53 protein-coding genes (1 of these 53 cut by a window edge) are annotated in these 56629 nt (G+C 62.0%); 41 read left to right on the top strand and 12 right to left on the bottom strand.

Annotated features, from left to right (window positions below):
* On the top strand, positions 1 to 1112 hold the 3' portion of the coding sequence (gene malQ / locus BBJ66_RS16435) for a 4-alpha-glucanotransferase (RefSeq protein ID WP_071088439.1). The gene continues 733 nt to the left of window position 1, outside the view; 1112 of the gene's 1845 nt are visible here — the last part of the coding sequence; the start codon falls outside the window, past its left edge; its stop codon occupies positions 1110 to 1112.
* Positions 1113 to 1285: 173 nt separating this feature from the next.
* On the top strand, positions 1286 to 1447 hold the full coding sequence (locus tag BBJ66_RS34970; RefSeq protein WP_167347725.1) for a hypothetical protein: 162 nt from the start codon (positions 1286 to 1288) through the stop codon (positions 1445 to 1447).
* A 90-nt stretch (positions 1448 to 1537) separates the two neighbouring features.
* On the opposite strand, the gene BBJ66_RS16430 is transcribed toward BBJ66_RS34970, so the two are convergent.
* A complete protein-coding gene (locus tag BBJ66_RS16430; protein ID WP_071088374.1) occupies positions 1538 to 2725 on the bottom strand; it encodes a hypothetical protein in 1188 nt (395 codons plus the stop codon).
* Positions 2726 to 3222: 497 nt separating this feature from the next.
* Here BBJ66_RS16430 and BBJ66_RS16425 point away from each other — a divergent pair, with 497 nt between their 5' ends.
* The 5 genes from BBJ66_RS16425 (at position 3223) to BBJ66_RS16405 (ending at position 8675) form a co-directional block, all read left to right on the top strand.
* Positions 3223 to 4098, top strand: a complete 876-nt coding sequence (locus BBJ66_RS16425; protein WP_071088372.1) for a DMT family transporter — start codon at positions 3223 to 3225, stop codon at positions 4096 to 4098.
* Between the two features lie 146 nt (positions 4099 to 4244).
* Positions 4245 to 5159 carry an ABC transporter permease gene (locus BBJ66_RS16420; RefSeq protein WP_049731032.1) on the top strand — a complete coding sequence of 305 codons (915 nt, stop codon included), beginning with the start codon at positions 4245 to 4247 and terminating at the stop codon, positions 5157 to 5159.
* 3 nt (positions 5160 to 5162) lie between these two features.
* Positions 5163 to 6104: an ABC transporter permease gene (locus BBJ66_RS16415; protein WP_171899891.1), complete on the top strand. Its 942-nt coding sequence runs from the start codon at positions 5163 to 5165 to the stop codon at positions 6102 to 6104.
* A complete protein-coding gene (locus tag BBJ66_RS16410) occupies positions 6097 to 7731 on the top strand; it encodes an ABC transporter ATP-binding protein (protein WP_071088370.1) in 1635 nt (544 codons plus the stop codon). The genes BBJ66_RS16415 and BBJ66_RS16410 overlap by 8 nt, the downstream gene beginning before the upstream one ends.
* Positions 7728 to 8675 carry a 2-hydroxyacid dehydrogenase gene (locus BBJ66_RS16405; protein WP_071088368.1) on the top strand — a complete coding sequence of 316 codons (948 nt, stop codon included), beginning with the start codon at positions 7728 to 7730 and terminating at the stop codon, positions 8673 to 8675. The genes BBJ66_RS16410 and BBJ66_RS16405 overlap by 4 nt, the downstream gene beginning before the upstream one ends.
* A 29-nt stretch (positions 8676 to 8704) precedes the next feature.
* Here the strand turns inward: BBJ66_RS16405 and BBJ66_RS16400 are convergent, their stop codons facing one another.
* Positions 8705 to 9424 (bottom strand): GntR family transcriptional regulator, encoded by a 720-nt coding sequence (locus BBJ66_RS16400; protein ID WP_071088366.1) that lies wholly within the window; start codon positions 9422 to 9424, stop codon positions 8705 to 8707.
* A 144-nt stretch (positions 9425 to 9568) separates the two neighbouring features.
* On the opposite strand from BBJ66_RS16400, the gene araD reads away from it, so the two are divergent.
* The 11 genes from araD to BBJ66_RS16345 all read left to right on the top strand — a co-directional run bounded on the left by araD (position 9569) and on the right by BBJ66_RS16345 (position 19986).
* A complete protein-coding gene (gene araD, locus BBJ66_RS16395; RefSeq protein ID WP_083335573.1) occupies positions 9569 to 11305 on the top strand; it encodes an L-arabinonate dehydratase in 1737 nt (578 codons plus the stop codon).
* A 9-nt stretch (positions 11306 to 11314) separates the two neighbouring features.
* On the top strand, positions 11315 to 12505 hold the full coding sequence (locus BBJ66_RS16390) for an L-talarate/galactarate dehydratase (protein WP_071088362.1): 1191 nt from the start codon (positions 11315 to 11317) through the stop codon (positions 12503 to 12505).
* 22 nt (positions 12506 to 12527) lie between these two features.
* Positions 12528 to 13238, top strand: coding sequence for a ribonuclease activity regulator RraA (locus BBJ66_RS16385; RefSeq protein ID WP_049731038.1), 711 nt, complete (start codon positions 12528 to 12530; stop codon positions 13236 to 13238).
* A gap of 116 nt (positions 13239 to 13354) precedes the next feature.
* Positions 13355 to 14872, top strand: a complete 1518-nt coding sequence (locus BBJ66_RS16380) for an aldehyde dehydrogenase (NADP(+)) (protein ID WP_071088360.1) — start codon at positions 13355 to 13357, stop codon at positions 14870 to 14872.
* Positions 14873 to 15207: 335 nt separating this feature from the next.
* Positions 15208 to 16728, top strand: coding sequence for an ABC transporter substrate-binding protein (locus tag BBJ66_RS16375; RefSeq protein ID WP_071088358.1), 1521 nt, complete (start codon positions 15208 to 15210; stop codon positions 16726 to 16728).
* 71 nt (positions 16729 to 16799) lie between these two features.
* Positions 16800 to 17861: an Ldh family oxidoreductase gene (locus BBJ66_RS16370; protein ID WP_190238087.1), complete on the top strand. Its 1062-nt coding sequence runs from the start codon at positions 16800 to 16802 to the stop codon at positions 17859 to 17861.
* Between the two features lie 170 nt (positions 17862 to 18031).
* Positions 18032 to 18322, top strand: a complete 291-nt coding sequence (locus tag BBJ66_RS16365) for a hypothetical protein (RefSeq protein WP_049731042.1) — start codon at positions 18032 to 18034, stop codon at positions 18320 to 18322.
* A gap of 37 nt (positions 18323 to 18359) precedes the next feature.
* Complete coding sequence (locus tag BBJ66_RS16360) at positions 18360 to 18767, top strand: hypothetical protein (RefSeq protein WP_049731043.1); 408 nt, start codon at positions 18360 to 18362, stop codon at positions 18765 to 18767.
* Positions 18768 to 18834: 67 nt separating this feature from the next.
* The gene (locus BBJ66_RS16355; protein ID WP_049731044.1) at positions 18835 to 19083 is read left to right on the top strand and encodes a hypothetical protein; all 249 of its coding nucleotides are present in this window, start codon (positions 18835 to 18837) and stop codon (positions 19081 to 19083) included.
* A gap of 317 nt (positions 19084 to 19400) precedes the next feature.
* The gene (locus BBJ66_RS16350; RefSeq protein WP_071088354.1) at positions 19401 to 19631 is read left to right on the top strand and encodes a hypothetical protein; all 231 of its coding nucleotides are present in this window, start codon (positions 19401 to 19403) and stop codon (positions 19629 to 19631) included.
* A 94-nt stretch (positions 19632 to 19725) separates the two neighbouring features.
* The gene (locus tag BBJ66_RS16345; RefSeq protein WP_071088437.1) at positions 19726 to 19986 is read left to right on the top strand and encodes a hypothetical protein; all 261 of its coding nucleotides are present in this window, start codon (positions 19726 to 19728) and stop codon (positions 19984 to 19986) included.
* Positions 19987 to 20010: 24 nt separating this feature from the next.
* On the opposite strand, the gene BBJ66_RS16340 is transcribed toward BBJ66_RS16345, so the two are convergent.
* Positions 20011 to 21081, bottom strand: a complete 1071-nt coding sequence (locus tag BBJ66_RS16340) for a LacI family DNA-binding transcriptional regulator (protein ID WP_071088352.1) — start codon at positions 21079 to 21081, stop codon at positions 20011 to 20013.
* A 176-nt stretch (positions 21082 to 21257) separates the two neighbouring features.
* Between BBJ66_RS16340 and BBJ66_RS16335 the strand changes: the two genes are divergently transcribed.
* From BBJ66_RS16335 to BBJ66_RS16315, 5 genes are all read left to right on the top strand, one after another.
* Entirely contained in the window at positions 21258 to 22085 is an 828-nt protein-coding gene (locus tag BBJ66_RS16335; protein WP_049731047.1) for an ABC transporter substrate-binding protein, read from the top strand.
* Between the two features lie 64 nt (positions 22086 to 22149).
* The gene (locus BBJ66_RS35635) at positions 22150 to 23688 is read left to right on the top strand and encodes an amino acid ABC transporter permease/ATP-binding protein (RefSeq protein ID WP_071088436.1); all 1539 of its coding nucleotides are present in this window, start codon (positions 22150 to 22152) and stop codon (positions 23686 to 23688) included.
* Positions 23689 to 23770: 82 nt separating this feature from the next.
* Positions 23771 to 24907 (top strand): NAD(P)/FAD-dependent oxidoreductase, encoded by a 1137-nt coding sequence (locus tag BBJ66_RS16325; protein ID WP_071088350.1) that lies wholly within the window; start codon positions 23771 to 23773, stop codon positions 24905 to 24907.
* A gap of 54 nt (positions 24908 to 24961) precedes the next feature.
* Positions 24962 to 25474 (top strand): hypothetical protein, encoded by a 513-nt coding sequence (locus BBJ66_RS16320; RefSeq protein WP_071088348.1) that lies wholly within the window; start codon positions 24962 to 24964, stop codon positions 25472 to 25474.
* A gap of 147 nt (positions 25475 to 25621) precedes the next feature.
* Entirely contained in the window at positions 25622 to 25873 is a 252-nt protein-coding gene (locus tag BBJ66_RS16315; protein ID WP_049731050.1) for a hypothetical protein, read from the top strand.
* Positions 25874 to 25923: 50 nt separating this feature from the next.
* Here BBJ66_RS16315 and BBJ66_RS16310 read toward each other — a convergent pair whose 3' ends face one another.
* Positions 25924 to 28428 (bottom strand): methyl-accepting chemotaxis protein, encoded by a 2505-nt coding sequence (locus BBJ66_RS16310; protein ID WP_083335572.1) that lies wholly within the window; start codon positions 28426 to 28428, stop codon positions 25924 to 25926.
* Positions 28429 to 28643: 215 nt separating this feature from the next.
* Positions 28644 to 29372 carry an endonuclease/exonuclease/phosphatase family protein gene (locus BBJ66_RS16305; RefSeq protein WP_071088343.1) on the bottom strand — a complete coding sequence of 243 codons (729 nt, stop codon included), beginning with the start codon at positions 29370 to 29372 and terminating at the stop codon, positions 28644 to 28646.
* Positions 29373 to 29488: 116 nt separating this feature from the next.
* Between BBJ66_RS16305 and BBJ66_RS16300 the strand changes: the two genes are divergently transcribed.
* Complete coding sequence (locus BBJ66_RS16300) at positions 29489 to 30448, top strand: lysylphosphatidylglycerol synthase domain-containing protein (RefSeq protein ID WP_071088341.1); 960 nt, start codon at positions 29489 to 29491, stop codon at positions 30446 to 30448.
* Here BBJ66_RS16300 and BBJ66_RS16295 read toward each other — a convergent pair.
* Complete coding sequence (locus BBJ66_RS16295) at positions 30395 to 31924, bottom strand: phospholipase D-like domain-containing protein (RefSeq protein ID WP_071088434.1); 1530 nt, start codon at positions 31922 to 31924, stop codon at positions 30395 to 30397. The genes BBJ66_RS16300 and BBJ66_RS16295 overlap by 54 nt on opposite strands.
* Positions 31925 to 32042: 118 nt before the next feature.
* Between BBJ66_RS16295 and BBJ66_RS16290 the strand changes: the two genes are divergently transcribed.
* Positions 32043 to 33287, top strand: a complete 1245-nt coding sequence (locus BBJ66_RS16290) for a DUF763 domain-containing protein (protein WP_071088340.1) — start codon at positions 32043 to 32045, stop codon at positions 33285 to 33287.
* Between the two features lie 131 nt (positions 33288 to 33418).
* On the opposite strand, the gene BBJ66_RS16285 is transcribed toward BBJ66_RS16290, so the two are convergent.
* Entirely contained in the window at positions 33419 to 33868 is a 450-nt protein-coding gene (locus tag BBJ66_RS16285; protein ID WP_049731056.1) for a pyridoxamine 5'-phosphate oxidase family protein, read from the bottom strand.
* Positions 33869 to 33999: 131 nt separating this feature from the next.
* A complete protein-coding gene (locus tag BBJ66_RS16280; RefSeq protein ID WP_071088338.1) occupies positions 34000 to 34917 on the bottom strand; it encodes a DMT family transporter in 918 nt (305 codons plus the stop codon).
* A 329-nt stretch (positions 34918 to 35246) separates the two neighbouring features.
* On the opposite strand from BBJ66_RS16280, the gene BBJ66_RS16275 reads away from it, so the two are divergent.
* Positions 35247 to 35501, top strand: coding sequence for a type II toxin-antitoxin system Phd/YefM family antitoxin (locus tag BBJ66_RS16275; RefSeq protein WP_071088336.1), 255 nt, complete (start codon positions 35247 to 35249; stop codon positions 35499 to 35501).
* A complete protein-coding gene (locus BBJ66_RS16270; RefSeq protein WP_071088335.1) occupies positions 35501 to 35926 on the top strand; it encodes a type II toxin-antitoxin system VapC family toxin in 426 nt (141 codons plus the stop codon). The genes BBJ66_RS16275 and BBJ66_RS16270 overlap by 1 nt, the downstream gene beginning before the upstream one ends.
* A 106-nt stretch (positions 35927 to 36032) precedes the next feature.
* Here the strand turns inward: BBJ66_RS16270 and BBJ66_RS16265 are convergent, their stop codons facing one another.
* Positions 36033 to 36683, bottom strand: coding sequence for a GntR family transcriptional regulator (locus BBJ66_RS16265; RefSeq protein ID WP_071088333.1), 651 nt, complete (start codon positions 36681 to 36683; stop codon positions 36033 to 36035).
* 165 nt (positions 36684 to 36848) lie between these two features.
* Between BBJ66_RS16265 and BBJ66_RS16260 the strand changes: the two genes are divergently transcribed.
* The 3 genes from BBJ66_RS16260 to BBJ66_RS16250 all read left to right on the top strand — a co-directional run bounded on the left by BBJ66_RS16260 (position 36849) and on the right by BBJ66_RS16250 (position 41226).
* Positions 36849 to 38273 carry a malonyl-CoA decarboxylase gene (locus BBJ66_RS16260; protein WP_071088331.1) on the top strand — a complete coding sequence of 475 codons (1425 nt, stop codon included), beginning with the start codon at positions 36849 to 36851 and terminating at the stop codon, positions 38271 to 38273.
* Positions 38270 to 39784 carry a malonate--CoA ligase gene (locus BBJ66_RS16255; protein WP_071088329.1) on the top strand — a complete coding sequence of 505 codons (1515 nt, stop codon included), beginning with the start codon at positions 38270 to 38272 and terminating at the stop codon, positions 39782 to 39784. Before BBJ66_RS16260 ends, BBJ66_RS16255 begins: the two co-directional genes overlap by 4 nt.
* Positions 39785 to 39879: 95 nt before the next feature.
* A complete protein-coding gene (locus BBJ66_RS16250) occupies positions 39880 to 41226 on the top strand; it encodes an SLC13 family permease (RefSeq protein WP_071088327.1) in 1347 nt (448 codons plus the stop codon).
* Positions 41227 to 41295: 69 nt separating this feature from the next.
* Here the strand turns inward: BBJ66_RS16250 and BBJ66_RS16245 are convergent, their stop codons facing one another.
* On the bottom strand, positions 41296 to 41865 hold the full coding sequence (locus tag BBJ66_RS16245) for a nucleoside 2-deoxyribosyltransferase (protein WP_071088325.1): 570 nt from the start codon (positions 41863 to 41865) through the stop codon (positions 41296 to 41298).
* A gap of 197 nt (positions 41866 to 42062) precedes the next feature.
* On the opposite strand from BBJ66_RS16245, the gene BBJ66_RS16240 reads away from it, so the two are divergent.
* The 10 genes from BBJ66_RS16240 (at position 42063) to BBJ66_RS16195 (ending at position 53912) form a co-directional block, all read left to right on the top strand.
* On the top strand, positions 42063 to 42308 hold the full coding sequence (locus BBJ66_RS16240) for a DUF982 domain-containing protein (RefSeq protein WP_443217135.1): 246 nt from the start codon (positions 42063 to 42065) through the stop codon (positions 42306 to 42308).
* Positions 42309 to 42509: 201 nt separating this feature from the next.
* The gene (locus BBJ66_RS16235; RefSeq protein WP_049731065.1) at positions 42510 to 43538 is read left to right on the top strand and encodes a substrate-binding domain-containing protein; all 1029 of its coding nucleotides are present in this window, start codon (positions 42510 to 42512) and stop codon (positions 43536 to 43538) included.
* Positions 43539 to 43603: 65 nt separating this feature from the next.
* Positions 43604 to 45136 (top strand): sugar ABC transporter ATP-binding protein, encoded by a 1533-nt coding sequence (locus BBJ66_RS16230; RefSeq protein ID WP_071088321.1) that lies wholly within the window; start codon positions 43604 to 43606, stop codon positions 45134 to 45136.
* A gap of 28 nt (positions 45137 to 45164) precedes the next feature.
* Positions 45165 to 46157: an ABC transporter permease gene (locus BBJ66_RS16225; RefSeq protein WP_116429645.1), complete on the top strand. Its 993-nt coding sequence runs from the start codon at positions 45165 to 45167 to the stop codon at positions 46155 to 46157.
* 1 nt (position 46158) lies between these two features.
* Positions 46159 to 47163 (top strand): sugar-binding transcriptional regulator, encoded by a 1005-nt coding sequence (locus BBJ66_RS16220; RefSeq protein ID WP_071088319.1) that lies wholly within the window; start codon positions 46159 to 46161, stop codon positions 47161 to 47163.
* A complete protein-coding gene (locus tag BBJ66_RS16215; protein ID WP_071088317.1) occupies positions 47160 to 48152 on the top strand; it encodes an aldo/keto reductase in 993 nt (330 codons plus the stop codon). Before BBJ66_RS16220 ends, BBJ66_RS16215 begins: the two co-directional genes overlap by 4 nt.
* 12 nt (positions 48153 to 48164) lie before the next feature.
* The gene (locus BBJ66_RS16210; protein WP_071088315.1) at positions 48165 to 49913 is read left to right on the top strand and encodes a glycerol-3-phosphate dehydrogenase/oxidase; all 1749 of its coding nucleotides are present in this window, start codon (positions 48165 to 48167) and stop codon (positions 49911 to 49913) included.
* Positions 49886 to 50728 (top strand): class I fructose-bisphosphate aldolase, encoded by an 843-nt coding sequence (locus BBJ66_RS16205; RefSeq protein ID WP_049731070.1) that lies wholly within the window; start codon positions 49886 to 49888, stop codon positions 50726 to 50728. The genes BBJ66_RS16210 and BBJ66_RS16205 overlap by 28 nt, the downstream gene beginning before the upstream one ends.
* 32 nt (positions 50729 to 50760) lie before the next feature.
* Positions 50761 to 52290 carry an FGGY-family carbohydrate kinase gene (locus BBJ66_RS16200; protein WP_071088313.1) on the top strand — a complete coding sequence of 510 codons (1530 nt, stop codon included), beginning with the start codon at positions 50761 to 50763 and terminating at the stop codon, positions 52288 to 52290.
* Positions 52291 to 52292: 2 nt separating this feature from the next.
* Entirely contained in the window at positions 52293 to 53912 is a 1620-nt protein-coding gene (locus BBJ66_RS16195; protein ID WP_443217136.1) for a GMC family oxidoreductase, read from the top strand.
* 155 nt (positions 53913 to 54067) lie between these two features.
* Here BBJ66_RS16195 and BBJ66_RS16190 read toward each other — a convergent pair whose 3' ends face one another.
* The gene (locus tag BBJ66_RS16190) at positions 54068 to 54271 is read right to left on the bottom strand and encodes a cold-shock protein (protein ID WP_003572688.1); all 204 of its coding nucleotides are present in this window, start codon (positions 54269 to 54271) and stop codon (positions 54068 to 54070) included.
* Positions 54272 to 54696: 425 nt separating this feature from the next.
* Between BBJ66_RS16190 and BBJ66_RS16185 the strand changes: the two genes are divergently transcribed.
* Positions 54697 to 55791, top strand: coding sequence for a hypothetical protein (locus tag BBJ66_RS16185; protein WP_049731139.1), 1095 nt, complete (start codon positions 54697 to 54699; stop codon positions 55789 to 55791).
* A 40-nt stretch (positions 55792 to 55831) separates the two neighbouring features.
* Here the strand turns inward: BBJ66_RS16185 and BBJ66_RS16180 are convergent, their stop codons facing one another.
* On the bottom strand, positions 55832 to 56440 hold the full coding sequence (locus tag BBJ66_RS16180; RefSeq protein ID WP_071088311.1) for a class I SAM-dependent DNA methyltransferase: 609 nt from the start codon (positions 56438 to 56440) through the stop codon (positions 55832 to 55834).
* Between the last annotated feature and the right edge of the window lie 189 nt (positions 56441 to 56629).

Raw genomic sequence — 56629 nt, 5'->3', positions numbered from 1 at the left:
CAACCGAGTTCCAGCGCTTCGACAGTGCCGCCGTCGGCGATTTCGAACGTGAGCACGCGGATGATGTTCGCTTCCACATGTGGCTGCAATGGCTTGCCCACCGCCAGCTGATGCAGGCGGCGGAGCGGGCGCGCAAGGCCGGCCTCAGGATCGGGCTCTATCTCGATCTTGCGGTCGGCGAAGCGGTCGATGGCTCGGCGACGTGGAGCGAGCCTGATATCTATGTCTCCAAGGCGACAATCGGCAGTCCTCCCGATCCATTCGCCGTTGACGGGCAGGACTGGCACCTTGCCGGATATCTGCCATCCGAAATTGCCGGAGGGGAGATGTCGCCTTACCGGCGCATGGTGAGCACCGCCATGCGCTACGCCGGCGCTATCCGCATCGACCATGCCCCGGCGATCCGCCGACTTTTCCTGGTGCCGCTAGGCGCCAGGCCGGACAGCGGCGCCTATGTCCGCTATCCCGAGGACCGGCTGCTGCAGATCCTCGCCGAGGTTTCCGCCGAACATCGATGCCTCGTCATCGGGGAGTCTCTCGGCATGATTCCGGAAGGATTGCAGGAGGATCTGGAGGCCGCCGGCATCCTCTCCTATCGGATCCTTTCCTACGAACAGGACAAGCAGGGTTTCAAGCCTGCCGAAGCCTATCCCGCCCTCGCGCTCGCCTGCATTTCGACGCATGACCACCAGACCCTTGCCGACTGGTGGCGCGGCGGCGACATTCGGGATCGCTGTGAACACGGTATCGTACCGCCCGATCTGACCGAAGAACATCTCAAACACCGCAGGCACGAGCGGAGATTCCTCAAAACGGTCTTCAACGCTGCCGGCATCGACGTGCCGGCCCGGCTCGCGCCGCGGGCAGGCCAGGAGGCGTTGAAAGATCTGACCGTCAGCGCCTACCGTTTCATTGCACGGACGCCATCGCTTCTGACATCGGTGCGGCTTGCCGATCTCACCGACGAGAAAAGACCGACCAACATACCGGGTACCAGCGACAGCTATCCGAACTGGAAGCCGAAGCTATCGGTTTTGCTGGAGGATCTGCCGTCGGTCTCGCTGCTTAAGCGCGTGACGGCGGCAATGCGGGAGGAAAGGCCGCGGGAGTGATCGAGAGGGAGGGGAGCCGTCGGTTGTCGCCGCGCCGATGGAAATCGATCGGAGAAGGAACGAATACGCAGCCGGCGAATTTTCTACAAATAAGGACAGGGAATGTCGAGATGAGGGCCTATCCGCTGTCGCCGCTTTAAAGGCGGCACGACCCATATGATGGAAACAAGATCATGACGACCGCATTCATCCTTATCGCATTGGCTCTGATCATCATCTACGCCGGACCGACATTGCTGTTCTTCTGCGTCGGCTATGCCGATTATGTGCTGGAACGGCGAAGACATATGATCGCGCTGAAGCACGCCGTGAGGCGTCGCAGCGACGAGCTGTAGAGCCATTCGCAGAAATCGCCGACCCTTGGCTTTCCCGGAATGGAACCGGAGGCAGGTCGGAACCCGCCTCCGGCTGCTGGAGCGGCGAGCTTAGTCGTTCGCCGTGACCTTGACGCCGAGGACCGAAGGAATGGTGTTCGGCGCACCCATGGCCGCGCCGATGATCATCGGAAATGGAACGGGCTTTTCCGGCGCGGCACTGATCGTCAGGTTTTTCGGCCCGTCGAGATAGGCGTTGACGGCGGCGGATACCTGGTTCTGCAGCTCCGGCAGGTTGAGCTGCGCCATCATCATCGGCACAAGACCTTTCAGCGATTGCGTCAGCTCATCGCCGGTGACGCCCTGCTGCGCGCCGGCATAGTCGAGCGCCTTCTTGGTGATCGAGGCATCGTCGAAGCGGATCGAGGCGCTGTTGAACGTCAGCTGCTGCATCAGCCCCAGCATCGCCAGGCCGACGGCCTGGTTGGCCTCTTCCTTGTTCGGATTGGCCTCGGCGGTCTTCACCGCCTCCTGCAGCGACTTGACGAAGGCGAGCGTGTAGCCGGAGAAGTCGACGGCGATATTCAGCCGGCCGATATTCTTGAAGTCGAACGCGTATTCGTCGACGGCAATCTTGCCGCTTTCGACTTCCCAGCTGCCCTTCATCGTCACCGTGCCGTCGAGCGTGGCCAGGCCGAGTTTCTCGATGGCTTCCTTCGCGCTCGCATCCTCGACCTGCGACAGGTCGGCTTTCAGGCCGGCGACATTGGCGTCGTAGGTAAAGCCGCCATCCTGGCGTTCGAGATTGGACTCGATGCCCCCGATGGCAAACACGTCCTTGCCCTTGATATTGACCGCGATCGGCCCGGTGCTGACGGTTTCATAGAGGAGGATGTCGTTCAGCGTGTCGCCCGTGGCATTGGCGGGAATCGTCAGGCCGGCGATCTCGATGTCCTTGGCGGAAAATCGTCCTTCCTCGTGGCTCATGTCGATATCCGGGAAAGAGACTGTTTTGGCGTGGTAGCCGCCGCCTTCGGTTTCCTCGACACCCTCGAAGGTAAGCTCGCCGATCTTCAAGGTATCGCCGGGCAGGCTTGTAGAGCCCACCTGGACGCCCGTCGCCGTTACCGTATCGCCATCGACCTCAGCCTTTTCGAAGGTGATGACCGTGCCGCCGGCACTGGTGGCGGCATTGAGCTTTTTCATCATGTCGGCGCCGTCAAGCGCGAAGGAGGGGCCAGCGAGCGCCAGGAAGGCGGTGCTTGCCATCATCAGGCGGAGATTGCGCATAGGCTTCATGGAAATATCCTTGTGGAGTAAGTGGATGGGGTTGCGAAATTCCGGACCTGTCCCTCCGGCTCTCTTGCCTGAGAGCGGGCTGGGATGTCGCGGTTTCATCTGGTCGGCTAATTCGGGGGTGAGGAGGTCAGGCTCTGCCGGAACCGTTGCACCGAGGAGATATAGCTGACCTGCCGTCGCGGATGGACGGCGGCATTTTCTCTAGCACAGGTAGTTTTGCGGCTCATTATCAGACGTAGAGTGTATTCCCTCGATTCTTGCAACCCTCAAATTCCGCTGGCCGGTGGGAAATCATTCGCCCCAAATTTCATGTGTTTTTCAATGGCCTATGAGGTGTCCGGCCTTTATTCGCTTCTGAACTAATATATTTGTATTTTAGTGTGGACGGCGGCTGACCGATTGGGCTAAGTCCGTGGCGGCAGAGTCTGGTCAGCGCGCTCGCCGTATCGAACGATCGATATGGGCTGGCCTGCATTCGTCCAATCAGGAGAAGCGTGATGCAGCCCGGTCGCAAACGCCTCGCCGTCTGCATGATGGTGGCCGCCGCCTTTTTGAACAGTCTCGACGCGATCATCGTGCGCATGCTGGCCGGCGACGTGCACCCCTTGATGATCGGCTTTTTCCGGTCGTTTTTCGGACTTCTTGCCGTCTCGCCGTGGATCGTGGCGCGGGTTGGTCTGAAAGCCTCTCCCTACCGGGTTCTGCATGTCGTGCGTGCGGGTCTGAAACTTGCCTCACTGGTTGCGTTGTTCATCGCCTTTGCGCACGCTCCGCTGGCCGATGCCACGGCGATCAATTTCACCATGCCGATGTTTCTCGTTCTCGGTGCGTGGCTTGTGCTCAAGGAACGTGTCGGCATCTCCAGCGTCGCCGGCATCGCCGCGGGTTTTGTCGGCGTCATGATCATCATTCGCCCAGGCGCGACCGGTTTCGATCAATGGCTGCTTTTTGCACTGGCAGGAGCGGTCTTGACGGCGGCCAGCCAGTTGATGCTGCGGCGGATGGCATTGAGGGACAGCGCGGACCGGCTGGTTGCATGGAATCTGATCACGACGGTGCCGCTTGGCCTGATCGTCATGCTGCCGGTCTGGTCGATGCCGAGCTGGAGCCAACTCGGGCTGCTCGCCATGCAGGGGGCACTCGGCGCCTTCAACATGACGCTGATCACGCGCGCCTTCGGCATGGCGGCCGCAAGCGTCCTGGCGCCGCTCGACTTTCTCCGGCTGCCGGTCGTGGCGCTGATGGCCTTCCTGTTTTTCTCGGAAATTCCGGCTGCCCAGACCTGGATCGGTGCAGCGGTCATCATTGGCGCGACCATCATCGGCACCGGTGGCATGGCGTGGCGACGGAGGCCGCCGGTTGACAAGGCCTGATCATTCTAAGAAAAGGGGTTCACAAAAATTCTAGATTCACTAATATTTCAGTTGACGCCTGTCGCCGGAGGGGCATGACGGGCGGGCTTCGGCACGAGCGAAGATCAGGCTGACGATCCGAATAAATTTCACTCGGGAGGAGTGGCATGAAAAGTTTCATCGGCAAACGCGCGATCGCCAGCGGCGTATCGCTCGTGGCGCTTATCGTAATCGTGTTCTTCCTGTCCCGGCTGACAGGCGACCCGACCGACCTCTATCTGCCGATCGATGCGACCACGGAAATGCGCCAGCAATTCCGTGAGATGAACGGGTTCAATGACCCGCTGATCATCCAGTTCGGCCGTTATGTTGCCGATCTCGCTCAGGGCAACTTCGGTCAATCCCTGCGGCAGGCCCGCCCTGCCATGGATGTCGTGCTGGAGGCCTTCGTCTGGACCTTCTGGCTGGCTGTCATCACCATGACGCTCGTCACGGTGGCTGCGATCGTCATCGGTTCGCTGGCGGCGTTTCGCGTCGGCGGCGTCTTCGATCGTCTCGCCACCTTCTTCTCGCTGATCGGCGCTGCGGCCCCGGATTTCTGGCTTGCGATCGTGGCCATCGTCATTTTCGCCGTCAAACTGCATGTCCTGCCGACATCGGGAACGGGAACCTTCTGGCATTGGGTCCTGCCGGTCAGCGTGCTGTTCATCCGGCCCTTCGGCCTGATCCTGCAGGTTGTGCGCGGTTCGATGATCAGCGTCCTATCTTCCGCCTACGTCAAGACGGCCCGCGCCAAGGGTGTCCGTTCGAACTCGATCATCTTCGTTCACGGGCTGCGCAATGCAATGCTGCCGGTGATCACCGTCATCGGCGACCAGGCGGCAGCCATCTTGAACGGTGCCGTCGTCGTCGAAACGGTGTTCGGTTTTCCGGGAATCGGCAAGCTGATGATCGATTCCATCCTGCTTCGCGATTTCGCCGTCGTGCTGGCCGTCATCATGGTCTCGGCATTGGCGATTTTCATCATGAACCTGTTGATCGACATCGCTTATGCGCTGCTCGATCCGCGTATCCGGTATTGAGCGATGGCGATGACCGACACACAAATCCTCATCGAGAAAAAGCCGAGCGGCCCGATCGGGCGCTGGTTGACCATGCTGTGGGCGGACAAGCTGGCCTTCTTCGCCGCTCTGTTCCTCCTGATCGTTCTTCTCTGTGCGCTGTTTGGCCCGTTTCTGCTGGAGGGCATCGCCACCAAGCAGAACCTGCGGGGCCGAAACGCGCCGCCCTTCGATCTCACCCGCGGATGGCTTTACGTCCTTGGCGCCGATGCGCTGGGCAGGCCGCTTCTGGCCCGCGTCGTCGTGGCGGCGCAAAACACCATCCTGGTTGCGGCGGCGGCGGTGCTTGCCTCCTCCGTCGTCGGCACGGCGCTCGGACTGGTGGCGGGTTACAGCCGCTCGTCCGCGGCTCAATGGATCATGCGCCTCGGCGACGTCATCATGTCCTTTCCGTCGCTGCTTCTGGCGGTGATCGTGCTCTATATGCTCGAACCCTCGGTCACCAATATCGTCCTCGTCCTGGCAATCACCCGTATTCCGATCTATCTGCGCACCGCCCGCGCCGAAGTACTCGAGGTGCGCGAGCGGATGTTCGTGCAGGCGGCGAAGGTGATGGGGGCATCGAACCGGCGCATTGTCTTTAATCACATCCTGCCGGTGATCTTTCCGACGCTGGTGACCATCGCGACGCTTGATTTCGCCTTCGTCATGCTGGCGGAATCCTCGCTGTCGTTCCTGGGGATCGGCATTCAGGCGCCTGAGATCACCTGGGGTCTCATGGTTGCTCAAGGGCGGCCCTATCTCACCAATGCCTGGTGGCTGTCCTTCTGGCCCGGCCTTGCCATCATCCTGACGACGCTGTCGCTGAACCTCCTGTCGAATTGGCTGCGCATCGCGCTCGATCCGACGCAACGCTGGCGCCTTGAAATGAGAGGCAGGGAAATGAGGGGCGGGAAAAATGGCTGAACATCTTCTGGAAGTGCGTAACCTCTCGGTCGAGTTCCACACGCTCAGCGGCACCGTCAAGGCAGTGCAGGACGTGAGCTGGCATCTCGACCGCGGCGAGACGCTGGCAATTCTCGGAGAAAGCGGTTCGGGTAAATCGGTCTCCGCCTCGGCGGTCATGAATCTGATCGATATGCCGCCCGGCAGGATCACCAGCGGCACCATTCTCCTGAATGGGTGCGATATGCTGACAATGACGCCCGAGCAGCGGCGTTCGATCAACGGCGCCAGGATCGCCATGATCTTTCAGGACCCGCTGGCCCATCTCAACCCGGTCTATCCGGTCGGCTGGCAAATCACCGAAATGATGACCACGCACGGTGAACCCGCTGAGCGCGCCGGCGCAAGGGCGCTCGAATTGATCGGACGCGTCGGCATCACCGATCCGCAGGCGGCGATGCGAAAATATCCGTTCCAGTTCTCCGGCGGACAGCGGCAACGCCTGATGATCGCCATGGCGATCGCCTGCAAGCCCGACATCCTGATTGCCGATGAACCCACCACCGCGCTGGACGTTACGGTGCAGGCTCAGGTGCTCGAACTTCTGCAGGAGTTGCAGCAGGAAACCGGAATGGGTCTGTTGCTGATCACGCATGATCTCGGCGTCGTTGCCGAGATCGCCGACCGGGTCGTGGTGATGAATTCCGGCTGCGTCGTCGAAACCGGCAATGCCGCCGAAGTCTATCGCAATCCGCAGAACGCCTATACGAAGAAGCTGATTGCCGCCGCACCGGGGAAGGGCGCGATGGCGCAGGAGCGTGACCGGCAGGGCGAGCCGCTGCTGCGCGCCATCGGCTTGAAGAAGAGTTTTGGTGCTTTCCAGGCCCTGAAAGGCGTCGACCTCCTCATCATGCCCGGCGAAACCGTCGCGGTCGTCGGCGAGAGCGGTTCCGGCAAGTCGACCCTTGCCCGGGCGATCGTTCGCCTCGACGATCCGCAGGAGGGCCAGGTCCTTTATCGCGGCAATGATCTGCTTGCGATGACCCCGAGAGAAATATTCGGGCTGCGTCGTGATTTGCAGATGGTCTTTCAGGACCCGACACAGTCGCTCAACCCGCGGATGACCGTGTTCAGGCTGATTTCCGAGGCCTGGGTCATTCACCCCGAGATCCTGCCGAAAGCAAGGTGGAAGGAGAGGGTGGCTGAATTGCTGATCAAGGTCGGCCTTAAGCCGGATGTGGCGGACCGCTATCCGCATCAATTCTCCGGCGGCCAGCGCCAGCGCATCGCCATTGCCCGCGCGCTGGCGATGGAGCCGAAACTGATCATCTGCGACGAGGCGGTTTCGGCGCTCGACGTGTCGATCCAGGCGCAGGTGATTGCCCTCCTCGAAGGCCTGCGTCGCGAATTCGGCCTGTCCTATCTTTTCATTGCGCACGACCTGCCGGTGGTTCGCGATTTCGCCGACCGCGTCATCGTCATGAAGGCCGGCGAAATTGTCGAGGAGGGGCCCGTGGCCCGGATCTTCAATGCGCCCGCCCACCCCTACACCCAGGCGCTGCTTGCCGCCGGCCTCGATCCCGATCCCGAAATCCAGGCCGCCCGGCGCGCCGCACGCCTCACACAGGAAGGACTCGTTCCCGCATGAAGCCCGATGTCATCGTCGCCTACCCGCTCCGGCCCCGTCAGATGGCAGGGCTGGAGGAGATCTATACGCTGCACCGGCTGGACCTTGCAGAAGGCCGGGAACGCGATGCTCTTCTGGCCAAAGCCGGCCCGATCTGCACGGCTCTGGTCTGCAACGGCCATGTGACGATCGACGAGGCGCTGCTTGCGAAGTTGCCGGCGCTGAAGCTTGCCGCCTGTTCCTCGGCCGGCTACGACCAGATGGATGTCGAGGCGATGACGCGGCGCGGCATCAAGCTCACCAACACATCCGAGGTCCTGTGCGACGACGTTGCCGACACGGCGCTGCTTCTGATGCTGGCGGCCCGCCGGCGCCTGCCGGAAGGCGACCGCTATGTGCGCTCCGGCGAATGGGGGCGCAACGGCATGATGCCGCTGACAACGTCGACGTCGGGCAAGAAGGCCGGGATTGTCGGCCTCGGCCGCATCGGTATGGCGATTGCCAGGCGATGCGAGGCTGTCGGGCTGACGGTCGGCTATTCCGGACGGACGAAAAAAGCCGGCAACGATTTTGCCTATTTCGACGAGCCGGTGAAACTGGCGGACTGGGCAGATATCCTGATCGTGGCGACGCCGGGCGGGGCCTCGACCGAAGGTTTGATTTCGGCTGAGGTGCTGAACGCACTCGGCCCGGCGGGCAGCTTCATCAACATTGCCCGCGGTACCGTGGTCGATGAGCCGGCGCTGATCCGGGCCCTGCAGGAGAAGCGGATCGCCTCGGCGGGCATCGATGTCTACCTCAACGAACCCCATCCCGATCCGCGCTTTGCAGCGCTCGATAATGTCGTGCTCTATCCCCATCACGCCAGTGGCACCGAGGAAACGCGCGACAGGATGGCGCAATTGACGGTCGACAACCTTGCCGCCTTCTTCGCAGGCAGGCCGCTGCTGACGCCGGTCAATTGACCCCGGTGGAAATCCGCGGCGCGGCAGGCTCAGACGAAGTAGTCCGGGAACTCCTTCCTGAGCTCTTCCACTTTCGCGACGGTGCGGCTGAGATGCTCGCGAATCGCATCGACCGCACCCTGTTCGTCGCGGGCGGCAATCGCGTCGATGATCGCGTGGTGGCCGTCGAGGATGCTCATGATCTTGCCCTTTTCGGGCAGATGCAGACGGCGAAGGCGCTCGAGATGGCCGGACCGCTCGCGAACCAGTTGATGCAGGCTGCTGCGCTTGGCGCCTGCGAACAATGTCTGGTGAAAGAGTTCGTCGAGCTCCTGGAAGATGGCGATCTGGTCGACGTCGTCGGCGACGGCCGACTGCATTTTGATGATCGAGCGGGCGCGCGTGATGACGCTTGGATCCGGATCCGGATCGGTCGCGAGGCGGCGGCAGACTTCCGATTCCAGCGCGACGCGAAGGAAATGCGCCTCGTATATCTGCAGGACGTCTATCCTGGTCACCACGGTGCGGGACTGCGGGTAAATGCGCACCAGGCCTTCCTGTTTGAGGAGCTGCAACGCGTCACGAATGGGGGTCTGGCTGACTTCATAAGTCTCGGTAAGCTCGGTGCGCGACAGCGTGGTGTCCGGCGGCAGCTGAATGGTGATGATGCGCTTTCTGAGATCATCGTAGACGCGCTGGACGGTGCTGCCAGCCGCGGCTGGAAAACCGGGTGCAGTCAGGCCGAATGTGGAAGCAAACTGGGAATTCATGTGAGGCAATCCTTTTCACTCCATTCATAGCTTTGCACGCGCTAATGCACAAGAATGCAAAGTTGCCGTTGATATATATGGGAAACTAAAATATCAGTTGGAAAAAGGTGTGCGGAGGTGCACGCAAAAAGGTGGGAGAAAGCCGTGGCCGCGAGAAAAATTTACGAGGAATTGCGGTCGGCCCGATGGATGCTGCCGGATGATCAGCGTTCGTTCGGTCACCGGTCGCGGACCATGCAGATGGGCTATGCGCCGGAGGATTGGCAGGGAAAGCCGATCATTGCCGTCATCAACACCTGGTCCGACGCCCAGCCGTGCCACATGCATTTCCGCGAACGCGTGGAATGGGTGAAGCGGGGCATTCTTCAGTCGGGCGGGTTCCCGATGGAACTGCCGGCTCTTTCGCTTTCCGAAAATTTCGTCAAGCCGACGACGATGCTCTACCGCAACATGCTGGCGATGGAGACCGAGGAGCTGTTGCGCAGCCATCCTGTCGACGGCGCCGTTCTGATGGGCGGCTGCGACAAGACGACACCCGGCCTTGTCATGGGGGCGGTCAGCATGGGCATTCCCTTTGTTTATCTGCCGGCCGGTCCGATGCTCCGCGGCAATTACGCCGGCAAGACGCTCGGCTCCGGCACCGACGGTTTCAAATATTGGGATGAGCGGCGTGCCGGCACGATCACCAAAGAGGAGTGGCAGGGCATCGAAGGCGGCATTGCCCGCAGCTACGGCCATTGCATGACCATGGGCACGGCGTCGACGATGACGGCGATCGCCGAGGCTATGGGATTGACGCTGCCGGGCGCTTCCTCGATTCCGGCGGCCGACGCCAACCACCAGCGCATGTCGGCAGCCTGCGGCCGCCGCATCGTCGAGATGGTGTGGGAGGATCTGACACCGGACAAGATCATCACGCCGGCCTCCGTCGACAATGCAGTCACGGTCGCCATGGCGACCGGCTGCTCCACCAATGCGATCATCCATCTGATCGCCATGGCGCGGCGCGCCGGCGTGCCGCTGGAGCTCGATGACCTCGATCGCATCGGCCGCACCACGCCGGTTCTTGCCAACATCCGGCCGTCCGGTTCGACCTACCTGATGGAGGATTTCTTTTATGCGGGCGGCTTGCGGGCGCTGATGAAGCAGCTCGGCGACAAGCTGGATCCAACCGCGATCACCGTCACGGGCAAGCCCTTGGTGGACGGCCTCGACCAGGTGAAAATCTACAATGACGACGTTATCCGGCCATTGTCGAACCCGGTCTATCACGAAGGTTCGCTGGCCGTGCTCAAGGGCAATCTGTGTCCCGACGGCGCGGTCATCAAGCCGGCGGCCTGCGACCCGAAGTTCCACCGCCATCGTGGTCCGGCGCTGGTCGCCGACAGCTATGCGGAGATGAAGAAGATCATCGACGATCCCGATTATCCGCTGACGCCTGATACGGTGCTGGTGCTGCGCAATGCCGGCCCGCAGGGCGGGCCCGGCATGCCGGAATGGGGCATGATCCCGATGCCGAAGGCACTGTTGAAGCTTGGCCTGCGCGACATGGTGCGCATTTCGGATGCCCGCATGTCCGGAACGAGCTTCGGCGCCTGCGTGCTGCACGCCGCGCCGGAATCTTATATCGGCGGGCCGCTGGCATTGTTGCGAACCGGGGACATGGTCGAGCTCGACATTCCGGCGCGCAGCCTCAATATGCTGGTCTCCGAAGAGCAGATCGCAGCGCGGCGTGCCGCCTGGGTGGCGCCGATAAGGCATTACGAGCGCGGTTACGGCTTCATGTTCTCCCAGCATATCGAGCAGGCCGACAAAGGCTGCGACTTCGACTTCCTGACGACGGAATTCGGTGGCAAGACTGCTGAACCGGCTATCAACTGAGGCACCACGATGTTTGATCCCAATCGACGCACGATCCCCGCACAGCCGCCCAAGGCCGGCTTTGCGGCCGGCCCGGCCAAGCTGGACGCCATCCGCTCGGTCACGCTGTCGCTCGCTTATCTGCCGTTGGCGCGGCCGATCAGCGACGCCAAGGTTTTGACGGGCCGGCAGAAGCCGCTGACTGAGGTGGCATTTCTGTTTTGCGAGATCGTCTCCGAAGCCGGCCATAGCGGTCTCGGCTTCAGTTACTCGAAGCGGGCCGGCGGCCCCGCTCTTTATGCGCATGCCTGCGAGATTGCCGACAATCTGATCGGCGAAGATCCCAGCGACACGGCGCGGATATGGGACAAGCTCTGCTGGGCCGGAGCCTCGGTCGGACGCTCCGGCATTGCGACGCAGGCCATTGCCGCCATCGACATCTGCCTCTGGGACCTGAAGGCAAAACGGGCCGGCCTGCCGTTGGCAAAATTGCTCGGCGCTTATCGCGACAGCGTCGCCTGCTACAACACGTCAGGCGGCTTCCTGTCGTCGAGTGTCGAGGAAATCCGCGATGCCATCGATCACTCGATCGCCGCCGGTATCGGCGGCATCAAGATCAAGGTCGGGCAGCCGGACCCGATGATCGACCTTCGCCGGCTTGATGCCGTGACCAGCCATATCGACGGCCGTGTGCCGCTGATGGTCGATGCCAACCAGCAATGGGACCGCACGACGGCGTTGCGCTTCGGCCGGCTGGTCGAGCCGCTCAATCTCGAATGGATCGAAGAACCGCTCGATGCCTATGACGCCGAAGGCCATGCCGCACTGGCGCGGGAACTCGCCACACCGATCGCCACCGGCGAGATGCTGGCAAGCGCCGACGAACATATGGCCCTGATCCGCACTGACGCGGTCGACTTCATTCAGCCGGATGCGCCGCGTGTCGGCGGCATCACGCCGTTTCTCCGCATCTGCACGCAAGCCGAGGCGAAACGCATGCGCCTGGCGCCGCATTTCGCCATGGAAATCCATGTGCACCTGGCGGCCGCCTATGCGCACGAGCCGTGGGTAGAGCATTTCGATTGGCTGGCGCCACTGTTCAACGAGCAGCTCGACATCAGGGATGGCCGGATGATCGTGCCCGCGCGTCCGGGGCTTGGCTGCAGCCTGACGGGCAAAGCCCGTGACTGGACCGTGGAAACGCGCAGCTTCGGCAGCTGAATTTGAACGAGGAGAAGGAAATATGAACCCCGCAACCCGTGAAAAGCTGATGGGTGTCTCGGTCGCGACGCTCTGCTCGGCGCTGTTCAAGCGCGGCCTGAGAAACCAGACGGTTCAGGATGTCCGGCCGGTGCAGCCGAAGGGCCGCAATATGGTGGGGCCGGCCTTCACGCTGCGTTACATGCCGGCGCGCGAGGACCGCAATGCGATGAACGTGTTTCGGAACCCAAAACATCCGCAACGGCTTGCGATCGAGACCTGCCCCGAAGGTCATGTTCTGGTGATGGACAGCCGCAAGGATCCGCGGGCGGCCTCGGCCGGCGACATATTGATTACCCGTCTGATGATGCGCGGCGGCGCCGGTGTCGTCACCGACGGCGGCTTCCGCGACGCCATGACCATCGGCGGCCTTGATATTCCCGCCTATCACCATCGTCCCTCCAGCCCGACCAACCTCACGCTGCACGAGGCGATCGACATCAACGTGCCGATCGGCTGCGGCGACGTGGCGGTCTTCCCTGGTGATATCATGGTTGGCGACGACGACAGCGTGATCGTCATCCCGGCCGAGATCGCCGACGAGATCGCCGACGAAGCGGTGGAGATGACTGCTTACGAGGATTTCGTCACGGAGCGCGTCAAGCAGGGACATACGATCATCGGCCTCTATCCGGCCACCGACGAAAGTAATCTGACGCTCTTTGCCGAATGGCGAAAGGTGAACGACCGCTAAAGCATGATGCCGACAAGTGTGAGCGGTTTTCGGACGACATCCCGTTCTAAGCCGCGCATCTTGAACAACGGATCACCGCATCAGGACGGAGCGAGGCTCCACCGAGGAGGATAAGAATGAGCTGGACCCCTTCAGGCAGGCATCTCATTGCCGGCGAGTGGATTGCCGGAACGACGACATTTCGCTCCGAGCCGGCGCACGGCCCGGCCCATGACTTCGCGGTCGGGACGACGGAACTGGTCGACCGCGCGTGCCGCGCTGCCAAAGCCGCTTTTGCGGCGTTTTCAGCAAAGACATGCGAGGAGCGCGCCATTTTCCTCGAGACGATCGCCGAGGAGATCGACAGACGCGGCGAGGCCGTCACCCTCATCGGAACTCAGGAAACGGGGCTCCCGGAAGGCCGGCTCAATGGCGAGCGTGCCCGCACCACGGGCCAGCTCAAGCTGTTTGCCGAGCATATCCGCAAGGGCGCGCATCTCGACGCGCGTGTCGACGCGGCGCAACCCGATCGGCAGCCGGCGCCGCGGCCCGAAATCCGCCTGGTGCAGCGGCCGATCGGCCCGGTCGCCGTCTTCGGCGCCTCGAATTTTCCGCTGGCATTCTCGACGGCTGGCGGCGATACGGCAGCCGCGCTTGCCGCCGGCTGCCCGGTCGTGGTGAAGGGACATTCAGCTCATCCCGGCACCGGCGAGATCATTGCCGAGGCGGTCGCCGCTGCGATCGAGCGTACCGGAATGCCGGCCGGCGTCTTCAGCCTGATCCAGGGCGGGCGCCGCGATGTCGGCACGGCTCTGGTGACGCATCCCGCCATCAAAGCGGTCGGCTTTACCGGATCGCTTGCCGGCGGTCGTGCGCTCTTCGACCTTTGCGCCCAGCGCCCCGAACCGATCCCCTTTTTCGGGGAGCTCGGCAGCGTCAATCCGATGTTCCTGCTGCCGGCCGCGACCGCCGCCCGGGCTGAGGCGATCGGTTCAGGCTGGGCGGGCTCCCTGACGCTCGGAGCCGGCCAGTTCTGCACCAAACCCGGTATCGCCGTCGTGGTCGATGGGCCGGAGGCGGACAGGTTTGCCGGTGCCGCCAAGTCGGCTCTCGAAAAGGTGGCGCCACAGACGATGCTGACCCAAGGCATCGCAACCGCTTATCACGACGGTGTCGAGCGCATGCGGGCGAGCAATGCCGTCGCGCCGGTACTTTCTGTAAAGAGCGCCGGTCGGGACGCAGCCCCGAACCTGTTCGAGACCAATGGTTCGGCCTGGCTTGCCGATCATTCGCTCAGCGAAGAGGTGTTCGGTTCTCTCGGTCTGGTGGTGCGCGTCGGCTCGCCGGAAGAGATGCTCACCCTTGCCGAAAGCTTCCAGGGGCAGTTGACGGCGACGATCCATATGGACGACGCCGATCTTGGCCTTGCCCGCGACCTGCTGCCGATCCTCGAAAGGAAGGCGGGCCGATTGCTGGTCAATGGCTTCCCGACCGGCGTCGAGGTTGTCGATTCCATGGTGCATGGCGGTCCCTATCCGGCCTCGACCAATTTCGGTGCGACCAGCGTCGGGACCATGTCGATCCGCAGGTTTCTGCGCCCCGTCGCCTACCAGAATTTCCCCGCCGACCTGTTGCCCCAAGACCTGCGCAACTGAAACCGGGGAGCAACAAATTGATCGCCGCGACGAAACTTCGCGAGATCATTCGCCGGATTCGAGGCAGATCAATGCCTGCGCCGCTGACCGATCTTACCGATGAAGAGGTCGACATGCCGCGCGGACTGATTGCTTCGGCCGGCTAGAAACCAAGCGTTCCAGACATAGAGAGTGCCCGTGTTTCGGCCACCGCGCTTGATCGCTCCATTCAACTAGTATATTAGTGCATTTGCGCATTAGATTGGCTTTCTCAGGAGGAGGCGAGGGCCGGATCACCGGAAATAGGACGAAGATTCGCTGTAAGGAGCGCCGCCGGCGCATGGGAGGAGAACGAAATGAAACTGCATTTGGTTGCTGCCTGTATTTCAACCGCGATGATCGGGCTGAGCACTGGCTCGGCACACGCTGACGATGCCAAGAGCAACGTCACTGTCGTGCTTGCCGAGACCGTCGATGTCGTCGAGCCCTGCATGGCGGCGCGCCAGGACGTCGGCCGGGTCATGTCCGAAAACGTCAACGAGATGCTGGTCGAATTCGACTACGTCAATGGCGGCCTCAAACCCCGCCTGGCGACGGAGTGGTCGAAGATCGACGACGACACTTGGGAATTCAAGCTGCGCCCGAACGTCAAATGGCACGACGGCAAGCCGTTCACCGCCAAAGACGTCCAGTTCACGATCGAGCGCAACAAGAACAAGAAGCTCAGCTGTGAAACCGGCGGCAAATATTTCGGCGGCACGGAATTCAGCTTCGAGACGCCGGATGCCAACACGATCCGCATTACGACAATACCGGCCCAGCCGATTCTGCCGTTGCTGATGACGGTGATGGCCGTGGAATCGGCCGAGGCGACGCCTGCAGACGAATTCACCCGCAAGCCGATCGGCACCGGCCCCTATACGTTCGACAAATGGGAGATCGGCCAGTCGATCGTGCTGAAGCGCAATCCGGATTATTGGGGGGAGAAGCCCCAGGTCGAGCAGGCCACCTACCTGTTCCGCTCGGACAGCGCGGTCGCAGCCGCCATGGTCGATGCCGGCGAAGCCGATATCGTTCCGGCCGTATCGGTGCAGGATGCCACCAACAAGGAAACCGATTTCGCCTATCCGAATTCGGAGACGACATCGCTGCGCATCGATACCCGCGCAGCACCCCTCAACGACCGGCGCATACGCGAAGCGATGAATCTTGCCATCGATCGTCAGGCAATGCTCGGAACACTATTTCCCGAACAGGCGAAGATCGCCACGCAGCTCGTTGTGCCCACAACGATCGGCTACAATGCCGATATCCCCGCCTGGCCCTATGATCCTGAAAAGGCAAAGGAACTGGTCAAGGCGGCGAAAGCTGACGGCGTCCCGGTCGATCAAGAGATCCGCATCATCGGCCGCAACGGGCAATATCCCAACGCCACCGAAGCGATGGAAGCGATGATGGCCATGCTTCAGGACGTCGGTTTGAACGTCAAGCTCGACATGTACGACGTTTCCGTGTGGAACGGCTATTTCGTTGCACCTTTCGTCGCCGATTCCGGCCCGACATTGACCCAGTCGCAGCATGACAATGCCACCGGTGATCCCGTCTTCACCGCATTCGTCAAATACGCGACCGACGGCTCTCACTCCATGGTTCGGGATCCCACGGTCGACGCCCTCATCGCCAAGGCGACTTCAGCCACCGGCGACGAGCGCACAAAACTTTGGAAGGAGCTTTTCGCCAAGGTGAACACCGAGATCATCGCCGATATACCGATGTTTCATATGGTCGGCTTCACCCGCGTTTCGCCGCGTCTCGACTTCAAGCCGACGATCGCGACGAATTCCGAACTGCAGCTGTCGCAGATCCGCTTCAAGTAAGCTGGTTTGCGGATTGAAGCGCGGGCCGCCTTTTTCTGAATGGCCCGCGCCTTCCATGACATGACGGATGGATGCCTATGCCGCTGATTGACCGCATTGCCCTCACCCAATTCGCCGAGCAGATATTGATCCGCGCCGGGATGGAAGCCGACAAGGCCGAAACCACAGCCGCCGTCCTGGTGGAAGGCGACATGATCGGCCACGAAACGCATGGCGTCAGCCTTGTGAACTGGTATGTCGAAGCATTGGAGGACGGTTCGCTGGCGAAGTCCGGCAGCTACGAGGTGGTCAATGACCGCGGCGCAGCCTTTGTCTGGGACGGCAAATCCTTGCCGGGTGCGTGGCTCTTGACAAAGGCGATCGAGCAGGCCTGCGAACGTGTGCGCGATCGCGGCGTCGTCACCGCGGCAATCCGAAACTGCCATCATACCTGCGCTCTGTCAGCCTTCATGCGGCAGGTTACCGAGCAGGGCCTGATCGTGCAGCTGTCGGTATCGCATCCGGCGGCAAGCCGTGTCGCGCCCTATGGCGGCACCAAGCCGCTGCTGACGCCGAACCCGATGGCGGCCGGCTTCCCGACATCCGGGGATCCGATCCTGATCGACGTCTCGGCTTCGATCACCACTACGACGATGACGCAAAACCTGGCGAAGGCCGGCAGGAAATTCCCCGAAGCCTGGGCTTTCACCGCCGCAGGCGAGCCGACCGATGAGCCGCGCGAGGTGACCGAACGCGGTGGGACGATGATGCCGCTTGGCGGCCAGTTGAAGGGTCATAAGGGCTTTGGGCTCGGGCTGATCGTCGAGTTGCTGGGGCAGGGGCTTTCCGGCAAGGGACGGGCGAACGCGCCGCCTGGCGTCTTTTCGCAAAGCGCCTTTCTGCAGGTCATCGACCCCGCCTTTTTCGTCGGGCTGGATGCCTTTACCGCTCAGTCCGATTTTCTCGCCTCCGCATGCCGCAGCAACCCCTCCGCGCCCTGGAACAATGGCCCGGTCCGCATGCCGGGTGACAGCGCAGCCCGAAGACGCCGCTCGGCGTTGGAAGAGGGCGTGCCGGTCGGTGAGGCGGCATGGGAGAAGCTCTGTAAACATGCCGAGATCCTGGGCTTGCCGATCCCTGACGTCGTCGCCTGAAGGGGCACGGCCTTGCACGCGCCATGCCGCGCTGAAGGCGACCGTCATGACGTTAAGGACAACTTGTTCCGACGTCTCCATCCGATTCTGGAACAATCTCTGTCGTCTCCTGTTACATTGGCGAGTGATGGGTCAAGTGACGCGCAACGGACGGAACGGCTGGAGGTTCGATGAAAAGGAGTATGGGATTTGGGGTGGCCTTTGCCGTTATTCTGACGGGCTGCACGACCGGCGAAAGCAATTACGCGTCGGCGGGACTGGCCCCGATCCCCGGCAGCATCACCTACAATGGTCAGCCTCGCACGAAGTTGACGAAATCGCCCATAGGGTCTTCTTTCCCGCACAGCTTTACAGATCAATGGGGACGCCAGGTCGAGGAAATTTACATCATCCGGCCTGATCGCAGCTTGCTGATTGCAGAGCGCCACTATCGGCCGGTCTTCTCGCTCGATGACGACTAAAACAGGGTGATTTGAGGTTTGGGAAGGAGAATTGATCATGCCGCGACGCAAGAGCAATGAGACGGCCACCCTCGACACCAAGGGAGCCAAGATCGGTGAGCCTGTGCCGAAAGCCATCATCGATATCAACACGGCCTCTGTCGGCGTTCCCCGGCAGGCTGATCAGGATTTGCGTGAGGAGTTGAGCGCGCTGCGACAGCAAATCGACTCGCTCCAGCAGCAGATCCTCGGTGGCGTCCGATCGGTAAAGGGCGGTGCCGGGAAAGCGATGCGTCAGACGGAAGCGGCGGTGAAGCGCTATCCGGCCTCGACGCTCCTTGTCGTCGCGGCTGTCGCGGCTGGCTTCGCCTTCGCCGGACACCGCGCCTCTCTGCCGCGCCGCCGCCATCAATCGGCGCTGCGCGAGATGAGAGATTTCTACGACACGATCCGCGAGCGCATCTGACAAGATTTCGGGATTGTCAGTATTCCGATTATGCCCGAGACTTGGTCATTCAAGCGAGGGCAACTGCATGCTCGACATCATCATACGAAGCGCTCTTGATATTGTCGGGCGCACGGAGCGCCTGATCGAGGCCAGCAGGCGGCTGCTGGACGGTGAAGGTCTCGATGAAGTCGAGGTGTACGAACTCCATTACGAGATCGAACGGCTCGGGGATGCGGTTTTCGTCGTGGACGAAGCCATTCGCTCGCTCATGCGCACCGTCGAATGCTGGCCGCAGGCCGCCAGCGCCCATGGGATACACAGAACATTGCATTGATGGGCTGCCGGTGCTCCCCGCGAGAACAGACATTCCGCCAAGCCCGTTCCGGACTGGTTTTCGAGCTGTGATCTGCGTGTCACGCCGATGTCACGCGACCATGGAAACAATATGTGCTTGATCGGCGTCTGTAGTGTGAGGCCAAGTCTCCGACCTGGAGGCCGCCGGTTCGATTGCCGGAACGGACCGCTTGGTCGCTTGGTCGAATTTTGAGCGCATTGGAGACACTCGATGAGGGATGTGTTGTCGACTATCACGCGTATCCTGAGCTGGGGACGGCCGGGTCAATGCTGCCATCAATTTGCTGGAGCATCACGATGAGCTCGAAGCGCTCCAGGCGAAAATCTCAGCCCCACGAATTCATCTTTCCGGTTCACACACGCACGATCGCGCAGATCAGGTACGATAGCCTCAGCCGCGTCATGACGGTGGTCTATCACGACGGCCGCTCTACGACGACGACCGGTATACAAGGCCCGGCGATGCTGAGGATCCTCGCCCAGCGTCCGCTGGAGCGCTCTCCGTTTCTGTTGCAGACGGTCATCTGAAGCTGAAAGTCATCGCCGAAATCGGCGATCTTGCATCCATTTCCCGCGGGCTGCGTTTCATCTCCAATAGCCGAACCCAATGGAGGGAATGCCGATGATCTTTCCACCGCCGAAAACCGAAGCGCCTGCGCAACGCTTCAAAGAGGCGACCGATGCCGCGCGCGACGCATTGGAAAAGCTGATTGCAGCCGCCAATGAAGCCGGATGGGCAACCGAAGAGATAACCGCGGCGCTGCTTAAGGCCGCCCAGTTTCTAAGCGATGCCAACAAGAAAGATCCCGATCCGGCCGACGATCCCGTCAGCGACGCATCTGCCAGGCAGGAGCAGATCGGTCACGGCGAGCTCTATGACTAAAGCACGTCCGCTCTAGGCCGGATCTCACCGGCCGATCGTCGCAACGGAGCCGCGCAGGACGAGGCTGGTGGCGACGCGCAGACGTTCCACGGCAAGTGGGTTGCCCTCGATGCGGGCGACGAGCCGTTCGCCGGCGAGTTTGCCCAGTTCGTAGACGCGCTGGTCGATGATGGTGATCGGTGGAACGGTGACGCTGGTCCAGTCGGCGTCCAGAAATGAAATCATCGAGACATCCTCAGGGATCGACAGGCCGAGCGATTGCAGCGACTTGAAAATGCGCAAGCCGACGAGGCTGTCGGATGCCAACAGCGCCGTCGGCGGCGATATTTCCGAGAGCAGGCGTTTGATCACGGCATCCGTCTGATGCTGGTCCGTGGCGCCGAGCCGGATGTAATGAAGAGGGTTCGGCAAACCCGCCTCGGTCAGGGCGCTGACGAAGCCTTCCACGCGCTCACGCACGGCGGAATTCGAGATTCGCGCGATATCGGTGAGCCCGCCTTCCTCGGCTTCCATGGCCGAGACATAGGCGAGGCGGCGATGTCCCTGGCCGATCAGATGCCGGGTCGCGCTGAGTGCCGCCTCCCGGTCGTCGCCGGTCACTGCGTCGACATCGAGTTCCGGGATGGCCCGGTCGAACAGAACCAGCGGCACGCCGGCGCGGCGGACATGCTGCAGGTGATCGAGGCGGTCGCAGCGGGCCGGCGTGACGATCAGCCCATCGACGCGCTTGCCGATCAGCAGATCGACGGCCGATTTTTCCGCTTCGAGCTGTTCGCCAGAATTGGCGATGATGACGTTGAAGCCCGCGAGGCGCGCCGCATCGCTGATGCCGCGCACCGCCAGGCTGAAAAAAGCGTTCTCGATATCGCCGACAACGACGCCGATGATGCCTGAGCGTCCGGTGCTCATGCTCCGGGCGAGCTCGTTCGGGCGGTATTCGAGTGCCGCCGCCGCCGCCATCACCTGATCCTTGATCTTGTCGCTGACGACACCATAGCCGCCGAGCACGCGGGCGGCCGTCGCCTTCGAGACCTTTGCGGTCTTGGCGACGTCGGCGACCGTGACTGACCGTTTCGGGTGAGCGGAATCTTCCATGAATCGAGGACTACAAGAGTTGTTGACGACCGGTCAATTGATAGATATCAAATATGTCGTGAGACCGGTCTCTTTATATGAGAGACCGGTTTCTACTCCACAGTCCCCGCTGCTGATGCGCGGCCGGGCGAACCAATATGCCGATAAGAGCATTCCTTTCAGAGCGGAGAACGACGATGAAGCCTTTTCAATCATTTGCGGCCACGCTTGCCCCATTGCGGGCCGGCATTCTGACATGCCTTCTTGCTGTGGGGGCGGGCTCTGCGGCTGCGGCCGACAATCCCTATAACCTCATCGAGGCCGGGGTGATCAGCGTCGGCACGATGGGTGATTCCAAGCCCTATACGTTTGCGACGGCGGACGGCCAGTTCACCGGTTTCGATATCGAACTGTTTCTCAACGTCGTCTCCCGACTCGGCTTTCCGAAAGACAAGGTGACGTTCACGGGCCAGGAATTTTCGGCACTGCTGCCGTCGGTGGCAAACGAACGGTTCGATGTTGCCGTTGCAGCGATCGGAACCACCGAAGCCCGCAAGAAGACCGTCGATTTTTCCGACGGCTATCTTGCCGGTTACCTCTCGGTCCTGACTGCCGATGCCGGCATCAAGGACGCCGACGGGCTTAAGGGCAAGCGCCTCGGTGTCGTGCAGGGAACCTTGCAGGAAGTCTATGCGGCCAAGAATTTCGGCGAAACCGATCTGGTGAAATTCCCCGACAACAATTCCGCCGTCGCCGCCCTCAACAACGGAACGGTCGATGCGCATTTTCTCGATTACGAGGCCGCCAAACAATATGGCGAGCGCTATCCCGCGCTGAAGGTTGCGGTCAACATCCCATCCTTCGATGCGCCGGCGGGCTTCGTGATCCGCAAGGGAAATGACGCCTTCCGCACGGCGCTGAACGGTGCCCTTCACGACGCGATGCAGGACGGCACCTGGAAGAGCCTCTACGAAAAATGGTTCCCGGGCTCGCCGATGCCGGACCAGTATCTTCCCAAGAAGTAAGCCCGCCAGCCGTCCGCTTCGGCGGACGGCGTCATGCCCTGCACGGGCTTCGATGGGGATCTCGATGAACTGGCTTGAAAATCTGCACCGCAGCTTCCTGGATTGGGAGGCCATGGCGGAAGTGCTGCCGAGCATGATCAGCGTCGGCCTGAAGAATACCCTGATCCTGGCTGCCGCCTCGACCGTGCTCGGCGTCGTCATCGGCATGGCTCTCGCCGTCATGGGCATCTCGCAATCCCGCTGGCTGCGGCTGCCGGCGCGCATCTACACCGATATCTTTCGCGGGCTGCCGGCAATCGTCACGATTCTGATCATCGGGCAGGGTTTTGCCCGGATCGGGCGGGAGATCTTCGGTCCGTCGCCATTCCCGCTCGGCATCCTGGCGCTGAGCCTGATCGCCGGGGCCTATATCGGCGAGATTTTCCGGTCGGGCATCCAAAGCGTCGAGCGCGGCCAGATGGAAGCCTGCCGCGCGCTTAGCATGAGCTACGGGCAGGGCATGCGCCTGATCGTCATCCCGCAAGGCATCCGGCGCGTTCTGCCGGCGCTGGTCAACCAGTTCATCGGAAACGTCAAGGATTCCAGCCTCGTCTATTTCCTCGGATTGCTCGCCTCCGAGCGGGAGATCTTCCGCGTCGGCCAGGATCAGGCTGTCGTCACCGGCAATCTGTCGCCCTTGTTGCTGGCGGGTCTTTTCTATCTCGTCATCACCGTGCCGCTCACGCATTTGGTCAATTACATCGATGCGAGACTGCGGCTCGGAAAACAAGGCCGCGGCTCGGGTGTTGCGAGCGGTTTGGCCGAGGTGAGCGAGTTGCAGGCCGCTGCCGGCCCGCCGTCCGCGACCATGTCTGTCGGGGAGACGGAACCGCGCTTCAAGGGCGGCGCCCTGAACATCCGGGATCTCAGCATGGCCTATGGCGATCTCGAGGTGCTGAAGGGTGTCGATCTCGACATCGCCGCCGGGACCGTCACCTGCATCATCGGCCCCTCCGGCTCGGGCAAATCGACGCTGCTGCGCTGCATGAACAGGCTGGTGGAACCGAAAGCCGGTGACATCCTGCTCGACGGCGACAGCATTCTGGCCATGAAACCGGAACGGCTGCGCCGGCGGGTGGGGATGGTGTTCCAGCACTTCAACCTGTTTCCCGATCACACAGCCCTTGAGAACGTCATGCTTTCCCTGACGAAGATCAAGAAGATGCCGAGACAGGAGGCGCTGCGCATCGCCGAGGCGCGTCTGGCCGAGGTCGGTCTTGCCGAGCGCAGGGATCATCGCCCGGCCGGCCTATCGGGCGGGCAGCAGCAACGCGTCGCCATCGCGCGTGCTCTCGCCATGGATCCGGAGCTTATCTTGTTCGACGAAGTGACGAGTGCGCTCGATCCCGAACTGGTCAAGGGTGTTCTCGACCTGATGGCGGCTCTCGGCCGCCAGGGCATGACCATGGCCGTCGTTACGCATGAAATGGGATTTGCGCGCAGGGTGGCCGATCAGGTGGTCTTCATGGACGAGGGCCGTATCGTCGAGGCCGGCTGCCCGCAGCAGATCTTCGACCATCCCAAAAGCGAGCGGCTGAAGCGCTTCCTTGCGGAAGTCCTCTAACCCCTGAGGCGAGGCATGCCGCCGGCTCTCACGACGGATGCGTTGGAATTCGTTCGACATAGCAGGAAACAAGGTTATCGACATGAATGCTTCCCCAAAACCTTCGAATGTCGTCGTCATCGGTGGCGGCATATTCGGCGTCTCGACGGCTGTCCATCTCGCTCGCCTCGGGATCGCCACCGTACTCGTCAGCGACGGGCCGCTTGCCAATGGCGCTTCCGGCCGTTCGCTCGCCTGGCTCAATTCGGCCCGGAAACGCTCCGATGCCTATCACCGGCTGCGCCTCGCCGGCATCGACCGTTATCGCACCCTTGCTGCCCGGTATCCGGATGCGCCCTGGCTCCGCTTCGATGGCGGCCTGACCTGGGATGCCGATGACGCCGGCAATGAGATCGCCGAGGTCTTCGACTTCGAGCGCGATCTCGGCTATCACGCGCAATGGCTGGCCCAGGAAAATATTGCCGACGCGACGCCCGGCGTCGACACCGGCGCGGTGACACCGCAGGGTGCGATCTTCAATCCCGGGGAAGGCTGGGTCGATCTTCCCTCGCTGATCGGCCTTCTGGCGGAGGAGTTCCGTTCGCTCGGCGGCCAGGTCGTGACGGACGCCGGGCGCGCAACGATTGACGTCGACGGCGCCCGCGTCTGCGGCGTGAGCGCAGCGGACGGCAGGCGCTGGGACGCGGAGTCCGTGCTGCTTGCCGCCGGCGGCGACGTTCCGGCAATCGTCGCCGAAGCCGGCCAGCATATCGACGACGCAACGCCGGTCGCCCTTCTCGTCAGGACCAAGCCGATCCGCCATTCGCTGAAGGCCGTGCTCAACACCCCCCGCATCGCCATCCGACCGACGCCCAATGGCGGTTTTGCGCTCGATTCCGCCTGGTCCGAGGAAGAGGTCGGCGTGAAGCCGGACGGCAGCTATGACGTCAGACAATCGACGCTGGATGGGCTGCTGCGCGAGGCGTCGAAAGTTCTCGAAGGCAATCCGACGCTCGAGATCGACGATTACGGGGTCGGCCCGAAGCCCATTCCGGGCGACGGCGAGCCGGTCTTCGGCGAACTGCCGTCGATCTGGGGTTATTTCGTTGCCTTCAGCCATAGTGGCGCCACCCTCGGCCTGATCGCCGGCGAACTGCTGGCGGACGAGATCGCCACCGGACGCCGTCATCCGCTGCTGGCGGAGTTTCGGCCGGAGCGTTTCAGCGCATCGCGGCCGTGATGGATCAAATAGAGCCATCGAGCGTTCTGCCGAGGAAACAACGGGAGACGCATCATGTTTAAAGGCGAGCCCGCCGGTGTCGGCGCGGAAGAGAGACACGACGATGTCGATGCGCGGATGGCGAACGGAGAGGAGACGACCATCAATCCGAACCTTATCCGGCGTGAGGGGTTCGCGAGCGAGGCCGAATACGAGGCCTACCTTGCCACGCTTGGCCGGGATGCTTTGACTTCGGCCGAAGCTTATATCGAGGAACCGTTCCTGGCATCAGAGGAGCATGTTCTGGAAAGTCGGTTGCGGGAGCTGAGGGAGGAGCTCGAAAACCTCCAGGCCCGCCTTCATGTAATCAGAGATCAGACTGCGGCCGTCGTGACTGAAAACGTCCGATGGGCAGATGCCAGCGCCCATGCCCAGCTCGGCAATCAGCCGTGGCTGAAGCTCGCCGGCGCGATGGCTGCGGCATTCGTCGTCACGCGGGGTATCAGGCGACTGCCCCTCGGGACCGTCGCGACCACGGCGCTGCCCTTGGTCGCCGCCGCTATGAACCGGAAATTCGCCAGAGGATGACGTTCAAAGCCCCAAGCGAAATCTGCACCTGTCTGCCCATTTGGAACCGGCTTCCGCATATGGCCGATCGGGTCTGGGATCGTCATGAAACCGGCGTCATCTTCTTGCCGAAGTGTTCGTGACATTTTACGTCTTAAGGAGGCGAGCATGCCTGGACATGACGACCGCTATATCGAGATTACGACACGTCTTCGCTCGGTACGATCGTTCTGCGACTTCCTCTCGCAGGGCGGAATCGTCCGCGTCGCCTTGAAGGACGGCGCTCCCTATAAAGACGTCACGGCCGTACTCCTGGAACGGAAGCGCAGGGAGGCGGAAGCGCTCGATCGCACCCGCCGGCGGCTCTATCCGGAGCTCTCGGATGAAGAGGTGATGCCGCCGCTCTACAGTCGTCACTGACGCGCCCGCCCATCAGGGGCCAAGCGGCTACCAAGCAGAACGGGGCCTCACTATGCAGCGTTCGCGCGACGCGCCTCTGTTTCATCCAATTGGAATTGGTCGATCAGCTGCAGCAGCGTCTTCGTCTCGTCGGCAAGTTCCTTCGTCGCTGCGCTCGTTTCCTCGACCATGGCCGCGTTCTGTTGCGTCATCTGATCCATCCGGTTGACGGAGGAATTGACCTCGTGCAGGGCGTTGTACTGTTCCCTGCTCGAGCGGGCAATGACGTCCATCTGCTCCGATGCGGTGACCACTTTCGCGGAAATGCTTTCGAGGACTTCGTTTGTTTCGCGCACGACCCGGGCCCCGTTGGTGATCTCCGCCCGCGAGCGCCCAATCAGCTGTTTGATCCGCTGGCCGGCCTCGGCGGAGCGCTGGGCGAGATCGCGGACTTCCTGGGCGACCACCGCAAAGCCTTTTCCAGCCTCGCCGGCGCGGGCTGCTTCGATGCCGGCATTGAGCGCGAGCAGGTTCGTCTGGAATGCGATCTCATCGATGACGCCGATGATCTGTACGATCTCGTCGGAAGCCGCTTCGATCTTGCCCATCGCGTCGATCGCACTGGCCACGACCTCGGATGAGGAATCGGCCGTCTCTTTGGTGTCGGTGATGATCTGACGGGCATCGTCGGCGCAGGCCGCGGACGAACGAACCGTCGTGGTGATCTCTTCAATGGCTGCGGCGATTTCCTCAAGCGCGACGGCCTGCTGTTCGGTGCGCTTTGCAAGGTTGCTCGCCGACAGATCCATCTGGCCGGCATTGCCTTCGATCATCCGGGTGTTGGTGCGGATCTGGTCGATCGTTTCCTGCAGGCGAAGCAGCGACGCATTGAAATCGTTGCGGAGTTGCTCCAGCCGGCCGAAGAAGGGCGTTGTGATCGTCTGCGAAATGTCGCCGCGCGCCAGGCGCCCGAGGCCATCGGCCAGTGCTGTCACCGCAAAGTCGATCTGCTGTTCGACCGTGCGTTTTTCCTCGTCGTTGCGATGCCTTTCCTCCTCGGCCCGCGTCCGTTCGATCTCGCTGCGCTCCTCGATCTCGACCTTGGCGATGGCATTGTTCTTGAAGATGCCGAGCGCGCGGGCCATGTCGCCGATTTCATCGGCCCGGCTTTCGCCGGTGATCGACGTTTCGAGCTTGCCGTCGGCGAGCCGCCGCATGGCCGAGGTGATCTGGTTGATCGGGCTTTTGAGCGTCACCGTCAGCCCGACCCCGGCGAGGATTGCGATCACCACGCCGAGGATCGTCGTTCCCAGAGACATGGAATTGGCATCGGTGCGTTCTGCGGCGGCGTTCTGCCGCTGCATTTCGGCAAAAGCCGTCAACTGCGACCACATGCCGTCGACATCGGCGGCGGCGGCGCGGAATTCGTCCTGGCGCTGGGCGCTGATGCGGACGAGGTCGGTGGCGGCTTTCTGCATTTTGTCCAGCGCCGGCAGCAGCTTCGGTTTGAGATTGTCGAATTGCGCAACCCCGCCGGCATTGGAAACCAACGTATCCAAGCCCTTCCTGACGGCCATGATTTCTTGCAACAGCCGCTGAAGATTGGCATCCGTGGGCGCAAGCGTCAGTTTCGCCATGACGATCTGGATCACGTAGGCAGAGGTGGTCAGTTTCTGGCCGTCTCTCTGACCGGTCTTGGCGCGCTCGACCGATTTGGCGGTGTCGGCCGCCTTATCCGTTACCGTCTTCAGCCGGCGTGCGGCGACCGCCTGCAATTCGGGCAGCCTGGCGACGATCTGACCCATCGCATCCTTGAGGCCGGCTGCACGCTCCTCGGCCTGGCCGGCGGTTTCGACAAGCGGCTTCAAGGCGGCAATGGCATCGTCGATCGTCTTTTTGGCCTCCGGCGCCTCGCCGCCCAGCGCCATCCCCACGATGCGCTGCTGCCGGGCGAGTTCCTCCATGTCGGGGCTGCCGATCGGGCCGGCGGCTTGAGCCTTGTCGGTCAGCGACTGGGCGAAGGAGGCGAAGTCCGATATGCGCTGTGCGTCGCCCAGCCTATTGCGGGCTTCGTCTTCCTGGCTGTCGGCAGCACGCTGGAGAACCTTGGCACCTTCAACGATATCCGTCTGGGACGACACGACGACGCTCTGCGCCTTCTGGAGATCGGCAAGCAATGCTGCCCGGCTCTCCTGAAGCTGCCACAGAGTATCCATGCGAGCGGAAATTCCGTCGATGGAAGACAGCGTCTGCTCCAACTCCTGCTGGCCGCTGCGATCGGCGGCGAGCCGGTCGAGACCGGATTTCAATAGAGTGCGCTGATCGGCAAGCCTGGCGGTAACGGCATCCCGGTTTTCCTGCGTGGCATTGGCAAGGAAGTCGGCCATTGCGGCGGACAGATTGCGAAAGCCGCTCAAGGACTGCAGGACGGAGTTGGAAATATCCATCCGCCCCTGAAGCAGGCTCGATGCATAAAAGCCCATGGCGCCCACGGCCATGATGCTCACGATGAACGGAACGATGAAAACCATCACCTGCGTCTGAATGCGCACACGTGACAACAGCCTGCCCAACATCAACCCCTCCCTCTTCCCCAGGAGCGCAGTCGATTTCGAGTGAAAGTCCTGATCCGCTCGAACCGACTACACATCCGCCTCTCAGAGACACGACATTGGCGGAATGAATATTCCATATCACATTATATGTGAAACATTCGTTTCAATGTCGCCACGAGCAATGGTCAATGTCGTTTTTCAACGGATATCGGCCCGGTCGCGCGCGACAGCAGCGATCAGGCGAAAGCAATTTCCGCAAGCAGAGGAAGGTGGTCTGAAGCGACCCTTGCCAGGCGGTTATCCAGAACCGTCGCCTGTTTGACGATGAGATCGTCGGTGACGAAGACGTGGTCGATACGCATCAGCGGGTAGCGGGAGGGAAATGTCGCTCGCGGCCTGACATTGCCTGCGAGCTGGGCGTCCTGCAACGACCGCGTGGCAAGTCGGTACGTCGCCGATGACGGAATGGCGTTGAAGTCGCCGCAGAGGATGGTGGGGAGAGCTTCGTCCGCCGTTCCGCGCAGCCAGCCCGAGTTCAACAGCGTCGTCATCTGCCGCATGCGCTCGCGGCCGCGAAGGCCGAGATGGGTGTTGACGACCAGTAGTTTTCTGCCGCCGACCTGGATTTCAACGGAAAGGGCGCCGCGTTGCTCGCCGATGGAGGGCAGCGGACCGGCCTTGACCGCGCCGGTCGGCAAGGCGGTGATGATCGCATCGCCATACTGCTCTTCGGCAACCGACAGCGCCGGATGGAAATGCGCCTGCATTTTCAGAAGTGAGGCGATCGTATGGGCCTGGTCGATGCCGCCGGTCCTCTGCCTGAGGACATCGACCTCCTGGAGAGCGACGATGTCGGCTTGCGCCTCGGCGATGACCGAAGCGATGCGCCCGGGATCGAGCTTGCGGTCGCTGCCGATACAGCTGTGGACGTTGTAGGTCAGGAGTTTGATGGATTTTTCCGGCATGGGCCCGTTGAAGCTCGTCCCCTGGGGACATGGATGCGGTTCCCCGGGGGAACACAAAACTCGTTTGATCGTTCCAGATTATCGGCCCATCACGCTCGCACTCCTGAGGACAATCGATGAGTTTGAAAAGCATGATCTGGAAGGGACTGTTCGTTGCCGCCCTTTGTCTTGCGGCCTTTCTTCTCTATCGCATCTTCCAACAGTACAGCCTCGACCAGATCGTCCAATCGGTTCGCAGCATACCGCTTTCAAGCTTTTCCGCAGCGCTTCTCTTTGCTGCCGCCTCCTACCTATGCCTTGGCTGTTTCGATCTCCTGGCGATCCGTTCGCTCGGCAAATCCTTGCCTTATCCAAAAATTGCGTTGGCTTCGTTCATCAGCCTGTCGCTCGGCCACAATATCGGATTTGCCGGACTGAGCAGCGGCGCCTTCCGCTACCGCTTTTATTCGCGCTGGGGGCTGACGACTGAGGACGTGGCGAAGATCATCCTGTTCTGCGGCGTCACGGTCGGGCTCGGACTGATCACGCTCGGCGGTCTTGCGCTGATCGTCAATCCGGGTGATGCCGGGCGCCTGCTGCGGCTTGATCCGGCCAATGTGCGCATCTTCGGCCTGCTGGCGCTCATCGTGCCGGTCGTCTATGCGGGGCTGGCGTTTTTCGTCCGCGGCAGGTTGCGGCTCTGGCGCTGGTCGTTTCAGTTGCCGCGGTTTTCGATTGCCGTCGCGCAGATCGGCATCGGGACGCTCAACTTCATGCTCGTTTCCGCCTGCCTGCACCAGATGCTCTCGGCCTTCGGCGACGTCGCCTTCTTCAGGTCGGTGACGGCCTATGTGCTGGCCAATTCGGCAATTCTCGCAACCCATGTTCCAGGCGGACTCGGTGTGCTCGAGGCGACCGTCTCCTATGCCGTGCCGACGGAGGCCTCGATCGGCGCATTGATCGCGTTCCGCTGCGCCTATTTCTTCATTCCGCTGGCGCTCGGCACGACGCTTCTCGTCATCACCGAGATCGTCTTCCGAAGATCACGCGGGGCGGATGAGGAGGCGGATGAGGGCGCCGAGGCCCAGTCGGTGTAAGAGTAGGAAAGGGCGGGCCGGGTCGAAGAACCCGGTGCCTCTGACCGGTGAGATGCTGCCGGAAAGCTCGACGGCAAATTCTCTCAGACACCGGGTGCCGTCATTCTGCGCGTCGATCGCTTCGATCACCGAGCCGTTTTGCGCGTAGGCCGCCGCAAAACTCGCGGTGCTCGTTCCGAGATATTCCGCCAGCAGACGATTGCGCAGCTCCGCGATCGCGCGGCGGTGTTCGTCCGTTGCGGCGTGAAACAATATATCGCATTCCGAATCCAGGCCTTCGGAGCGATTGTTGAGATTGGAGGAGCCGATGCGCACCAGCTCGTCGTCGGCGATCATCAGTTTGGAATGGATCAGCACTTCGACCTCGTCGACCGTCGGCCCGGGCACTTTCGGCCCGGGCACGATTGGCCCGGGCACGACGGGGAAATAGACCCGCAGCCGGCTCGCACGATCGGCTCGTTTGAGAAGGCGGATGACGCGGTCGCGATTGCCGCCCATGATAAGTTTTTCGATCAGCCCGTGAGAACTGCGCGTGCAGATGATGACGACCTCGGGACCGTCTTCCTCCTGCAGCCGTGCGGCAATGGCATCGGCGACCCGGAAGGAGGCGAGATATTGCGCCTCGATATAAAGCAGGCGTCGTGCTCGGGAGATGATATCCAATGTCGAGGCGATGCCGCCGCTGATGCCGGCGCGCAAGGTCGTCGACGGCTCCGTCAGCGCGAAGCTCACCGGGATTTCCCGCAGCGAAACGGCAAGATCGCCCGGCCAGGGGAAGGGTGCGCGCTCGGCAGGCGGCAGGTGTTTTTCGCCGGTGGCATTTTCCCAGCGCCGCCTGGCGATATCGCCGATCAGCCGGGCAGCGTCGCCCGTGAGCATCGCCTGCACGTCATGCAGCGGGTCGTAGGAAACGCCCTCGGGGTCACGCCGGCGCTTGTCCCTGGCGCGATGGCGCTTGGTATCCCATCGCCGCGACGTCAGGTCGATGCCGCCGATGAAGGCGACCGCGTCGTCGATGCAGACGAGCTTCTCATGATGGCAGCCGCGAACGGCACCTTGAAGGTCGAAACGCAGGTCGATCCTGGCATTCCTCGGGAAGTTCTTCTTGCGAAGCACCTGCAGGGATTTTTCCGAATAGACCGGCCCGAGCGCCCAGATGAGGATGCGTATTTCGAGCTCGGGATTGGCTGCTGCAAGCGCATGCAACAGGTCTGCCAAAGTCTCGTCGGATTTTTCCGGTTCCAACGGGATGTCGGGATTGAAATCCCAGCCGACGATCCAGATCCTGCGCCGTGCCTGCCGCAGCGCCCGCGACACTTCGGCGAAATATCTGTTGCCGTTGATCAGGAAGGCCACCTTCTCGGCCTTGCCGTCCAGGCGCAAAGCGCTGTCATTCTGTTTTTCGCGGCCGTCCGGCCGTTGTGATTTTGCCTGGGGCAGGCTCGGGTGATTGAAGACGGTCTCGAATGCGGTCATGATTGCCTCGGCCTTTAACTGCGAAAACAAACGCCTGGAATATTTTTGGGTTCCGTGCGGCGCTTGAGGCGGCGGCCGGACTGACTTCGTCCGGCGATGGAAGCGTAAGGAAACGAGAATGTCACAACGAGCAGGCAGCGCCGATCTTCCCCTTCATGGGGGACGTGTGCCGCATTGGCTCGGCGACCGGATGACACGGCTGGGAGCCCTGATCACCGAAGCGATCGTGCATCACTACGGCCGCGACGAATTCCTGCGCAGGCTCGCCCACCCTTTCTGGTTCCAGTCCTTCGGCGCTGTGATGGGCATGGACTGGCATTCCTCCGGCATCACCACCAGCGTTCTCGGCGCGCTGAAGCGCGGGCTGAAACCGCGCGCCGGCGAGCTCGGCCTGCATGTCTGCGGCGGCCGCGGCGCGCATTCGCGCAAGACCCCGCAGGAACTCGTCTCGATCGGCGAGCGCGTCGGCTTCGATGGCGAAGGCCTGGCGACGACGAGCCGTCTTATCGCCAAGGTCGACAGCGCTGCCCTTCAGGATGGGTTCGATCTTTACCTGCACGGCTTCATCGTCGCCGATGACGGCCGTTGGGTGGTCGTGCAGCAGGGCATGAACGGCGACAGGCGGCAGGCCCGGCGCTATCACTGGCTATCGGAAGGGCTGGAGAGTTTCGTTGACTCGCCGCATGCGGCAATCGAGGGCAGGAGCCAGGGCACGATCGTCAATCTGGCCGACAGGCGCGCCGAGCGCTCGCGGCGCGGCCAGCTCGATCTGCTGGCGACGCTCGGTCCCGACCGGATCGTCCGCGAGGCGGCCGCGCTGCGGCGTGCCGATCAGCCGGCGCCCGAGCCGGCCGCTCAGCCGATGCTGCCGCACCTGATCATGCCGGCCCATCACGACGTCCGCGAGAGCGACGTCAACATGCGGCGCCTGCACGGAAATCTCGCCGCCGCTGCCGATCGCGGGCCGGCGGATTTCGAAGAGCTGCTGCTTGTTCCCGGTGTCGGCGCCCGCACGGTGGAGGCGCTGGCCATGGTGGCCGAAGTCGTCCACGGCGCGCCCTGCCGTTTTTCCGATCCGGCGCGCTTTTCGATCGCTCATGGCGGCAAGGACCGCCATCCCTTCCCGGTTCCGCTCAAGGTCTATGACGAAACGATCGGCGTGATGAAATCGGCGGTGCAGAAGGGCAGGCTCGGACGCGAGGAGGAACTGCAGGCGCTTAAGCGCCTCGATGACCAATCCAGGCAGATGGAACGCTATGTGACAGGTCCTGACCTCAAGGAAATCATCGCCGGCGAATTTCGCCAATCCGCCGATTTCGGCGGCCGCAGCGTCTTCGGCTGGGAGGAGCCGCCCGCAGAGTAGGGCACCCCTCTATGCCGCTAGAACAGCATGATTTTAGGCCCGTTTGGCTAAAATCTGGATCCTGTTCTACATTAAAGAGTAGAGCATGATGTCGCCCGAAAACCGCACACACTTTTCGGCATCATGCTCTCTTAACTCGCCGAGCCGGGCAGGGTGACCTCGCCGTTTTCCTCACCATCCCAGTACCGGATGGAGGACGCCGAAACTTTGATGAGAACGATCCCGGGAGTGTCCACACCTTCAGGAAACCACCGCTCCAGATCGGGCACCCAATGTTCTTCGAATGCCGCCTTGTCCCGCACCAGAGAGGCGAAGCCCTCGACGGCGATGAAAATCCCCGGTTTGCCGAGGAGGCTGGGAGGTGCCGTGAACGTCAGCGAGACGATGTCGATGCCTTCGATCTCCGTGATTTTCCTGCTGTCCTCGTACGAAAAGAACCAGGAATCCCCGTCATATTCGACGTCGCCATTATTGCTCATCGGCCGGGCCGAGATGCGGCCCGACCCGGCATTCGTCGACAGCATGCAGAAATCGATCTTCTTCAGTTGCGAGGATAGGTCTTCGAGGGTCATGGACGCCATTGCGATCTCCCGGGCTTGAATGCTCGGGAGTAGCGTGCAGGCGTCCAAATTGTTCCGTGGAAAGCCTGCGTGACTAAGCCTCCATACAGCAGCGTCCTATGCGAGGCTGAAAGATAAGCGGCGCTATACCCTCAATGGCCGTCCGGCGGGACCGCTTCGGCGGGAACCGTCTCTTTCAGGTTCTTCCGGTGGAAGATGAAGAGCCCGGCAAAGACGATGATGGCGGCGCCGACGACGATCTGCATATCGGGAATATCGCTGAAGAAGATGTAGCCGAGCACGATCGCCCAGAGCAGCAGCGTATATTGCAGCGGCGCCAGCAGCGATGCGGGGGCGAGCTTCAGCGAGCGGGTGATCAGGAGGTGCGCGCAGGTGGCGACGACGCCGAGCAGCAGCATGCCGGACCAATCGACCAGCGTTGCCGACTGCCAATGGCCGATGCTGAGCACGATGCCGGTGGCAAGGGCCGCGATCGTCTGCCATGTCACCAGCGTCGTGTCGCTGGTCGAGCGCAGGTAGCGGCTCATCACCAGCGACAGCGCAAAGGCAAAGCTGCCGACAAGACCGAAGAGCGATGGAAGCGACAGCATCGCCGTCGACGGGCGTAGCGCGATGACGACGCCTGTAAAGCCGATCAGGACGGCCAGCCACCGGCGCCAGCCGATCTTTTCCCCGAGAAAGAAATGCGAGAGCGCGGCAATGTAGATCGGACCGGCCATATAGAAGGTCATCACGTCCGCGAGCGGCAGATAGGCGACGGCCGCATAGAACAGGGCGACATCGCCGGTCGCCATGGCGACCCGCATGAACTGGAGGCCCTTCTGCTCGACGCGGAACAGGGCCATCGGCCCTTGCCTCGCGATCATCGGTCCGAGCACGATGAAAGCGCCAAGCGAGCGGATCACCAGCACCTGGCCGACGGCAAAGCTCGTCATCAGCCATTTGCCCATCGCATCGTTCAGCGCAAAGAGCAGATCGCCGAGCAGCATCAGCGCGACACCTGTCATGATCAGGTTTCCGGCATTGGTTGTCGCCGCCTTGGTCTTCATCTGTCGAATCCTCGAGAAAACAGCCGCGCATTGCGTGGCCGAGTGCGGCTTCGGCCTTAACACCACCGATGTCAATGGTGGGCTCGAAGCTGTTGCACTTAAATTCGGTGGCGAGGACGGTCTGTGGCGCCTCTGAAGGCGAGACGCCGCGGATTTCGAAACGCCCATGACTGCGGGCCGGATAATCAATCGCCGCAGAGCTCATCTGATTGCGGTGCTTGCCGATTGTAGGTCGGAGCTTACGATCAAGGGCGAGGCAGCGACTGTATCTTGTAATTCCGGCGAGTGCGGATTAAATGTGGTTACGTTACCACAAACGGAGGCTCGCCATGACCGTTACCACGCTTTCAGGCCGAGAACTCAATCAGGATCTTGGCCGCGCCAAGCGCGCCACCAAGGACGGGCCTGTGATCATCACCGACAGGGGGCGGCCCGCGCATGTTCTCTTGTCGTTCGACGAATACAAGCGGCTTACCGGCAAAATGCGGACCCTCGGTGACATGCTGGCAGCGCCCGGGGCGGAAGATATCGACTTGCCGCTCCCGACGCGCACCGAGCATGCCCGACCGGTCGATCTGTCGTGATGCTGTTGCTCGATACCAGTGTCGTGTCGGAACTGCGCAAGGTCGCGAGCGGCAAGGCCGACTCCAATGTGGTGGTCTGGAACGAAACCGTCGATCCGGCCGAGACGTTCATTTCCTCCGTCGTCCTGCACGAACTGGAGATTGGCGTTCGGCTGGTGGAGCATAATGATGCAGCCGCCGGGAAGGTGCTGCGCAACTGGCTGAAAAATTCCGTTCTCGCAGCATTTTCCGGCCGTATTCTGCCTCTCGATGAGGCTGCGGCCGTTCAGGCCGCCCAGTGGCATGTGCCCAATCCCAAATCGATCAACGACGCCTATATTGCGGCGACAGCCTTCACCCGCCGCATGACGCTGGTCACGCGCAATATCAAGGATTTCGAGGGCATGGGAGTGGCACTCGTGAATCCCTGGGCATCCCCGACATAGCATTCTCAAGAACCGCAGCGATCGTTTGTGTGATGCAATTAATCGCAGCCTGTGGGACGCGACCGCTGAACATTGATCAGTCCGCCGGACAGTTTTCCAACAGCGATCATCTGTTCGCCATGCTGGCGACCAGATCGCTGAATCTCTCGCCCTGAATGCCGACATGCGTCCGCAGCAGACGGCGGGCTTCGTCGCCATCTCCGGCAAAGATCGCATCGACGATAGCGCTATGTTCCGAGAAGGATGTCGACAGACGGTTTCGCACGCGCAGCTGGAGGCGGCGGTAGGGTCGCAGCCGTCGGTGCAATTGCACGCATTGCTCCTCGAGGAAATCGCTTCGGCCGGCTGCGTAGATGGCCTTATGAAACTCCTCATTGTCGTAATAATAGGCGTCACTATCGCCGGCGCCGGCTGATTGCTCGCAGCGGCTGTGGGCGGCCGCGATCGCTTCCCGGGAGGCGTTGTCCAGCCGCCGTGCGGCGAGCGAGCCGGCCAAGCCCTCCAGCTCGGCCATAACCTCGAACATCTCATAGACGCGGTGCGGTCCCGGATCGATGACAACTGCACCTCTGCGCGGCCGAATTTCGATGAGTCCGATCGCATCGAGTTGCATCAGCGCTTCGCGCACCGGTGTGCGGGAGACTCCGAACCGTGTCGCAAGCACCATTTCGTCGAGCCGCTCGCCAGGGGAGAACTCGTTGGAAAGAATTGAATTTTCAATTTCATCCCGCAGCCATCGGCCGACATTCTCAGACATCCGCTTCACTTTCCTCATACGAAAACGCATTTCTCGTATACAAGATTATTTATCTCGTGTACGAAAGGTGGCAATCTACATACTACCGATGAAGTTCCGCGATGGGAAGCAGCCGTTAAATACCGTGCATAATGCCGCCGGCCATCCGGCAGAGAGGAGAATGGCATGTCCGAGACTTCCTTCTTCACCGACATGCTGCAGAGCATTACGGACCGCGGCCGCCAGCTTCTGTTTTCCGGTTCGCGCGCCACGCAGGCCGCAGCCAAGGCTGATCTCCAGACGCTCTGTGACATGTTGCTATCGAGCCGAGGCGAAGCGTCGGGCATGGCCCTTGCGGCCGAGATACTCGATCGCTGGGAGGCGCTCGACAGCGACGGCGCGCAGGCATTCCTCCATATGCTTCACGAAAAGTTCGGCCCCGACACGGCCAAGCTCGACCAGGCGATTGAAAATTATCGCACTGACAAAAGCTCGGCCGTCATCATTGCTCTCCACCAGGCAGCCGAGCCAAGGCGACAGGAGCTTCTGCGGCGGTTGAATCACGCGCCGAACGGCACCGCCAAACTCGTCCGGATGCGCCAGCAATTGCTTGCTTCCAAAGACCAATCCGCAGGCTATGATGCCCTTGACGCGGACTTCACGCATCTGTTCGGCTCCTGGTTCAATCGTGGTTTTCTGACGCTGCGCCCGATCGACTGGTCGACGCCGGCTTGCATTCTTGAAAAAATCATAAAATACGAAGCCGTGCACGAGATCGCCGGCTGGGAGGAGTTGCGCCGTCGTTTGGCACCGTCCGACCGCCGATGCTTTGCCTTTTTTCATCCCCGGCTGGCCGACGAGCCGCTGGTGTTCGTCGAGGTGGCGCTCACACGATCGGTGCCCGGCGCGATCGGCGATGTGCTCGACGAGGGCAGGGAGCAAATCAATGCCGACGAGGCGACGACGGCGGTCTTCTATTCGATCTCGAACTGCCAGGATGGCTTGCGCGGAATCTCGTTCGGCAACTTCCTGATCAAGCAGGTCGTGGAAGACCTGCGCAGAGACCTGCCCGGCCTGAAGAATTTCGTCACGCTGTCGCCCGTTCCAGGCTTTGCCCGCTGGCTTGCCAAGGCGCGCGCTTCAGCCGCCGACCGGTCGCTGCCGGAGGCGGCCCGCAAAACGCTGATGCTGCTGGACGATCCGAACTGGCCTGACAACGAGGATACGGCAACCGAAATGGAGCGTGTGCTGCTGCCGCTTGCTGCACGCTATTTCCTGATCGAGCGGACGCCGGAGGGGCGCCCCGTCGATCCCGTCGCCCGCTTCCATCTCGGCAATGGCGCCCGGCTCGAAAGACTGAATTTTCTGGGCGACCGCTCGCCCAAGGCGATGCAGCAGGCACACGGTCTGATGGTCAATTACCTCTATAAGCTCGACGATATCGTGGCCAACCACGAGGCGCTGGCGCAGCGCGGCGAAGTGATTGCCTCGCCGGCCGTCAAAAACCTGGCCAACCAGCACGACGAAAGCCGCAGCAGCGGCAATGGCCAGCAAGGCTCGCGGCCATTCGCACAGATCATGAACTCAACGCTTGGAGGAGGGCGAAAGTGAGCAACCATCTTTTCGACGCCATGCGGGCAGCCGCGCCCGGTGACGCACCGTTCATTCGGATCGATAGCACGCGCACATGGACCTACGATGACGCATTCGCTCTTTCCGGCCGCATTGCCAGCGCCATGGATGCGCTCGGCATTCGCCCGGGCGATCGAGTGGCGGTTCAAGTCGAGAAGAGTGCCGAGGCGTTGATCCTCTATCTCGCCTGTCTTCGCAGCGGGGCGGTCTACCTGCCGCTCAACACGGCATATACGCTGGCTGAACTCGACTACTTTATCGGCGACGCCGAGCCGCGTTTGGTGGTTGTTGCGTCGGCTGCCCGAGCGGGCGTGGAGACGATCGCGAAGGCGCACGGCGCGATCGTCGAAACGCTCGACACTGACGGCAGCGGCTCGTTGCTCGATCTTGCGCGCGATGAACCGGCCGACTTCGTCGATGCCTCGCGCTCCGCCGACGATCTGGCGGCGATCCTCTACACGTCAGGAACGACGGGCCGTTCCAAGGGCGCGATGCTCACCCATGGGAACCTGCTCTCGAACGCCCTGACCTTGCGGGATTATTGGCGCGTCACGGCCGACGATCGGCTGATCCATGCCTTGCCGATCTTTCACACGCACGGGCTGTTCGTCGCCACGAATGTCACACTGCTTGCCGGCGCCTCGATGTTCCTGCTGTCGAAGTTCGATCCGGATGCGGTGCTGTTGCTGATGCCGCAGGCGACGATGCTGATGGGGGTGCCGACCTTCTACGTGCGGCTCCTGCAAAGCCCGCGCCTCGACAGAGAGACGGTCGCCAGCATCCGCCTCTTCATTTCCGGTTCGGCTCCGCTGCTTGCAGAAACACATACCGAGTTCCAGGCACGGACCGGTCATGCGATTCTCGAGCGCTACGGCATGACGGAGACCAATATGAACACGTCGAACCCCTATGACGGTGAACGGATTGCCGGAACGGTCGGTTTTCCTCTGCCTGACGTGGCGGTGCGGGTAACCGATCCCGCCACGGGGCAAGTGCTGCCGCCTGAACAAACCGGCATGATCGAGATCAAGGGGCCGAACGTCTTCAAAGGCTATTGGCGCATGCCGGAAAAGACCGCGGCCGAATTCACCGCCGACGGTTTCTTCACCAGCGGCGATCTCGGCAAGATCGACCGGCAAGGCTACGTCCACATTGTCGGCCGTGGAAAGGATCTGGTGATTTCGGGTGGATACAACATCTATCCGAAAGAGGTCGAAGGTGAGATCGACCAGATCGAGGGTGTGGTCGAGAGCGCTGTGATCGGCGTGCCGCATCCCGATTTCGGAGAAGGCGTGACCGCCGTCGTCGTGCGCAAGTCCGGCGCCGTCCTGGATGAAAAGACCATCGTCAGCGCCCTCCAGGACCGTCTTGCCCGCTACAAACAGCCCAAGCGCATCATTTTCGTCGAGGACCTGCCGCGCAACACGATGGGCAAGGTTCAGAAAAACATCCTGCGGCAGCAATATGCCGATCTTTACGCCGTGACGTAAGACGACCGCGCCCTCTGGGAGGAGGGTGCGCCGTATTCCGCATCAATCTTGAAAACAGCAACTACGGCGCCTGAGGCGTCGGAGGGAGGGGAATCATGGGCATTGAATTGCTATCCATAGGACTGCTGGTCGCTATGTTTGTCGTTGCCACGATCCAGCCGATCAACATGGGCGCGCTGGCCTTTGCCGGCGCCTTCGTGCTCGGCTCCATGGTCATCGGCATGAAAACCAGCGATATTTTCGCCGGCTTTCCGAGCGACCTGTTCCTGACGCTCGTGGCCGTCACCTACCTGTTCGCCATCGCGCAGATCAACGGCACGATCGACTGGCTGGTCGAATGTGCCGTCCGCCTGGTGCGCGGGCGGATCGCCTTGATTCCCTGGGTGATGTTCCTCGTCGCCGCCGTGATTACCGGTTTCGGTGCTCTTGGCCCGGCCGCGGTCGCCATCCTCGCGCCCGTCGCGTTAAGCTTTGCCGTGCAGTACCGCATTCACCCTGTCATGATGGGCCTGATGGTGATCCACGGAGCGCAGGCGGGCGGCTTTTCACCGATCAGCATCTATGGCGGCATCACCAACCAGATCGTCGAGAAGGCCGGCCTACCTTTTGCGCCGACGTCGTTGTTTCTCTCCAGCTTCTTCTTCAACCTGGCGATATCGGTGCTGGTCTTTTTCGTTTTCGGCGGCGCCAGAGTGAAGAAGCATGACGCCGCATCAATCGGCCCCTTGCCTGAACTGCATCCCGAGGGCGTATCGGCGTCGATCAGAGGCCATGGCGGCACGCCGGCAAAACCGATCAGGGAACACGCCTATGGCACGGCGGCCGATACCGCGACGAAGCTGCGCCTCGACAATCAGAGAATTACCACCCTGATCGGCTTGACGGCGCTTGGCGTCGGCGCCCTGGTTTTCAAGTTCAACGTCGGCCTCGTCGCAATGACGGTGGCCGTCGCCCTGGCGCTGCTGTCGCCAAAGACCCAGAAAGCGGCGATCGACAAGGTCAGTTGGTCGACCGTGCTGCTGATATCAGGCATCATCACCTATGTCGGCGTGATGGAAAAAGCCGGGACGGTCGACTATGTGGCGCACGGCATATCCAGTCTGGGCATGCCGCTGCTGGTGGCGCTTCTGCTTTGCTTTACCGGTGCAATCGTCTCGGCCTTTGCATCCTCGACCGCGCTGCTCGGCGCGATCATCCCTCTCGCCGTTCCATTCCTGTTGCAAGGACATATCAGTGCCGTCGGCGTGGTTGCCGCGATCGCAATCTCGACCACGATCGTCGATACCAGCCCGTTTTCCACCAATGGCGCCCTTGTCGTCGCCAATGCGCCGGATGACAGGCGAGAGCAGGTCCTCAAGCAGCTGCTGGTCTACAGCGCGCTGATTGCCATCATCGGCCCGATCGTCGCCTGGCTGGTGTTCGTCGTGCCGGGTCTGGTCTGACGGCGGGCTGCTATTCCCAGCAACGGTGCCGAGCCCGGCTCGGCACCGTTGCTGACCGCTCGGCCGCTTCTATCGCAGCTTCTCGACAGCGATGGCGAGACACGTCTTGAACGCGGCTAAATCGGTATAGAGCGCATCGCGAGGCGCGTCCCCGACGATGAGGACGCCGCCGCGCCGCTCGATCCCGGCGTGCAGCATGAGATTGTCGGCCAGGCCGAAATCCTCGATGGCAATCCCGTTCGGGTCTCGCAGCCGACCTTCGGCGTCATAGGCGACGGCCCCGCCATAAAGATCGCTCACCCGTCCGCTGTGATCCCTCGCCACATTCGTATAGGCGAAGACAGGCTTGCCGCTCGCGCACATAAAGCCGAGTTCGAAGGCCGTGCCGGTATCGGCGGCAATGCCGCGAAACGGCGTCAGATTGGCGATGATGGCGTCGGCCTCCATCATCATCTTCTCGTCCACCGCGTTTATCGCCGCCGCCCGCTCGCGCTTCGAATTCGTCTGCGGGATTTCCAGATCGCCTGGTGAGAGTGGGAGAAGCCCGGCCTCGCGGGCAAGCGCTGCTTTCCGGTCGAGCATTTCACGGGCGTTCGGAAGGAAGACTTCGGGACCGGCGAGATAAACTTTCTTTGTCATGGATGAATTGCACCTCAATGGATGGGCTCGGAATACGTCCCTTGCTGTAGAGCCAAGAAGGATCACAATCCAGTGGCCGAGAACAGCCCATGCCGTGTGCGCGCACAAATCCCTCGCCCGATCTGATTAGGACCAAAGTCCCATGCTGGAACGAGGCCGCACAGATGACGTTCAGCCGATAGCCGCGAGCAGAGGAGATGTCGATGCGCCATGATTTTTGGGACCAGCCCGTTGAGGTCATCGGGGATGGCGACCACCCTAAGAGTATCCGCAACAGCAGGGACGCGCTCGCATATCTCATGACCTGCTGGCCGCGTGAAAAAGCGGCATCCTTCGCCGTCGCGAAGAAGATCTGCACGGACGCCGTCAACGGGCGAGCCGATTCAGCCGCGGCCGCATTGGCATTCAAAGCCGCAGCTGAGGAAGCCGGCGTCCTTCGTTAGGAAACGGTTGCGCTCATAGTGGCCCTTCGTTGGCTGCGTTGAAATATATTTCAACGTATGAATTATATTGACATAACTTTGCCGTTAGGATTACCTGCTCATACCGGACTTCGAGGAGGAACTCCGGTCTTCAATGGATCATCGGCAGCCGCTCAGGCGCCGCCGGATATTTGGGAGGGGCTTCGGCCTCGAGGAGGAAACTTGCGCAGATTTTTAAGCACGACCGCATTGGCGGTCCTCGCATCGACGTTATTTGCCGGCGCAGCCAGCGCGGGCGCCGAAAATCCGTTCCGCTGCAAACCGGGCGAAAAATACGTCATGAACGTCATGGTCTCGGGCGTCGAATATTGGTTCCCGGTCTATGAGATGTTCAAGCAGGCCGGTCAGCAGCTCGGTTGCGAGACAGCCTATACCGGCACCCCGGAATATGACGTCAACAAGCAGATCGCCACTTTCGACCAGGCGCTGGCCCAGAACCCGGCCGGTATCCTTGTTCATCCGATGAACTCCGACCCGTTCATCGAGCCGATCAACCGGGCGATCGGCCAGGGCACGGCGGTCGTCACCTTCGCCGCCGATGCGCCGCTCTCCAAGCGCATCTCGTTCATCACTTCGGACAATACCCGCGAAGGCACCTATGCGGCCGATGCGATTGCCGAAAAGATGGGCGGCAAGGGCGAATATGCCGTTCTGGAAAATCCGGGCCAGGACAACCACGACAAGCGTATCGCCGCTTTCATCGCCCGCATGGACGAAAAATATCCCGATATGAAGCTGGTCGGCCGCGCTGCGTCCAACCAGGACCCGAACAAGGCCTATCAGGGCCTGATGAGCCTGGTGCAGGCCCATCCGAACCTTGGCGCCGTCTTCATGCCGGAAGCGAACTCGGCGATCGGCGCTTCGCAGGCCAACAAGGAAAGCGGCGGCAAGATCCTGGTGATGTGCGCCGACGTCAACGCCAACATCCTCGACATGATCAAGGCGGGCGAAGTGTTCGGCTCGATCAACCCGAACCAGGGCATGCAGGGTTACATGGGCTTCATGCTCCTGTGGCTGGCCAAGCATCCCGAACTTATCGACCCGATGAACGACGCCAAGCGCGCCAGCTTCAATCCGATGAGTATTCCGTTCGTCGACAACGGCCTGTCGATCGTCACGGCGGATAATGCCGATGACTTCTACTGGGACAAATACCTGAAGCGACGGGGCACCAAGGGCATCGAGGAGTAGGCCTTTTGGTCGGCTGTCCGGGCAATGGTCCGGACAGCCACCGCGGAAGTGAGGAGGAAACAATGATGGCGTCGGTGCCGGTTCTGGAAATCCGCAATGTCAGCAAGCACTTCGGTGCGGTGAAGGCGTTGACTGAAGTGCGCTTCAGCCTTGAGAAAGGCGAGGTTCATGCGCTTTGCGGCGAAAACGGCGCGGGAAAATCGACGCTGATGAACATCATTGCCGGCGTGCTGCAGCCCACCGAGGGGGAGGTTTTCGTCGATGGCGCGCCGGTAAAAGTGACGTCGCCGGCCGTGGCGCAGTCGCTCGGGCTCGGCCTCGTGCATCAGGAAATCGCGCTCTGCCCAGATGCGACGGTGGCCGAGAACATGTTCATGGCCGCGACCAACCGCCGCCGCTCGCCTTTCATGAATTACGGCAGGCTGGAGCGCGACGCGCAGCTCGTGATGAACCGGCTGGCGCCGATCGACGTCCGCCGCAAAGTCGGCGACCTGTCTATTTCCAGCCAGCAGCTCGTCGAGATCGCCAAGGCGCTGACGCTCGATTGCCGGGTGCTGATCTTCGACGAACCGACGGCAGCGCTGACGGAATCGGAGACGCAGGTGCTGTTCGGCATCATCCGCGACCTCAAGGCGCAGGGTATTTCGATCATCTATATCAGCCACCGCATGGCCGAAATCTTCAGCCTGTGCGACCGGGTCACCGTGTTTCGCGACGGCCGCTATGTCTCGACGGAGAAGGTGGCGGATTTGACGCCGGATGACGTGGTGCGTCGCATGGTCGGGCGCGAGATCACCCAGCTCTATCCTGAGAAGCAGGCGCCGGCGGAACGGACCGGCGAGACCATTCTGAGCGTTCGCCATCTCGGCGACGGCAGCCGCTTCACGGATGTAAGCTTCGACCTGCGCAAGGGCGAAATTCTGGGTGTCGGCGGGCTGATCGGCTCCGGCCGCACCGAGATCGCCGAAGGTATCTGCGGATTGCGGCCGGTGATCACAGGCGAGGTGCAATTGCATGGGCAGCGGCTGCCGACGCGCTCCTATGCGCAGGCCGCGCAGGCGGGCGTCGTCTACCTTTCGGAAGACCGGAAAGGTTCCGGTATATTTCTCGATCTTTCCATCGCCCAGAACATTGCGGTTCTCGATTTGAAATCGCTGACCGGACCGCTGGGACTGCTGAATTCCAGGGCCGAGGCGGATCGCGCCCGCGACCTGGTGCGGCGGCTCGGCGTGCGGATGGGCGGCATCGACATGCCGGTCTCGTCGCTGTCGGGCGGAAACCAGCAGAAGGTGGCGATTGCCAAGCAACTGGCGGTCAATCCCAAGGTCATCCTGATGGACGAGCCGACGCGCGGCATCGATGTCGGCGCCAAATCGGAAATCCACCGGCTGCTGCGCGATCTCGCGCACTCCGGCATCGGCATCGTCGTCATCTCGTCGGAATTGCCGGAGCTTCTCGGCCTGTGCGACCGGGTGCTGGTGATCCACGAAGGGACGGTTGCAGGCGAGGTCGAGGGCGAGACGATGACTGAGGAAGCGATCATGCGGCTCGCATCGGGGATCGGCAGTCACGCAAGGGCATCCGAGCATGCCGCATAAAGAAAACGCAGGGGCGGGAGACAAGGTCATGGCGGATGCTACGTTGACAGGGGCACATCAGGCACGCGCGCCCGGCTGGAAACGGCTGGGGACGATGCGCGAGGCTGGACTGATCGCAATCATTCTGGCGCTGTGCATCGTCATGAGCTTTGCCTCGCCGCATTTTCTGACGCTCGGCAATTTCCGGGCGATGCTGATGTCGTTCTCGGTCGAAGGGATCGTCGTCGTCGGCATGACCATCCTGTTGATCGTCGGCGGCATCGACCTGTCGGTCGGCTCGGTCGTCTGCTTCTCGATGGTGCTGTCGGGCTCGTTGTTCCTGCTGGGGCTCGATCCGTGGAGCGCATCCCTGATCGGCATCCTTGCCAGCGGCCTGATCGGCTGCGTCATGGGCTTCTTCGTCACGGTCGTCGGGCTCAACCACTTCATCACCTCGCTGGCGGCGATGGTGATCGTACGCGGCGTCTGCCTGATCATCACCAAGGGCACGCCGCTGTCGCTGTTCACCTTGCCGCCCTCGTTCAAGGCGGTCGGGCAGGGCACGTTCTCCGGCGTCCCCTATGTGATCCTGATCTTCGTTGCCGTCGTCGTGCTGTTCGATTTCCTGCTGCGCCGGGCAACCGCCTTCCGCAAGGTGTTCTACACCGGCAGCAATGAGAAGGCGGCGCTCTATTCCGGCATCAAGACCAACCAGGTGAAGTTCTGGGTGACGGTGCTCTGCGCCACGCTGTCCGGTGTTGCCGGCGTGATCTACATGTCACGCTTCGGCGCCGCGACCCCGACCTTCGGCGTCGGCATGGAGCTCAACATCATCGCCGCCGCGGTGATTGGCGGTGCGTCGCTGAACGGCGGCTCAGGCACGATCCTCGGCGCAATTCTCGGGATTGCCCTGCTGTCGGTCGTCACAAGCTCGTTGATCTTGCTCGACGTGTCCGTCTATTGGCAAGACATGATCAAAGGCTGCATTCTGCTTGCCGCCGTCTCGATCGATCATTTCCTGCACAAGCGGAAGGCTGCCTGATATGCCGATAGCCAAACTCAAACCCGCAAACGCGCCGCGCGAGGAAATCGTCATCGCCCGGCAGATGCACCAGGCTCTGGTTCTGCATTTCCTCGAAGGGCTGACACAGGCGCAGATTGCCGATCAGCTCGGCATTTCGCACGCCACCGTCAACCGCCTGATCAAGCGCGGCCGCCAACTCGGCCTGGTCGAGATCAAGATCAAGTCGCCGGTCGAGCCGCTGGTCGATATGGAAGAACAGCTGCGGGCGCTCGGCGGCATCGGCCGCGCCGTGGTCGTGCCGACGGTGTCCGACAATCCGCAGACGGCACTGCAAGCCGTCGGCGAAGCCGCCGCGCGCTTGCTGCTGGAAGAGATCGTCGACGGCGATACGATCTGCATCACCGGCGGCAAAGGCGTGAGCGCCGTCGTCGCCGGCCTGCAGCCGCCGCGCCGTTTCGATGTCGAAGTCATTCCGGCAACCGGCTGCGTGCAGGGCAAGCACTATACCGACGTCAACCACGTCTCGACCTTGATGGCCGACCGGCTTGGCGGGCGTTCCTACCAGATCCACGCCCCGCTCTTTGCCGACGATGCCGAGCAGCGGGCGATGCTGATCAACATGCGGTCCGTCGCAGACGTTTTCAAACGGGCGCGCGAGGCGAAGGTGGCCGTGGTCGGCATTGGTTCGATCCTGTCGGACGATTCCAGCTATTACGACCTGCATCCCTCCTCAAGCACCGACCGCGCCGCGATCGAGCGGTCCGGCGCCTCCTGCGAATTGCTGGCGCATCTGCTCGATGATCATGGTCGGGTCTGCGATTACAGCCTCAATCGTTCGCTGGTGTCGTTGACGCTGCCGGAATTCGCGTCGATCCCCATCAAGATCGGTGTCGCGAGCGGGCCGAACAAGGCGGGCCCGATCCTCAGCGTTCTCCGCGGCAATCACCTGGATACGCTGGTGACCGATGAGGCGACGGGTGCGCGGGTGCTGGCACTGGCGAATGGCGAAGGGAAATGGGCATGAGCGCGGAGCAATTGACACGCGAGATCGGTAAATCCGGCGTCTCCGCCTCGGCGGTCGGCCTGGGCACCTGGGCGATCGGCGGCTGGATGTGGGGCGGGACCGACGAAAGCGAATCGATCGCCGCGATCCAGGCATCGCTCGATGCTGGCGTGACGCTGATCGACACGGCGCCGGCCTACGGGCTTGGACGTTCCGAGGAAATCGTCGGCAAGGCCTTGACCGGCCGCCGCGACAAGGCTGTCATTGCCACCAAATGCGGCCTTGTCTGGCATACGCAGAAGGGTCGTCATTTCTTCGATCAGGACGGCAAGCCGGTCCACCGCTATCTCGGCCGCGATGCGATCCTGCATGAGGTCGAGGAAAGCCTGAGGCGGCTCGGAACCGACTATATCGACCTCTACATCACCCATTGGCAGGACCCGACGACCTCGGTCGAGGAAACCATGCGGGCGCTGGAAGATCTGCGCACAGCGGGCAAGATCCGGGCGATCGGCGCAAGCAATGTCAGTCGCGACGATCTCGATGCCTATATCGCGGCCGGTGGCCTCGACGCCATCCAGGAGCGGTTCAGCATGATCGACCGCGAGATCGAGGCGGAGCTTCTGCCGCTGACCAGGGCGAACGGCATAGCGACGCTGAGCTACTCGTCCCTGGCGCTGGGGTTGCTGTCCGGCACGATCGGTCCGGACCGGGTGTTCTCAGGCGACGACCAGCGCAAGGACAATCCGCGCTTTTCGGTCGGCAACCGCCGGAAGGCAATGGCGCTTGCCGACGCCATCCGGCCGGTCGCCGAAAAACACGGCGCTAGCATCGCCCAGACCGTGATTGCCTGGACGCTGGCGCAGCCCGGCGTGACCTTTGCGCTCTGCGGTGCGCGCAATCCGGCACAGGCGATCGACAATGCACGGGCCGGGACCATCCGGCTGGATGCGGCCGATCGTGCGGCTATCGATACGGCCATAGCGGCGACACTGACTGATATGAGATAGCGGATCGCCATCATGAAACGTGAAGAAATATTGGACGGGCTTCGCCGCAGCCCGAAGGTGGACGTGTGTATCATCGGCGGCGGCATCAACGGCATCAGCGTCTTTCGGGAGCTGGCGCTGCAGGGGCTGAATGTGCTGCTCGTCGAAAAGCACGATTATTGCTCCGGCGCCAGTTCGGCGCTGTCGCGCATGGTGCATGGCGGGCTTCGCTATCTTGAAAACGGCGAATTCAAGCTGGTGCAGGAATCGCTGGTCGAGCGCGACCGGCTGCTGCGCAACGCGCCGCATTATGTCGCGCCGCTGCCGACGACAGTGCCGGTATTCGATATCTTTTCCGGCCTCGGCAATGGCATCGTCCGCTTCCTGGGTCTCAGCCGCCGCCCGAGCCGCCGCGGCGCCGTCGCCATCAAAGCGGGCCTCAGCATCTATGATTTCCTGACGCGCAAGCGCGCGCTGATGCCGCGCCACCAGTTTCGCGGCCGGCGCACGACGCTTGCCAAGTGGCCGGCGCTCAATCCCGACATCAAGAGTTCGGCCACCTATTTCGACGCCTGGGTCAGCCACCCCGAGCGGCTGGGCATCGAGCTTCTGCAGGATGCTCTTTCAGCCGAACCCGGCGCGATGGCACTGAACTATGCCGAACTGCGTCGGATGGAAAATGGCGGGTATCGCGTCGAAGACCGGATAGGCGGCGCGTCCGTCGCCGTCGAGCCGGCGCTGATCATCAACGCCACCGGCGGCTGGATCGACGTTGCCAATCGAACCCTGTTTTCTCAGGAGGCCCGGCCGGCGCCGCTGATCGGCGGCACCAAGGGCTCGCATCTGATCATCGACAATGCGGATCTGCGCGACGCACTTGCCGATCACATGATCTACTACGAGAACGAGGACGGGCGGATCTGTATCCTGTTTCCCTATCTCGGCAAGGTGCTCGTCGGTTCTACCGATATCCGTGTTAATGATCCGGAAACGGTGCGCTGCGAGGCGGAGGAGCGGGATTATATCCTGCAATCGCTCGCCTTCGTGCTGCCTGATATCACCATCCGGCCGGAGCAGATCGTTTTCCGGTTTGCCGGCGTGCGGCCGCTGCCGGCCAGCACCGACAGTTTTACCGGACGCATCCCGCGCGATCATTTCTGCACCGTGCTGGAGCCGTCCGAGGGCAGGCCGCCGGTGCTCTGCATGATCGGCGGCAAGTGGACGACATTCCGCTCCTTCGGCGAACTGGCGGCAGACCAGGCTCTGGAAAAGCTCGGCAGAAGGCGCCGGGTTGCGACAACCGACCGGCCGATCGGCGGCGGGCGGGCATTTCCGGCCAACAGATCCGTCTGGCTGGCGCAGGCGGCAAGCGGCAAGGATCTTTCCGCCGGGCGCATGGCTGAGTTGTTTGGCCGATACGGCACGGATGCCGAGCCGATTGCCGGTTTCATCGCGGCAGGCCAGGATGCAGCCCTGCCGCACGCCGGCTACACCACGCGCGAATTGCAGCTGCTGATCCGCGATGAAGCGGTGGAACATCTGGACGACCTGCTTTTGCGGCGCACCACGCTTGCCGTTTCGGGCGAGCTTTCGCTCGACATGACGGATGCCGTTCTCGACCTGCTGGCGCAGGAAAAGCGCTGGACGCCGGGCCGTCGTGCCGGCGAGCGCGATCGTTTTCTCACCCTTCTCAACGAACGCCACGGCGTCGACGAAGACATGCTTTCCGCAAGGAACGAACCAAGGAGCACAGAATGCGACACAACAGCAAAGTCCGGATGAACCGGCTGTTCGGCCGCGGCCGCTGCCTCGACGTGGCGATCGATCACGGCGTTTGCAACGAGCCGTCTTTCCTCGACGGGCTGGAGGATATTCAGGCCGTCGTCGGCGCCCTGGTCTCTGCCGGGCCGGATGCGATCCAGATGAACTACGGCCAGGCGGACCTGCTGCAGGACATGCCCGGCAAGGACAAGCCGGCGCTGGTCATGCGCATCGACATGGGCAATCCGTATAACCGCATACGCCACCGCGACATGTGGGCGGTGCTGCAGAACAAGGCCGAGCCGTTGATCGGCGCGATCGAGATGGATGCGGCCTGCGTCGTCGTCAACCTGTTCATGCTGCCGGACGAGCCGGACCTGTTTCGCCAGTGCGTTGAGAATATTTCCCGCGTGCGGGCCGATTGCGACAAGTATGGCATGCCGCTGATGATCGAGCCGCTGGTGATGCAGCCGGTCACCGAAAAGGGTGGTTACATGGTCGATGGCGACGCCGACAAGATCGTCACGCTGACGCGGCTCGCTCGCGAAATGGGCGCCGATATTGTCAAGGCGGATCCGACCACCAATGCCGAGGATTTCCACAGGGTGGTGGAGGCAGCCCGCTGCCCGGTTCTCGTCCGCGGCGGCGGCAAAGAAGATCTTCGCGCCGTCTTCGACAAGTCGGCGGCCTTGATGCGGCAGGGCGCGGTGGGCATGGTCTATGGGCGCAACATCTATCAGCACGCCAATCCGAGTGCCGTGGTGCGCGGGCTGATGGCGATCGTGCATGAGGATGCGAGCGGCGAACAGGCCTTTGCGCTCTATCAGCAGGGCTGAGTTGCGATTTCGAACCTTCGGAGGGGTTCTGCATGGGAGACTATCTTCTGGGGCTCGACGCCGGAAATACCGTCATCAAGGCGGTGATTTTCGACCGGCACGGCAACGAGATCGGGGCTGCCTCCGAGGAGGGGCACAGCCGCATGCCGAGCCCGGGACATGTCGAGCGGGGGCTGGACGAACTCTGGACGAATGCGCGGCAGGTCATCCGCGCCTGCATCGAAAAGGCAAGGATCCGGCCGGAGGAGATCGCCGCGATCGGCTGCGCCGGGCATGGCAACGGTCTCTATGCGCTCGATCGCGACGGCGCTCCGCTGCTCGCCATCCAGTCGCTCGACACGCGGGCAGCCGGGCTGGTCGACGAATGGCGGGAGGCCGGCGTCGGAGACCGAACCTATCCGATTGCCCGACAGCGTCCGTGGCCGTCCCAGACGCCGACATTGCTTGCCTGGCTTAAGCGCCACCGGCCGGAACTGTTCGAGTGCATCGGCACGGTGTTCTTCTCCAAGGATTTTATCGTCAACCGCCTGACCGGCCGCCGCGTCAGCGAGGTGTCCGACATGTCGGGAGCCGGTTTGCTCGATCTTGCCGCGCGCTGCTACGACAAGGCGCTGATGGAGGCCTATGGACTGGGCGATTGCATGGACCTCCTGCCGCCGCTCATCGAAAGCGCCGACATTGCCGGCGCGGTAACGGAAGAGGTGGCGACGCAAACCGGGCTCGCGGCCGGTACGCCGGTGGTCGGCGGACTGTTCGACGTCGTCGCCTCGGCGCTCGGCTCTGGCGTTTCGCGCACCGGCAGCGCCTCGATCATTGCCGGCACCTGGAGCATCAACCAGGTCGTCATCGACGGTCCCGACCTCGACGGCCCGGTGTTCATGTCCTCGACTTTCGACCGCACCCGCTACATGGCGATGGAAAACAGCGCCACCTCGGCTGCCAATCTCGAATGGCTGGTGCGGGAGTTCTTCGAAGGCGAGCATGCGCAAGGCGTCTCGCCCTTCGATGCCTGCTGCGCGCTGGCCGCGGCGATCAAGCCCGCGGCAGACGACCCGCTCTATCATCCCTATCTCTACGGCGCCCAGCAGGACGGCCACGCGCGCGCCGGCTTCTACGGACTTGCCGGCTGGCACAGCAAGGGGCATCTCGTGCGCGCGCTTCTCGAAGGCGTCGCCTTCGGCCATCGCCAGCACATCGAGACGATCCGCAAGGCCGGTGCAGATTTCAACGAAGCCATGCTGTCCGGCGGCGGCTCGCGCAGCCTGATCTGGCCGCAGATCTTTGCCGATGTGCTCGGCGTTCCCGTCACCGTGGCCCGCTCGCGTGAAACCGGTGCGCTAGGGGCAGCGATTGCAGCGGGAACCGGCGTCGGCATCTTCGCCGACTTCGGCGCCGGCGCTGCTTCAATGGTGCAGACCGCGCGGCATTACCAGCCGGATGTCTCGCTTGAGGGGCATTATGCGCGCCGCTACGCTCTCTATCTCGAAATCGCCGAGGCGATGGCGCCGCTGTGGCGGCGTCTGACGGCGGTTCCGCCGGCGGCAGCGGGAGTGGCGGCGTGAACATGCGTGTGAACGATGCGGCCATCGAGGCCGGAAGCTACGATTACATCATCGTCGGCGCGGGATCGGCGGGATGCGTTCTGGCCAACCGGCTGTCGGCCGATCCGAAAAACCGCGTCCTGCTGCTCGAAGCCGGCGGCAGCGACCGGTATCACTGGGTGCATGTGCCGATCGGCTATCTCTACTGCATGGGCAATCCCCGCACCGACTGGATGATGAAGACGGCTGAAGAAGCCGGGCTGAACGGCCGCTCGCTGCCCTATCCGCGTGGAAAAGTCCTGGGTGGCTGCTCGTCGATCAACGGCATGATCTACATGCGCGGCCAGGCGGCCGATTACGACGGCTGGCGGCAGGCGGGCAATTCCGGCTGGGGCTGGGACGACGTGCTGCCCTATTTCCTGAAATCCGAGGACAATTACCGCGGCAAGTCGCGCATGCACGGGGCAGGCGGCGAATGGCGGGTGGAAAAGCAACGGCTTTCCTGGCCGATCCTCGATGCCTTTCGCGATGCGGCCGAAGAACTCGGCATTGCGAAAACCGACGATTTCAACGATGGCGACAATGAGGGGTCAGGCTATTTCGAGGTCAATCAACGCGGCGGCCTGCGCTGGAACACGACCAAGGCCTTTCTGCGCCCGGCGATGAAGCGGGCCAATCTGCGCGTGCTGACCGGCGCCGAAACCGAGCGGCTGGAATTCGACGGCAGGATGGTGGCCGGCGTGCGGTTCCGGCTGAACGGCCAAACTCATCTGGCGCGCGCCGGCCGCGAGGTTATTCTGTCTGCCGGTGCGATCAATTCACCGAAAATCCTGGAACTGTCAGGGGTTGGCCGCCCGCATGTGTTGTCCGCGGCCGGACTGGATGTCACCCATGAACTTGCCGGTGTCGGCGAAAACCTGCAGGACCATCTGCAGATCCGCACGGTTTTCCGCATCGAGGGCGCAAAGACGCTGAACCAACTCTATCACAACCTGTTCACCCGGGCGGGCATGGGGCTTGAATATATGCTGCGCCGGTCCGGGCCGCTATCCATGGCGCCGAGCCAGCTTGGCATCTTTGCCAAGAGCGATCCGGCGGTTGCCACGGCCGATCTCGAATATCACGTGCAGCCCTTGAGCACCGACCGGCTGGGCGAGCCGCTGCACAAATATCCGGCCGTCACCGTCTCCGTCTGCAATCTGCGGCCGGAAAGCCGCGGCAGCGTGCATGTCGGCGGCCCGGACTTTTCCGTGGCGCCGGACATCCGCCCGAATTATCTTTCGACCGTCGGCGACCGGATCGTGGCGACAAAATCTATCCGGCATGCCCGCCGGCTGATGAAGGCCGGCGCCATCGCCAAGTACCGGCCGCAGGAGATGCTGCCGGGCACGGAATACCAAAGTGATGAGGACCTGATCCGCCGCGCCGGCGATATCGCCACAACGATCTTCCATCCGGTCGGCACCTGTAAAATGGGCAGCGACACGACGGCGGTGGTTGATTCGCAATTGCGGGTGCATGGGCTGGCGAAGCTGCGAGTCGTCGACGCCTCGATCATGCCGACCATCGTCTCGGGCAACACCAATTCGCCGGTGATCATGATTGCCGAGAAGGCAGCCGAGAGCATTCTGTCGGAGGCGTAGAGAGAGCCTCGCATATGTCTGACGTGAATACGTAGAGCACTCTTGCCGTCCCGGTATCCGAAAACGACACAGACCTCGACTATCGCCGTCACGTCATAGGGCGCGACGGCGAGCCCAACCCGCTTAAAGCGGGTTGGGCAATCTTCGACTTTCGATCAGAGGGTTGAGACGTTCTCAGCCTTCGATTTTCCGGTCTTGCGATCCTGTCCGACGTCGAAGCTGACCTTGTCGCCTTCGCGGAGCGAACCGCCGCGCTGCAGCGCAGACACGTGCACGAACACGTCCTGTCCGCCATCCTCGGGGGTGATAAAGCCGAAACCCTTGTCGTCATTGAAGAATTTAACCGTACCTGTCGGCATGAGATAACTATTCCTTGTGTCATTCGTCGATTTGCGAAAGCGAAACTATACCGCCGCTGCTCCTCTATCAACCTTCATGCAGGTGACGCAACTTTAAAGACAAAGAGGCAACAGTTTCGTCGAGGGTCAATCCGGCTCCCGACAGCCGATCGCCTGACCATCCGAGTTTTTTATCGTCTCGATGCGGCGTTCGGAGGCATCGCTGAAATTTCTGTCTCGTGGCGCCCGCGTTGTCGACGGAATCAACGTAGGATTGCTCGCGCGTGTAGAAAGGGATTGCCGATCGCTCGCATCAGGTTGTAGATCGGTATCACACAATGGGATTGTGCAAGCCGGTATGCATGACGCCAACTTCGCTCGTCCTCATCGGCTGCCGTCTGAAGCTTTACCGGCGCGCTGCGCTGTCACATGAGGGGTCTGCGCCATTGTCTTCGCTTGTTCTCCCCAGCCGCCCGCTTTCACTGGCGCGCAACGTCATCTCCACGCCGAACGCCTACTTCTGGGCAACGCCCATTATCCTGGCATTGGCGATCTTTCTATTCATCTCGGAAGCACCGGGCGTGATCCGCGATTTCCAGATCAATCAGAACCCTTTGGTGCTCGAAAACGGCGACGTGCAAAACGGGAAATGCACGACACGTAAGGCAGTCTTTACCGACTGCGAGGCACGCCTTGTCTATAGCTACGGCGGACGAAACTACGACACCGAAGTCGAGGTCATGTTCGTCGATTTCCATACCGGCGATTATGAAACCGATCTTGTGATTTCCGCCGATCATCCGGAGCTCGCGACGATGAGCCTGGGTCTGGACATGCTGTGGAACAGGATCATCACGCTCACTGTGTTTGTGGTTCTGCTTGGCGGCATGAGCCTGGGTATGATTTTTCTCGGTATGCGTATCTGGCGGGTCAAGGGGCAATTGCGCCGGCCTGCCAGACTGATCCCTATCCCGGTCGAGATCAGCGCATTCGACCGCAAGCGCGGCGTCCTTTCCATCACCTACAATGACAAGATTGCCGCCGACAAAACCGGGCGATCGGCTTACACGCGCATGAAGAGCGGACAGGAACCGCTGATCGTCGGGGAAGCCAATGGCAAGGCGATCGGAATGGCCGTCAGGCACGGCAATACGGCCCTGCCGGTGCTTCTGGACGATCGTCTGCAGCGGGTCGAGCTTACGGATGCCGAGCGCACAGCGGCTCTCGCACCCCTGGCGCATCAGCAAGACGGCGATCAGCATGCACCGGTGTTGATCGAAGAACCAAAGAGGACGGTATCGATCTGGAAGCGGCTGCGGCTTTTCTTCGGCACCTTGCTTCTGATCGTCGTCGGTGTTGGCGGCTTCTGGCTTTGGTACGTCACGAGTTCCCCGACACAATTCCAATCGCCTGGCATGGACATCAACAATCTCATGCCGGCGCCGCTGAACCAGTGGGGATGCGATCAGCTGAAGAAGCGGTTTGGCCAGGATCGTGCGCCGTTCGGTTGCACCGCCGCCGATTATACGAGCTGGAAATAACTAGCCTCGGCAATCGCGAAGCCGCATAAGATGCGGCGCGTCAACCCGGCCGTCGAGCATAAAAGGTGTTCCAGGCTTCGCCGTTGCGGCTCATGCGGTAGGCGTCCCATTCGAGATTCAGGCCGGCCGCCTTGATGCACAACGCGAAGTCGTCCCGGCGCCAATAGGTCATATGGTAGGCGCCGCTCGTCTCGCCGTCTCCATCCCGCATCGTCACCAGGAAGACGCCGCCGGGGCGCAGCGCGGCGGCGATCTTTTCGAGGACCTGGCCGGTCTGGTGGCGAGGCACGTGGATGAGAACACAGAGAGCGATCACCGCATCGTAAGGGCCGCCGAGGTCGTCGGTGATGACGTTGAGGAACTCGCCTGCCTTGCCGCGTGCTGCCTGCAGCTCAAGAAACCGCCGCGTGGCATCGGTTCGCCTTACCAAAACGCCCTGTGTCTCGAGGAAATCCGCATCCCACCCAGGGCCTGATCCGATCTCAAGGACCCGGCCGCCTTTGCCGGCGGCGATGGCGACCTGACGCAAGGCCGCCTCCAGGCTGGGCGCGGGAAACGGATCAACGATGCGGCTATATTCATCGGCACAACCTTCATAGGAATCGATCGTGCGTTGGGTACCGGCCAGAGCGGCGGAAGAGACAGGCATTTTTGACCTCCGGTTGATGGAAAACCGGGCGCCGTTCGAGGGCGCCATATCACCATGCTCGCCGTAAGGCCGCGTAAGCACATCAGGCAAAATGCCTAGAGCGGTTTGCGACTTGGTTGAATCGGGATTCCGCTTTTGTCGCAAATCAGATTTGATTGAATGAGCGATGGAGGCTTGTTCGATGGGTCG

Source organism: Rhizobium sp. RSm-3 (genome assembly GCF_001854685.1).
Taxonomy (GTDB): Bacteria; Pseudomonadota; Alphaproteobacteria; order Rhizobiales; family Rhizobiaceae; genus Rhizobium; species Rhizobium ecuadorense.
This window is presented reverse-complemented; position numbering and strand designations above follow the sequence as displayed.

Coding starts and splice junctions, on each gene's coding strand:
- BBJ66_RS34970 (WP_167347725.1), top strand. CDS start 1,286: ATGACGACCGCATTCATCCTTATCGCATTGGCTCTGATCATCATCTAC.
- BBJ66_RS16430 (WP_071088374.1), bottom strand. CDS start 2,725: ATGAAGCCTATGCGCAATCTCCGCCTGATGATGGCAAGCACCGCCTTC.
- BBJ66_RS16425 (WP_071088372.1), top strand. CDS start 3,223: ATGCAGCCCGGTCGCAAACGCCTCGCCGTCTGCATGATGGTGGCCGCC.
- BBJ66_RS16420 (WP_049731032.1), top strand. CDS start 4,245: ATGAAAAGTTTCATCGGCAAACGCGCGATCGCCAGCGGCGTATCGCTC.
- BBJ66_RS16415 (WP_171899891.1), top strand. CDS start 5,163: ATGGCGATGACCGACACACAAATCCTCATCGAGAAAAAGCCGAGCGGC.
- BBJ66_RS16410 (WP_071088370.1), top strand. CDS start 6,097: ATGGCTGAACATCTTCTGGAAGTGCGTAACCTCTCGGTCGAGTTCCAC.
- BBJ66_RS16405 (WP_071088368.1), top strand. CDS start 7,728: ATGAAGCCCGATGTCATCGTCGCCTACCCGCTCCGGCCCCGTCAGATG.
- BBJ66_RS16400 (WP_071088366.1), bottom strand. CDS start 9,424: ATGAATTCCCAGTTTGCTTCCACATTCGGCCTGACTGCACCCGGTTTT.
- BBJ66_RS16390 (WP_071088362.1), top strand. CDS start 11,315: ATGTTTGATCCCAATCGACGCACGATCCCCGCACAGCCGCCCAAGGCC.
- BBJ66_RS16385 (WP_049731038.1), top strand. CDS start 12,528: ATGAACCCCGCAACCCGTGAAAAGCTGATGGGTGTCTCGGTCGCGACG.
- BBJ66_RS16380 (WP_071088360.1), top strand. CDS start 13,355: ATGAGCTGGACCCCTTCAGGCAGGCATCTCATTGCCGGCGAGTGGATT.
- BBJ66_RS16375 (WP_071088358.1), top strand. CDS start 15,208: ATGAAACTGCATTTGGTTGCTGCCTGTATTTCAACCGCGATGATCGGG.
- BBJ66_RS16370 (WP_190238087.1), top strand. CDS start 16,800: ATGCCTATGCCGCTGATTGACCGCATTGCCCTCACCCAATTCGCCGAG.
- BBJ66_RS16365 (WP_049731042.1), top strand. CDS start 18,032: ATGAAAAGGAGTATGGGATTTGGGGTGGCCTTTGCCGTTATTCTGACG.
- BBJ66_RS16360 (WP_049731043.1), top strand. CDS start 18,360: ATGCCGCGACGCAAGAGCAATGAGACGGCCACCCTCGACACCAAGGGA.
- BBJ66_RS16355 (WP_049731044.1), top strand. CDS start 18,835: ATGCTCGACATCATCATACGAAGCGCTCTTGATATTGTCGGGCGCACG.
- BBJ66_RS16350 (WP_071088354.1), top strand. CDS start 19,401: ATGAGCTCGAAGCGCTCCAGGCGAAAATCTCAGCCCCACGAATTCATC.
- BBJ66_RS16345 (WP_071088437.1), top strand. CDS start 19,726: ATGATCTTTCCACCGCCGAAAACCGAAGCGCCTGCGCAACGCTTCAAA.
- BBJ66_RS16340 (WP_071088352.1), bottom strand. CDS start 21,081: ATGGAAGATTCCGCTCACCCGAAACGGTCAGTCACGGTCGCCGACGTC.
- BBJ66_RS16335 (WP_049731047.1), top strand. CDS start 21,258: ATGAAGCCTTTTCAATCATTTGCGGCCACGCTTGCCCCATTGCGGGCC.
- BBJ66_RS35635 (WP_071088436.1), top strand. CDS start 22,150: ATGAACTGGCTTGAAAATCTGCACCGCAGCTTCCTGGATTGGGAGGCC.
- BBJ66_RS16325 (WP_071088350.1), top strand. CDS start 23,771: ATGAATGCTTCCCCAAAACCTTCGAATGTCGTCGTCATCGGTGGCGGC.
- BBJ66_RS16320 (WP_071088348.1), top strand. CDS start 24,962: ATGTTTAAAGGCGAGCCCGCCGGTGTCGGCGCGGAAGAGAGACACGAC.
- BBJ66_RS16315 (WP_049731050.1), top strand. CDS start 25,622: ATGCCTGGACATGACGACCGCTATATCGAGATTACGACACGTCTTCGC.
- BBJ66_RS16310 (WP_083335572.1), bottom strand. CDS start 28,428: ATGTTGGGCAGGCTGTTGTCACGTGTGCGCATTCAGACGCAGGTGATG.
- BBJ66_RS16305 (WP_071088343.1), bottom strand. CDS start 29,372: ATGCCGGAAAAATCCATCAAACTCCTGACCTACAACGTCCACAGCTGT.
- BBJ66_RS16300 (WP_071088341.1), top strand. CDS start 29,489: ATGAGTTTGAAAAGCATGATCTGGAAGGGACTGTTCGTTGCCGCCCTT.
- BBJ66_RS16295 (WP_071088434.1), bottom strand. CDS start 31,924: ATGACCGCATTCGAGACCGTCTTCAATCACCCGAGCCTGCCCCAGGCA.
- BBJ66_RS16290 (WP_071088340.1), top strand. CDS start 32,043: ATGTCACAACGAGCAGGCAGCGCCGATCTTCCCCTTCATGGGGGACGT.
- BBJ66_RS16285 (WP_049731056.1), bottom strand. CDS start 33,868: ATGGCGTCCATGACCCTCGAAGACCTATCCTCGCAACTGAAGAAGATC.
- BBJ66_RS16280 (WP_071088338.1), bottom strand. CDS start 34,917: ATGAAGACCAAGGCGGCGACAACCAATGCCGGAAACCTGATCATGACA.
- BBJ66_RS16275 (WP_071088336.1), top strand. CDS start 35,247: ATGACCGTTACCACGCTTTCAGGCCGAGAACTCAATCAGGATCTTGGC.
- BBJ66_RS16270 (WP_071088335.1), top strand. CDS start 35,501: ATGCTGTTGCTCGATACCAGTGTCGTGTCGGAACTGCGCAAGGTCGCG.
- BBJ66_RS16265 (WP_071088333.1), bottom strand. CDS start 36,683: ATGTCTGAGAATGTCGGCCGATGGCTGCGGGATGAAATTGAAAATTCA.
- BBJ66_RS16260 (WP_071088331.1), top strand. CDS start 36,849: ATGTCCGAGACTTCCTTCTTCACCGACATGCTGCAGAGCATTACGGAC.
- BBJ66_RS16250 (WP_071088327.1), top strand. CDS start 39,880: ATGGGCATTGAATTGCTATCCATAGGACTGCTGGTCGCTATGTTTGTC.
- BBJ66_RS16245 (WP_071088325.1), bottom strand. CDS start 41,865: ATGACAAAGAAAGTTTATCTCGCCGGTCCCGAAGTCTTCCTTCCGAAC.
- BBJ66_RS16240 (WP_443217135.1), top strand. CDS start 42,063: ATGTCGATGCGCCATGATTTTTGGGACCAGCCCGTTGAGGTCATCGGG.
- BBJ66_RS16230 (WP_071088321.1), top strand. CDS start 43,604: ATGGCGTCGGTGCCGGTTCTGGAAATCCGCAATGTCAGCAAGCACTTC.
- BBJ66_RS16225 (WP_116429645.1), top strand. CDS start 45,165: ATGGCGGATGCTACGTTGACAGGGGCACATCAGGCACGCGCGCCCGGC.
- BBJ66_RS16220 (WP_071088319.1), top strand. CDS start 46,159: ATGCCGATAGCCAAACTCAAACCCGCAAACGCGCCGCGCGAGGAAATC.
- BBJ66_RS16215 (WP_071088317.1), top strand. CDS start 47,160: ATGAGCGCGGAGCAATTGACACGCGAGATCGGTAAATCCGGCGTCTCC.
- BBJ66_RS16210 (WP_071088315.1), top strand. CDS start 48,165: ATGAAACGTGAAGAAATATTGGACGGGCTTCGCCGCAGCCCGAAGGTG.
- BBJ66_RS16205 (WP_049731070.1), top strand. CDS start 49,886: ATGCGACACAACAGCAAAGTCCGGATGAACCGGCTGTTCGGCCGCGGC.
- BBJ66_RS16200 (WP_071088313.1), top strand. CDS start 50,761: ATGGGAGACTATCTTCTGGGGCTCGACGCCGGAAATACCGTCATCAAG.
- BBJ66_RS16195 (WP_443217136.1), top strand. CDS start 52,293: ATGCGTGTGAACGATGCGGCCATCGAGGCCGGAAGCTACGATTACATC.
- BBJ66_RS16190 (WP_003572688.1), bottom strand. CDS start 54,271: ATGCCGACAGGTACGGTTAAATTCTTCAATGACGACAAGGGTTTCGGC.
- BBJ66_RS16180 (WP_071088311.1), bottom strand. CDS start 56,440: ATGCCTGTCTCTTCCGCCGCTCTGGCCGGTACCCAACGCACGATCGAT.